At 43.7% G+C, this 57,671-nt stretch carries 53 protein-coding genes and 1 pseudogene (2 of these 54 running past the window's edge); 41 read left to right on the top strand and 13 right to left on the bottom strand.

The features are described from left to right. Together MST20_RS05685 and MST20_RS05680 are read left to right on the top strand one after the other, a co-directional pair. Window positions 1-617, top strand: the 3' portion of a protein-coding gene (locus tag MST20_RS05685) for a glycoside hydrolase family 10-like protein (protein WP_481747883.1). It extends 577 nt beyond the left edge of the window; only the last 617 of its 1,194 coding nucleotides appear in the window; its start codon lies off the left edge, out of view; the stop codon is at window positions 615-617. A gap of 140 nt (window positions 618-757) precedes the next feature. Further along, complete coding sequence (locus tag MST20_RS05680) at window positions 758-1,615, top strand: RhaT/GlcU family sugar-proton symporter (protein ID WP_243940673.1); 858 nt, start codon at window positions 758-760, stop codon at window positions 1,613-1,615. A 68-nt stretch (window positions 1,616-1,683) separates the two neighbouring features. Here the strand turns inward: MST20_RS05680 and MST20_RS05675 are convergent, their stop codons facing one another. After that, the gene (locus MST20_RS05675) at window positions 1,684-2,409 is read right to left on the bottom strand and encodes an endonuclease/exonuclease/phosphatase family protein (protein WP_243940671.1); all 726 of its coding nucleotides are present in this window, start codon (window positions 2,407-2,409) and stop codon (window positions 1,684-1,686) included. 123 nt (window positions 2,410-2,532) lie between these two features. Here MST20_RS05675 and MST20_RS05670 point away from each other — a divergent pair, with 123 nt between their 5' ends. The 5 genes from MST20_RS05670 to arsC all read left to right on the top strand — a co-directional run bounded on the left by MST20_RS05670 (window position 2,533) and on the right by arsC (window position 5,842). Further along, on the top strand, window positions 2,533-3,126 hold the full coding sequence (locus tag MST20_RS05670; RefSeq protein WP_243940669.1) for a YdeI/OmpD-associated family protein: 594 nt from the start codon (window positions 2,533-2,535) through the stop codon (window positions 3,124-3,126). 153 nt (window positions 3,127-3,279) lie between these two features. After that, window positions 3,280-3,549 carry a hypothetical protein gene (locus MST20_RS05665; protein ID WP_243940667.1) on the top strand — a complete coding sequence of 90 codons (270 nt, stop codon included), beginning with the start codon at window positions 3,280-3,282 and terminating at the stop codon, window positions 3,547-3,549. An 85-nt stretch (window positions 3,550-3,634) separates the two neighbouring features. Next, window positions 3,635-3,982, top strand: a complete 348-nt coding sequence (locus tag MST20_RS05660; protein ID WP_243940665.1) for an ArsR/SmtB family transcription factor — start codon at window positions 3,635-3,637, stop codon at window positions 3,980-3,982. Window positions 3,983-4,104: 122 nt separating this feature from the next. Beyond that, the gene (locus MST20_RS05655; RefSeq protein ID WP_243940663.1) at window positions 4,105-5,400 is read left to right on the top strand and encodes an arsenic transporter; all 1,296 of its coding nucleotides are present in this window, start codon (window positions 4,105-4,107) and stop codon (window positions 5,398-5,400) included. A 22-nt stretch (window positions 5,401-5,422) separates the two neighbouring features. Then, a complete protein-coding gene (gene arsC, locus MST20_RS05650) occupies window positions 5,423-5,842 on the top strand; it encodes an arsenate reductase (thioredoxin) (protein ID WP_243940661.1) in 420 nt (139 codons plus the stop codon). 250 nt (window positions 5,843-6,092) lie between these two features. On the opposite strand, the gene MST20_RS05645 is transcribed toward arsC, so the two are convergent. After that, the gene (locus MST20_RS05645; RefSeq protein WP_243940660.1) at window positions 6,093-7,094 is read right to left on the bottom strand and encodes a LacI family DNA-binding transcriptional regulator; all 1,002 of its coding nucleotides are present in this window, start codon (window positions 7,092-7,094) and stop codon (window positions 6,093-6,095) included. A 454-nt stretch (window positions 7,095-7,548) separates the two neighbouring features. On the opposite strand from MST20_RS05645, the gene MST20_RS05640 reads away from it, so the two are divergent. The 10 genes from MST20_RS05640 to manR all read left to right on the top strand — a co-directional run bounded on the left by MST20_RS05640 (window position 7,549) and on the right by manR (window position 19,483). Then, window positions 7,549-8,559, top strand: a complete 1,011-nt coding sequence (locus MST20_RS05640; protein WP_243940658.1) for a TRAP transporter substrate-binding protein — start codon at window positions 7,549-7,551, stop codon at window positions 8,557-8,559. 50 nt (window positions 8,560-8,609) lie between these two features. After that, window positions 8,610-9,125, top strand: coding sequence for a TRAP transporter small permease (locus tag MST20_RS05635; protein WP_243940656.1), 516 nt, complete (start codon window positions 8,610-8,612; stop codon window positions 9,123-9,125). 38 nt (window positions 9,126-9,163) lie between these two features. Continuing rightward, a complete protein-coding gene (locus MST20_RS05630) occupies window positions 9,164-10,459 on the top strand; it encodes a TRAP transporter large permease (RefSeq protein ID WP_243940654.1) in 1,296 nt (431 codons plus the stop codon). 19 nt (window positions 10,460-10,478) lie between these two features. Continuing rightward, the gene (locus MST20_RS05625) at window positions 10,479-12,887 is read left to right on the top strand and encodes a glycoside hydrolase family 31 protein (protein ID WP_243940651.1); all 2,409 of its coding nucleotides are present in this window, start codon (window positions 10,479-10,481) and stop codon (window positions 12,885-12,887) included. A gap of 245 nt (window positions 12,888-13,132) precedes the next feature. Continuing rightward, on the top strand, window positions 13,133-14,203 hold the full coding sequence (gene uxuA, locus MST20_RS05620) for a mannonate dehydratase (protein WP_243940650.1): 1,071 nt from the start codon (window positions 13,133-13,135) through the stop codon (window positions 14,201-14,203). A gap of 35 nt (window positions 14,204-14,238) precedes the next feature. Next, window positions 14,239-15,090, top strand: a complete 852-nt coding sequence (locus tag MST20_RS05615; RefSeq protein ID WP_243941173.1) for an SDR family oxidoreductase — start codon at window positions 14,239-14,241, stop codon at window positions 15,088-15,090. A 280-nt stretch (window positions 15,091-15,370) separates the two neighbouring features. Beyond that, window positions 15,371-15,745 (top strand): GntR family transcriptional regulator, encoded by a 375-nt coding sequence (locus MST20_RS05610; protein WP_003182395.1) that lies wholly within the window; start codon window positions 15,371-15,373, stop codon window positions 15,743-15,745. A gap of 2 nt (window positions 15,746-15,747) precedes the next feature. Beyond that, a complete protein-coding gene (locus tag MST20_RS05605; protein ID WP_243940648.1) occupies window positions 15,748-16,626 on the top strand; it encodes an ABC transporter ATP-binding protein in 879 nt (292 codons plus the stop codon). Continuing rightward, window positions 16,610-17,266, top strand: coding sequence for an ABC-2 transporter permease (locus tag MST20_RS05600; protein WP_243940646.1), 657 nt, complete (start codon window positions 16,610-16,612; stop codon window positions 17,264-17,266). The genes MST20_RS05605 and MST20_RS05600 overlap by 17 nt, the downstream gene beginning before the upstream one ends. 273 nt (window positions 17,267-17,539) lie before the next feature. After that, a complete protein-coding gene (gene manR, locus MST20_RS05595) occupies window positions 17,540-19,483 on the top strand; it encodes a mannose transport/utilization transcriptional regulator ManR (RefSeq protein WP_243940644.1) in 1,944 nt (647 codons plus the stop codon). A 163-nt stretch (window positions 19,484-19,646) separates the two neighbouring features. On the opposite strand, the gene MST20_RS05590 is transcribed toward manR, so the two are convergent. Then, entirely contained in the window at window positions 19,647-20,183 is a 537-nt protein-coding gene (locus MST20_RS05590) for a GNAT family N-acetyltransferase (RefSeq protein ID WP_243940642.1), read from the bottom strand. 367 nt (window positions 20,184-20,550) lie between these two features. On the opposite strand from MST20_RS05590, the gene MST20_RS05585 reads away from it, so the two are divergent. From MST20_RS05585 to MST20_RS05555, 7 genes are all read left to right on the top strand, one after another. Beyond that, entirely contained in the window at window positions 20,551-22,494 is a 1,944-nt protein-coding gene (locus MST20_RS05585) for a PTS fructose transporter subunit IIABC (RefSeq protein WP_243940640.1), read from the top strand. A gap of 18 nt (window positions 22,495-22,512) precedes the next feature. Continuing rightward, the gene (gene manA / locus MST20_RS05580) at window positions 22,513-23,469 is read left to right on the top strand and encodes a mannose-6-phosphate isomerase, class I (protein WP_481747882.1); all 957 of its coding nucleotides are present in this window, start codon (window positions 22,513-22,515) and stop codon (window positions 23,467-23,469) included. 461 nt (window positions 23,470-23,930) lie between these two features. Next, complete coding sequence (locus tag MST20_RS05575) at window positions 23,931-25,646, top strand: acyl-CoA dehydrogenase family protein (RefSeq protein WP_243940637.1); 1,716 nt, start codon at window positions 23,931-23,933, stop codon at window positions 25,644-25,646. Between the two features lie 15 nt (window positions 25,647-25,661). Then, window positions 25,662-26,549 carry an NAD(P)-dependent oxidoreductase gene (locus MST20_RS05570; protein WP_243940635.1) on the top strand — a complete coding sequence of 296 codons (888 nt, stop codon included), beginning with the start codon at window positions 25,662-25,664 and terminating at the stop codon, window positions 26,547-26,549. An 18-nt stretch (window positions 26,550-26,567) separates the two neighbouring features. Then, window positions 26,568-28,022 (top strand): CoA-acylating methylmalonate-semialdehyde dehydrogenase, encoded by a 1,455-nt coding sequence (locus tag MST20_RS05565; protein WP_243940633.1) that lies wholly within the window; start codon window positions 26,568-26,570, stop codon window positions 28,020-28,022. Window positions 28,023-28,102: 80 nt separating this feature from the next. Continuing rightward, a complete protein-coding gene (locus MST20_RS05560; RefSeq protein ID WP_243940631.1) occupies window positions 28,103-28,888 on the top strand; it encodes an enoyl-CoA hydratase-related protein in 786 nt (261 codons plus the stop codon). A 15-nt stretch (window positions 28,889-28,903) separates the two neighbouring features. Next, window positions 28,904-29,965, top strand: a complete 1,062-nt coding sequence (locus tag MST20_RS05555) for an enoyl-CoA hydratase/isomerase family protein (protein WP_243940629.1) — start codon at window positions 28,904-28,906, stop codon at window positions 29,963-29,965. A 100-nt stretch (window positions 29,966-30,065) separates the two neighbouring features. On the opposite strand, the pseudogene MST20_RS21345 reads toward MST20_RS05555, so the two are convergent. After that, window positions 30,066-30,281 (bottom strand): annotated as a pseudogene (locus tag MST20_RS21345) (Tn3 family transposase); the annotation flags it as partial. Between the two features lie 352 nt (window positions 30,282-30,633). Between MST20_RS21345 and MST20_RS05550 the strand changes: the two are divergent. From MST20_RS05550 to MST20_RS05535, 4 genes are all read left to right on the top strand, one after another. Further along, a complete protein-coding gene (locus MST20_RS05550) occupies window positions 30,634-31,878 on the top strand; it encodes an MFS transporter (RefSeq protein ID WP_243940627.1) in 1,245 nt (414 codons plus the stop codon). A 14-nt stretch (window positions 31,879-31,892) separates the two neighbouring features. After that, window positions 31,893-33,158 carry an ATP-grasp domain-containing protein gene (locus tag MST20_RS05545; protein WP_075213286.1) on the top strand — a complete coding sequence of 422 codons (1,266 nt, stop codon included), beginning with the start codon at window positions 31,893-31,895 and terminating at the stop codon, window positions 33,156-33,158. Window positions 33,159-33,368: 210 nt separating this feature from the next. Then, window positions 33,369-34,469, top strand: coding sequence for an MBL fold metallo-hydrolase (locus MST20_RS05540; RefSeq protein ID WP_243941171.1), 1,101 nt, complete (start codon window positions 33,369-33,371; stop codon window positions 34,467-34,469). Window positions 34,470-34,641: 172 nt separating this feature from the next. Continuing rightward, on the top strand, window positions 34,642-34,905 hold the full coding sequence (locus MST20_RS05535; protein ID WP_243940625.1) for an HPr family phosphocarrier protein: 264 nt from the start codon (window positions 34,642-34,644) through the stop codon (window positions 34,903-34,905). A gap of 13 nt (window positions 34,906-34,918) precedes the next feature. Here MST20_RS05535 and MST20_RS05530 read toward each other — a convergent pair whose 3' ends face one another. After that, on the bottom strand, window positions 34,919-35,314 hold the full coding sequence (locus MST20_RS05530; RefSeq protein ID WP_243940623.1) for a MerR family transcriptional regulator: 396 nt from the start codon (window positions 35,312-35,314) through the stop codon (window positions 34,919-34,921). A 212-nt stretch (window positions 35,315-35,526) separates the two neighbouring features. On the opposite strand from MST20_RS05530, the gene MST20_RS05525 reads away from it, so the two are divergent. From MST20_RS05525 to MST20_RS05505, 5 genes are all read left to right on the top strand, one after another. Further along, complete coding sequence (locus MST20_RS05525; RefSeq protein WP_243940621.1) at window positions 35,527-36,585, top strand: NAD(P)-dependent alcohol dehydrogenase; 1,059 nt, start codon at window positions 35,527-35,529, stop codon at window positions 36,583-36,585. Between the two features lie 545 nt (window positions 36,586-37,130). Continuing rightward, on the top strand, window positions 37,131-38,450 hold the full coding sequence (gene brnQ, locus MST20_RS05520; protein ID WP_243940619.1) for a branched-chain amino acid transport system II carrier protein: 1,320 nt from the start codon (window positions 37,131-37,133) through the stop codon (window positions 38,448-38,450). A 133-nt stretch (window positions 38,451-38,583) separates the two neighbouring features. Continuing rightward, a complete protein-coding gene (locus tag MST20_RS05515) occupies window positions 38,584-39,990 on the top strand; it encodes a right-handed parallel beta-helix repeat-containing protein (protein WP_243940616.1) in 1,407 nt (468 codons plus the stop codon). 177 nt (window positions 39,991-40,167) lie between these two features. Next, complete coding sequence (locus MST20_RS05510; RefSeq protein WP_243940614.1) at window positions 40,168-40,947, top strand: sulfite exporter TauE/SafE family protein; 780 nt, start codon at window positions 40,168-40,170, stop codon at window positions 40,945-40,947. Window positions 40,948-41,371: 424 nt separating this feature from the next. Then, on the top strand, window positions 41,372-42,508 hold the full coding sequence (locus MST20_RS05505; protein WP_243940612.1) for an alpha/beta hydrolase: 1,137 nt from the start codon (window positions 41,372-41,374) through the stop codon (window positions 42,506-42,508). Between the two features lie 462 nt (window positions 42,509-42,970). Here the strand turns inward: MST20_RS05505 and MST20_RS05500 are convergent, their stop codons facing one another. The 4 genes from MST20_RS05500 to MST20_RS05485 all read right to left on the bottom strand — a co-directional run bounded on the left by MST20_RS05500 (window position 42,971) and on the right by MST20_RS05485 (window position 46,205). Next, entirely contained in the window at window positions 42,971-43,477 is a 507-nt protein-coding gene (locus MST20_RS05500; RefSeq protein WP_243940610.1) for a GNAT family N-acetyltransferase, read from the bottom strand. Between the two features lie 26 nt (window positions 43,478-43,503). Beyond that, the gene (locus MST20_RS05495; protein ID WP_243940608.1) at window positions 43,504-43,761 is read right to left on the bottom strand and encodes a YnfE family protein; all 258 of its coding nucleotides are present in this window, start codon (window positions 43,759-43,761) and stop codon (window positions 43,504-43,506) included. A 98-nt stretch (window positions 43,762-43,859) separates the two neighbouring features. Then, on the bottom strand, window positions 43,860-45,407 hold the full coding sequence (locus MST20_RS05490; RefSeq protein ID WP_243941169.1) for a cellulase family glycosylhydrolase: 1,548 nt from the start codon (window positions 45,405-45,407) through the stop codon (window positions 43,860-43,862). Between the two features lie 426 nt (window positions 45,408-45,833). Further along, window positions 45,834-46,205 carry a DUF1360 domain-containing protein gene (locus MST20_RS05485; protein WP_243940607.1) on the bottom strand — a complete coding sequence of 124 codons (372 nt, stop codon included), beginning with the start codon at window positions 46,203-46,205 and terminating at the stop codon, window positions 45,834-45,836. A 165-nt stretch (window positions 46,206-46,370) separates the two neighbouring features. On the opposite strand from MST20_RS05485, the gene ric reads away from it, so the two are divergent. Then, window positions 46,371-47,084 (top strand): iron-sulfur cluster repair di-iron protein, encoded by a 714-nt coding sequence (ric, locus tag MST20_RS05480; RefSeq protein WP_243940605.1) that lies wholly within the window; start codon window positions 46,371-46,373, stop codon window positions 47,082-47,084. 44 nt (window positions 47,085-47,128) lie between these two features. Here ric and MST20_RS05475 read toward each other — a convergent pair whose 3' ends face one another. The 3 genes from MST20_RS05475 to MST20_RS05465 form a co-directional block, all read right to left on the bottom strand. After that, window positions 47,129-49,483, bottom strand: a complete 2,355-nt coding sequence (locus tag MST20_RS05475) for a nitric-oxide reductase large subunit (RefSeq protein WP_243940603.1) — start codon at window positions 49,481-49,483, stop codon at window positions 47,129-47,131. A gap of 155 nt (window positions 49,484-49,638) precedes the next feature. Continuing rightward, a complete protein-coding gene (locus MST20_RS05470; protein WP_243940601.1) occupies window positions 49,639-50,388 on the bottom strand; it encodes a Crp/Fnr family transcriptional regulator in 750 nt (249 codons plus the stop codon). Then, window positions 50,351-50,590, bottom strand: coding sequence for a DUF2164 domain-containing protein (locus MST20_RS05465; RefSeq protein WP_020451638.1), 240 nt, complete (start codon window positions 50,588-50,590; stop codon window positions 50,351-50,353). Before MST20_RS05465 ends, MST20_RS05470 begins: the two co-directional genes overlap by 38 nt. 220 nt (window positions 50,591-50,810) lie before the next feature. Between MST20_RS05465 and MST20_RS05460 the strand changes: the two genes are divergently transcribed. Next, window positions 50,811-51,995: a nitrate/nitrite transporter gene (locus MST20_RS05460; protein WP_165427107.1), complete on the top strand. Its 1,185-nt coding sequence runs from the start codon at window positions 50,811-50,813 to the stop codon at window positions 51,993-51,995. A 146-nt stretch (window positions 51,996-52,141) separates the two neighbouring features. Beyond that, window positions 52,142-52,855 (top strand): Crp/Fnr family transcriptional regulator, encoded by a 714-nt coding sequence (locus tag MST20_RS05455; protein ID WP_243940599.1) that lies wholly within the window; start codon window positions 52,142-52,144, stop codon window positions 52,853-52,855. 45 nt (window positions 52,856-52,900) lie between these two features. Here MST20_RS05455 and MST20_RS05450 read toward each other — a convergent pair whose 3' ends face one another. Then, the gene (locus tag MST20_RS05450) at window positions 52,901-53,623 is read right to left on the bottom strand and encodes a YwiC-like family protein (RefSeq protein ID WP_243940597.1); all 723 of its coding nucleotides are present in this window, start codon (window positions 53,621-53,623) and stop codon (window positions 52,901-52,903) included. Between the two features lie 149 nt (window positions 53,624-53,772). Here MST20_RS05450 and MST20_RS05445 point away from each other — a divergent pair, with 149 nt between their 5' ends. The 5 genes from MST20_RS05445 to MST20_RS05425 form a co-directional block, all read left to right on the top strand. Next, the gene (locus MST20_RS05445) at window positions 53,773-54,240 is read left to right on the top strand and encodes a cyclic nucleotide-binding domain-containing protein (RefSeq protein ID WP_075754603.1); all 468 of its coding nucleotides are present in this window, start codon (window positions 53,773-53,775) and stop codon (window positions 54,238-54,240) included. Window positions 54,241-54,352: 112 nt separating this feature from the next. Continuing rightward, window positions 54,353-55,456 (top strand): TIGR04053 family radical SAM/SPASM domain-containing protein, encoded by a 1,104-nt coding sequence (locus MST20_RS05440; RefSeq protein WP_243940595.1) that lies wholly within the window; start codon window positions 54,353-54,355, stop codon window positions 55,454-55,456. A gap of 88 nt (window positions 55,457-55,544) precedes the next feature. Then, window positions 55,545-55,787: a DUF1858 domain-containing protein gene (locus MST20_RS05435; protein ID WP_377903314.1), complete on the top strand. Its 243-nt coding sequence runs from the start codon at window positions 55,545-55,547 to the stop codon at window positions 55,785-55,787. After that, complete coding sequence (locus tag MST20_RS05430; RefSeq protein WP_243940591.1) at window positions 55,784-57,025, top strand: DUF438 domain-containing protein; 1,242 nt, start codon at window positions 55,784-55,786, stop codon at window positions 57,023-57,025. The genes MST20_RS05435 and MST20_RS05430 overlap by 4 nt, the downstream gene beginning before the upstream one ends. 172 nt (window positions 57,026-57,197) lie before the next feature. Further along, on the top strand, window positions 57,198-57,671 hold the start of the coding sequence (locus tag MST20_RS05425) for a nitrate reductase subunit alpha (protein ID WP_243940589.1). Its footprint extends 3,213 nt past the window's final position; 474 of the gene's 3,687 nt are visible here — the first part of the coding sequence; its start codon is at window positions 57,198-57,200; its stop codon lies off the right edge, out of view.

Here is a 57,671-nt window from a genome sequence, read left to right as displayed (position 1 = left end):
CCGACTTGAGCACGTATGAACAATATGGAAAGGACCGCTTTTCAAATATTGAAGATTGGCGGAGGGACAACGTCAACCAGCTTGTCAAACAGATCAACGCCGCCGTCAAAAAAGAAAGAGCATCGGTCAAATTTGGGATCAGCCCCTTTGGTGTATGGCGAAATACAGCAGATGATCCGACGGGATCGAATACAGCCGCCGGAATGACAAACTATGACGACCTCTATGCTGACACGAGGGAGTGGATCAGACAGGGATACATCGATTACATCGCCCCGCAAATCTATTGGAGCATCGGCTTTGCCCCGGCTTCCTACGACATTTTAGTGGACTGGTGGAAAAATGAAGTCAGCCAACGCCCCGTTCATTTATACATCGGACAAGCAGCCTATAAAATCAATCAAAACTCAGATCCCGCATGGTCAGATCCTGAAGAATATCCGCGCCAGATTGCCTTAAACCGCGGCTCAAATGTGATGGGAAGCATCCATTTCAGCCTGAAAGATTTAAACCGGAACCCGCTCGGCATAAAAGACAGGCTGATCCAGGACTTGTACAAAAAACCGGCAGCTATTCCCGGTATGCCTTGGCTTGACAGCGTAAACAGCAAACAGTGAAAACTGATATTTTAGTGATGCGGCCGCCGGTAACAGTACCAATCCATTTTGACAACGTTCAAAATGGATTTTTTGTGTTAAAAATCGCATGAATCGTGCACCTTAATAGATAAAAACAAGGAAAGAAAGGTTTAAATCAAATGGACATTTTCTTAGCGATTTTACCAGCGATTTTCTGGGGAAGCATCGTGCTCTTTAATGTAAAGCTTGGGGGCGGACCGTACAGCCAGGTGCTCGGTACGACATTCGGCGCTTTAATTTTTTCAATCGGAATCTACTTTGTCGTCCAGCCTGAATTATCTCCCCGTATATTTGCCGTCGGCGTCGTCTCCGGACTATTTTGGGCGCTCGGCCAGACCAACCAGCTGAAAAGCATCAAGCTGATCGGCGTGTCTAAAACAATGCCGATCTCGACGGGGCTTCAGCTCGTGTCCACTTCTTTGTTCGGCGTGCTTGTTTTTCGCGAGTGGGCGACGACAATCTCGATTGTTCTCGGGATTCTGGCGCTGATCTTCATCATCGTGGGAATCGTACTGACATCGCTGGAAGACCGCAGCCAAAAAACGGAGGAAAAAACCGGCGACATGAAAAAGGGAATCGTGATTTTGCTGATTTCCACATTCGGCTATCTCGTATATGTTGTCGTCGTCCGGCTTTTTGATGTCAGCGGCTGGGCGGCTCTTTTTCCTCAGGCTATCGGCATGGTAGCCGGCGGCTTGATCTTGACATTCAGGCATAAGCCGTTTAATTTTTACGTCATCAAAAATATCATTCCGGGTTTAATCTGGGCAGCGGGAAACATGTTTTTATTCATTTCCCAGCCCCGGGTCGGCGTAGCGACCAGTTTTTCGCTATCGCAGATGGGAATCGTCATCTCTACGCTCGGCGGCATTATTTTGCTCGGCGAAAAGAAAACGAAGCGGCAGCTGATCGGTATCGCCATCGGCATCATATTAATCGTCGCAGCCGGCGTTTTGCTGGGCATTGCAAAAGCATAAGGACGGCTTCTAAAGCCGTCCTTATGCTTGTTGACAAAATCCCATTAGTTTTGGGATTTTGTCATCCTTTAATATGTGACGATTCCCTTAAGCGGCAGGTGGTCGGAAGCGCTCGGATCAACGGCGACAACTTCAGCCGCTGACACATGAAAAGACCGGCTGAGGAAGATGTAGTCCAAGCGCCGTCTCGGGCGGTGCGAAGGGTAGGTGAACCCCTGTCCGTATTGTCTTTCATCCCACAGGTCGGCCAGTTTTTCCGCGACCTTTGTCCATCCCCGTGAACGAGGCTTCATATTAAAGTCTCCCATGACGATCACAGGCCGATCGCTCTCTTGAACCCTCTCGATTAAAAAAACCGTCTGCTTGCCGTGAAGCCACGGATTCAGACTCAAATGCGTAACAAAGACGCGAAAGAGCTGATCACCGATCCGGACATCAGCCTCAAGAAGAGACCTTCCTTCGATCAGCCCTTTGACAAAGTTGAATGAATGATGCCGTTCTTTCACAATCGGAAAACGCGTTAAGAGGGCGTTCCCGTATTGCCTGTTCACTGAAGAATCACCGGAACTTAATGAAAGGGAGGGGCAGTACGCATAGTGCATGTTCAATTGTTCTGCTAACGAACCGATTTGGTCTTCGTAATCGCTTCTATTGGAGAAATGCTGATCCACTTCATTAAGACCGACGATGTCACAGCCGCTCTCTGCGATCACACCGGCTGTTCTCTCTAAATCAACGCGACGATCCCTTCCTTTTCCATGATGGATATTAAACGTCATGATGCCAAATTTCATAATCAACCCGCCTCTTCTTTAAGCTAAGCATATTGTACCTCCGGAACGATTAAAATATTTCTGCTGTCGGCGGAGCGAGATTAGGTTAAAATGACATTATGATATAAAGAGGAGTGTTCCTTGATGGCAAATAGCAGAACGAATCCAAAGGTTGATGAATTTTTAAGCAAAGCCGAGAAGTGGAAGAAAGAGTTTGAAAAGCTGCGTCAAATTGTTCTTGACTGTGAGCTGAACGAAGATTTCAAGTGGAAGCATCCTTGTTATACGTTCGAGAATAAAAACATCGTCTTAATCCATGGATTTAAAGAATATTGTGCGCTCTTGTTTCATAAAGGCGCATTGTTAAAGGACCCCAACGGGATTCTCATCCAGCAGACGGAGAATGTCCAAGCCGCGCGGCAGATTCGATTCACCAATGTACAAGAAATAGCTGAAATGGAAACCATCTTGAAAGCTTATATAAATGAAGCGATTGAAGTGGAAAAAGCCGGTCTTGAAGTCGATTTTAAAAAGGCTGCGGAATATACGATTCCAGAAGAACTGCAAAAAAAATTCGCTGAAATCCCGGCTTTAAAAACGGCTTTTGAAGAATTGACGCCGGGCAGGCAAAGAGCGTATATTCTTTATTTTTCTAAACCAAAACAATCGAAAACCCGAGAGTCGAGGATTGAAAAATATACACAGCAAATTCTCGATGGAAAGGGATTGAATGACTAGTCTATTGACAGAAGCGCTGTCATTGCCGAGCCAAGCTGAAAAAATGGCCGAAGAAGCGGTGAATTGATGAGAACCGCTTAATTTAAATCCTCCGAGTCCTCGGGGGATTTTTAGCTCCTGTTCATTGTATAATGATGATTTGGAGGGATCATATTGCAAAACGTACTTACGTATATTTCATTGCCCTTGGCCATCATTCATATGGGAATCCTTTATGTCTGGCTTTTTCATTGGGAGCTGCTTGCTACAAAAACCGGATGTTTCATCTGGAGCTGTTCGATCATCATGGGCTTCATCCTTTATTTGACCGGCCGCAAAAGCGCCATGATAACAACACGCCTGATTTTTGCTTCAACATTAATGGTCATCATTTTAGTGATTTTCACATTGGCTATTGATGCTGTCACAAGCTCCATGCCCTGATGATCACCGCTTGATTATATAAAAAAACATTTATATAATGGATGCAATATACCGTCTGCAAAGCGCCTGAGATCGGAGGAATGTCATGACCGTACAAACGAAGCTTGATTCGAAAAGCACGGTGAGCTGCATGAAGATATTGAGCGATTCTACCCGGCTCTTGATCCTGAAACTGCTTCAGGAGAAACCTTTTTGCGTCTGCCAGCTTGTCGATATGTTTGAAACAAGCCAGCCCGCAATCAGCCAGCATTTACGAAAGCTGAAAAGTGCAAATATGATCAAGGAAGAAAGAAGGGAACAATGGCGCTTTTATTCACTTCATGACGACTTTCCGGAGCGTGAATTGGTCCTTGCCATTCTCAAACAGATCGATGAACACGATGAGGTTCTTCAAACCGTTAAAAGAAAAGAAAGGCCCGTTTCGTGCCAATAAACAAACAGAGGGAGGACGGTCCCTCTGTTTCATATGCATTTATCATATAAGCATTGACTTATATAATAATTTTATTATAAGATGTGTCCGGAGAGGAAACTTATGAAGGAGGCGTACACGCGATGACGACAGTCTTAGCCACATTGATTTTTCTGCTGACTCTCACGCTCGTGATTTGGCAGCCGAAAAATTTATCGATCGGCTGGTCGGCCTGCGGAGGTGCAGCGCTGGCTTTCATCGCCGGGGTCGTCAATTTTCAGGATGTATTAGATGTGACAGGAATCGTATGGAATGCGACTTTGACTTTTGTCGCAATCATCATCATCTCCCTGATTCTTGATGAAATCGGATTTTTCGAGTGGGCCGCCCTGCACATGGCCAAGGCAGCGAAAGGAAACGGCATTCGGATGTTCGTCTATGTCTCCTTGCTGGGAGCCGTAGTAGCCGCGCTGTTTGCCAATGACGGAGCTGCTTTAATTTTGACGCCGATTGTCCTTGCCATGGTACGCGCGTTACATTTTCAAGAAAAGCTCATTTTTCCTTTTATTATCGCAAGCGGATTTATCGCGGATACGACATCGCTGCCGCTTGTCGTCAGCAACCTTGTCAATATTGTCTCAGCAGACTTTTTCAACATCGGATTTATCGAATATGCAACAAGAATGATTGTTCCAAATCTGTTTTCGCTTATTGCAAGCATGATCGTACTTTTTTTGTTTTTCAGAAAAAGCATTCCGCGGCATTATGACATGACAAATGTAAAACAGCCGGCAAAAGCGATTAAAGACAGGAAAATGTTCCGCTTGTCATGGCTGATATTAGCCGTTTTGTTGGCGGGATACTTTATCAGCGAACTGCTCGCAATCCCCGTCTCAATCATCGCAGGCGTGATCGCCGTCATTTTCTTATTCACAGCGAAAAACAGCCCGGCGGTGCAAACGAAGAAAGTGCTGAAGGGAGCGCCTTGGGCGATTGTTTTCTTTTCACTAGGAATGTATGTCGTCGTATACGGTTTGAGAAACGCCGGCTTAACGGACGTTCTCTCACAGGTCATACAGACTGTCAGCGATCAAGGGCTGTTTGCCGGAACAATCGGAATGGGCTTTATCGCAGCCATCCTGTCTTCATTCATGAACAATATGCCGACGGTGATGATTGATGCACTAGCGATTCACAGTACCGACACACACGGGATTTTCAGAGAAGCGCTGATTTACGCCAATGTCATCGGCTCTGATCTCGGTCCGAAAATCACGCCGATCGGCTCCCTGGCGACGCTTTTATGGCTTCACGTCCTTTCACTGAAAGGCGTAAAGATTTCTTGGGGAACCTATTTTAAAACAGGTGTCATTTTGACCATTCCAACCCTGTTCATCACGCTTGCCGGACTTTATGTGTGGCTGTTGATCATCCATTAAACATGATAGGAGAAGATGACCAATGTCAAAAAAGACCATCTATTTTTTATGCACAGGCAACTCTTGCCGCAGCCAAATGGCTGAAGGCTGGGCGAAGAAATATCTCGGAGACGATTGGAATGTCCACAGTGCAGGGATTGAAGCGCACGGTTTAAACCCGAACGCGGTCAAAGCCATGCGAGAAGCAGGCATCGATATTTCCGAGCAGACGTCTGATATCATTGATCCCGATATCTTACACAACGCAGACCTCGTCATTACGCTGTGCGGGGACGCGGCTGATAAATGCCCGATGACACCTTCGCATGTCAAGCGCGAGCATTGGGGTTTTGACGATCCCGCCAAAGCAGAAGGGACAGAAGAACAAAAATGGGCTTTCTTTCAGCGCGTGCGCGATGAAATTGGAGAGCGGATCAAGCGATTTGCGGAGACAGGTGAATAAATAAAAAGCTCAAGTATTGTTACCTGAGCTTTTTATTTTTTAGAAACATATAAAAACACGTCTGGAAAGAACGTACCAGAATGCATGCGGCCCTTCATGAAAAATATAGAAATCAATCAATGCACCCGAGGAATTCTGGAAAATCCATTACCATCGGCTGAACGAGTACCAAGGGATTAGCGGCGGTCACTAAAAACCCCCAGGCCGGGGACTTTTCATTTTAAAAAGAAAAGATGACCTGACTTAAATGTTACTTGTTTTCTTTACCTAAAGAAGCGCATGACATTCTAATGTGTAATTCAGGGTCCATTTTTTGAGTTAATGGGATTGAGCCCGGCTCACGAATAAGAGACAGCAGAGAATCAACCATTTTGTGAGCCAATTGATCGATTGGAACCCCGACGCTCGTCAGCGGGGTTTCAAGGCTTGCCATTTGAGGAATATTATCATAAGAAATTAAAGATAGGTCTTCCGGTATACTGAGCTGTTGTTCTTTTACGGCTCGTAAAATCCCTACACTGATATCGTAGCTTCCGCTAATGATTGCTGTAGGTGTTGGGGGTTGTTGTAATAGTTTTTTCGCAGCAGTGTAACCGCTATACCAGCTTAAACCATTAGTATTTATAATACTATTTCGACTTAATTTCAAACCGGCTTCCATCATCACCTCTTCAAACCCTTTGCTTTTTTCAATCTGACGCTTGTCGGCAGGGGAGAGGTCGCCGACGTAGCTAATGTTTTTGTGGCCGAGTTGATACAGATACGTAACGGCTTTATAAATTGCTTTTTTATGATTAACATCGATAATAGGATGTGTATGTTCACCCGACACTCCGTAAGATAAGATAGGAATCGTTAATCCAGCAGCATCACTAAGCTGAGTTTCGCCGCCTTCTTCAAAAATCATGATCCCGTCCACGCGAAAACTCTTGAACAATTCTACTGCCTCTTTAGCTTTGTTAACAGACAAAATCATTGAATAGCTGTTCTTTTCGACCACTTCATTTATTTTTGTAACAAGTGCCGATAAAGCGATTCTTTCAATTGTAGGCCAGACAAGACCGATCGTTTGACTTTTTTTAGATGCCAAGCTTCTCGCTGCAAAATTCGGAGTATACTCTAATTGTTCGGCAACTTGCAAGACCTTTTTCTTTGTATCCGGTTTTACAAGAGGGCTGTTTCTTAAAGCCTTTGAGACTGTTGAATAGCTTACTCCGGCAGCATGGGCGATGTCTTTGATGGTTACAGTCATTTTGGATCCTCCAAAAAATCTTGAAAAATATAATATTGCAAATTTTCCGAAATGATTTTATGATAATAAATAACAACGTTGTTATTATAAATGATACATCATAAAATAACAATCATATACATCTTCCGAAGGAAATAACAACGTTGTTAAAAGAACTTTTCGGATGATGAAGCAACGTTTATTTTTAACAACGTTGTTAAACTTATCGTAAAGGAGGGGAAGTGTGAGAAAGACGATCATCTAATGTCTCGCACAGAACATAATCGGAAACGGGATTCAGGGGATAAACCGAAACATACAATGCAAAAATTCTGCTTATTCGTTCACTATTCGAGCGAAATTGTAAACGCTATCAAAAAATATCGCTGTGAATGTATGACGATGAAAGAAAACATGAATCGCTATCAATCTTTGGTTAGAAAGCAACAGTCATGAGATTCAAGGAGGGTAGTTCATGAGAAAAATGCTATCCGTGTTTTTTGTATGCGCTTTAATCTTTGGAATGCTTACGGGGTGTAAAAGCAGCGATGTACTAGGTACCGATAAAACCGTAACGTTACGGCTCGCTCACAACCATAATGAGGAGCACCCCGTCCACAAGTCTTTACTCAAATTTTCAAAAGACGTAGAAAAGAAAACCAATGGCACTGTTAAAGTGCAATTGTATCCAAATGCTCAGCTCGGTTCAGAGCGTGAAGTGATTGAATTGACGCAAACCGGGGCTGTCGATTTGGCTAAAGTAAGTGCAAGCGCTTTAGAAAGTTTTTCAGAGGTCTACTCCATCTTCAGCCTGCCTTATTTATTTGACAGCAAACAGCATTTCTATGAAGCCATGGACAGTGATATTGCAAAAGACATGTATGATGCAACGAAAGACATAGGGTTTATTGGATTAACCTACTATGATGCCGGTTCACGGAACTTTTACACAAAGAACAAACCGATTATGCATCCAAATAACCTTAAAGGTTTAAAAGTTCGCGTGCAGCCGAGTGCTACAGCGATTCGAATGGTGGAACTCATGGGTGGAGCACCTACTCCAATGGCTTATGGAGAAGTATATACAGCATTGCAGTCAAGTGTAATCGATGGCACCGAAAACAACGAAATGGCTTTAACAAGCAGCAATCACGGGGAAGTGGCAAAAGAATATTCGTACTCAGAACATGCGATCGTTCCGGATATTTTAATCATGAATTTGGACAAAAAGGATCAATTAAGCGAAGAGCAGCAGAATGCGGTGATCGAAGCGGCGAAAGAATCTACTGAGTATCACAAAATCGTATGGGCTGAAGAAACTGAAAATGCGGTTAAGAAAGCAAAGGAAATGGGAGTGAAGTTCCACAAACCAGACAAGACTCCATTCCGAAATGCGGTAAGCCCGCTTCATGATGAGTTTGCCAAAAAAGAATTGATCGGAAAATACTATAAAGAAATTCGTGCGAAAGCTAAAAAAGTAAAATGACTCTGGATGAATGAGCGAATCGAATATTTTTCGATAAGGGAGGGATGCATATGCTCACTTTAAAAAAAGCGGTGGATAAAACGATTGAATGTTTGACTTGCACACTAATGGCAGTCATGGTTTTTGTTGCGATATGGCAAGTATTTACGCGATATGTACTGAATTCTCCTAGTACGTTTTCAGAAGAATTTTTACGCTATTCATTGATATGGGTTTCTATGTTGGGCGGTGCCTATGCATTTTGGAAAAAAAAGCACTTGGCCATTGAATTTATCGTTCGAAAACTACCAATAAAAGCGGCTGTTTTCCTTCATACTTTCATTCAGATTCTTTTGATTACCTTTGCTCTGATTGTGATGGTGTTAGGAGGATCGAAAGCAGTGATCACCACAATGGAGCAATCTTCAGCAGCATTAGGGATACCGGTGGGATTTGTTTATCTATCACTTCCTGTTGCAGGCATACTCATCATTGGATACAGCTTGGCCGGTTTATATGAATCTTTACATGAATTCAATTCAAAACAAAAGTCAGGTGATGATGTAAAAAAAGCAGAAAAGATGTGACTAAGGCTTTTTGAAAACTAAAAAAGAGGTGAAATGATATGGCCATAGCAGCAGGTCTCATTTTATCGGCAGTATTCTTCATCTTATTGTTTCTCGGCGTTCCGATTTCCGTAAGTATTGCAGCGGCGTCCATTGTAACAATGCTTACCATTTTTCCTTTTGATGTTGCCATTTTCACTTCGGCGCAAAAAATGGTCACTGGAATCGACAGCTTTTCTTTATTAGCGGTACCGTTCTTCATTTTATCAGGCATTATTATGAATAATGGCGGTATTGCAATGCGGCTCATTAACTTCGCAAAATTGATCAGCGGCAGGCTGCCTGGTTCTCTGGCCCATACGAATGTTGTCGGAAACATGTTATTCGGTTCGATTTCCGGTTCGTCTGTAGCTGCTGCTGCGGCAATCGGCGGGGTCATGTCGCCGCTCCAAGAAAAAGAAGGATATGACCGGACTTACTCTGCCGCAGTAAACATTGCTTCTGCACCAACTGGTTTACTTATTCCGCCCAGCGGTCTTTTGATCATTTTCTCATTAGTCAGCGGCGGAACATCTGTAGCCGCTTTATTTATGGCGGGCTATTTGCCCGGAATTTTGTGGGGGCTGGCTACGATGGTTGTCGCCTATATGATTGCAAAAAAGAAAAAGTATCCTGTTGCGCCAAAGATTACGATGAGTCAAGGTTTTAAAGTGCTTCTCGATGCGATTCCAAGCCTGTTGCTCATTGTAATCGTAATCGGGGGTATTATCGCCGGTATATTTACAGCAACTGAAGGTGCAGCAATAGCGGTGGCTTATTCCTTATTGTTATCGCACTTTTATAGGACATTGAAATGGAAACAGCTCCCCAAAATGCTGCTGGAAACGGTCGAAATCACAGCCGTTATTATGTTTTTGGTTGGGACTTCAACGATGCTGTCATTGGTCATGGCGTTTACAGGCATACCGACGGCAATCAGCAATGGAATTCTAGGGATTACAGATAACCCCATTTTGATCCTGCTGATGATGAATATCATCTTATTAATAATCGGTACATTTATGGACATCACTCCGGCTGTTTTAATTTTCACTCCAATCTTTCTGCCAATTGTTCAAAGCTTTGGCATGGATCCCGTGCATTTTGGAATTATGATTGTATTTAACCTTTGTATCGGCAATATCACTCCTCCTGTGGGAAGTGCTCTGTTTGTGGGATGCAGCATAGGTAAAGTTGATATTGAACGAGTGGTTAAACCGATTCTGCCATTTTACGCTGCGATCATGATCGTCCTTTTAATTGTTACCTACATTCCACAAATCAGCTTAATGCTGCCTCAATTATTTGGACTTTAAGACAGGAGGCGTCTGTTTAATGTCAATTAAAGAAACCTACATGTTTACATTTATAAAAGAAGAGAAAAATGTGCTGCATTTTCATTTAAATGACGGCCATGCACAAGCAAAAATATTCATTCTTGAAGAAGATGTGATTCGGATTTTGCTGACAGAGGGAGAAGCGTTAACGCTTGAAAAAACGTGGAGTGTCGCGCCTGGACAGATCGATGTGCCATGGGAGGGACGCCATCGTTTAGACATGAGCGGATTTACATTGCCTCAATACGAATGTCAGCAAGTCAAAGATGTTTTTATCGTAAAAACCGGCAAGATCAAGCTTCATGTTCAATTGAACGGTTTTAAGATCAGCTGGTTTTATCACAATGGTTCTGAATGGATCAATGTTGCAAACGATCGGCAAACACAAGCGTATAATTTTGAAGGGGTTTTTGGAAAGGGCGTATACCATTATTTACAACGCGATTTCCAGGAACAATATTTTGGATTTGGCGAGAAAACGGGAAACATCGATAAACACGGGAAACGCTACCGGATGTTAAATATCGATGCGATGGGGTATGACGCAGAGTGGTCAGATCCGCTATACAAACATATCCCATTTTATATTACACGCCATAAGAAAACAGGCATTTCCTATGGAATTTTCTATGATAATCTATCAGCTTCCATTTTTGATATGGGTTCAGAGCTTGATAACTATCATGGACTGTACCGCTATTATCAGGCCGAAAAAGGGGATTTAGACTACTACTTCATAGCCGGTCCGAAAATAAAAGATGTAGTCGAAACATTCTCTTGGCTGACAGGCAAAACGATCTTGCCGCCAAAATGGAGTCTGGGCTATTCAGGCTCTACGATGAGCTATACCGATGCTCCAAATGCACAAGAACAATTAAAAAATTTCGTTCATCTTTGTGAAGAACATGATATATTATGCGATTCGTTTCAGTTATCGTCAGGATACACATCTATCGGTGACAAACGTTATGTCTTTAACTGGGATGAGAGCAAAATTCCTGCTCCAAAAGAGATGGTGCAACAATTCCATGAGAAGGGCGTGCGCTTATGCGCCAACATTAAACCGTGTTTGCTAAAGGATCATCCGTACTTTGATGAACTAAAAGAAAAAGAAATGTTTATCGTAAACAGAGAAACACAGAAGCCGGAAATGGCTCAATTTTGGGATGATATCGGGGCTTATTTAGACTTCACGAATCGCCAAACGTTCGACTGGTGGAAGGCTCAAGTGACAGAAAAGCTGTTGGAATACGGAATTGATTCAACCTGGAATGACAATAACGAGTTTGAAATATGGAGTCAAAACGCCAAGTGTCACGGTTTCGGCAAAGAAGTGGAATTTGAACTGATCCGCGCGCTTCATCCGCTTTTAATGATGAAAGCGTCTTTCGAGGCGCAGCTAGAACATAACCCGGAATTACGCCCGTATTTGATCTCAAGATCCGGCTGTCCCGGCATGCACCGTTATGCACAAACTTGGACCGGTGACAACCGAACAAGCTGGAAAACATTAAAATTTAATATTCAAACTGGCATCGGTTTAAGTTTATCAGGCATTTACAATTTCGGCCATGATGTCGGGGGATTTTCAGGAACGGCCCCTGAACCGGAGCTATTCGTAAGATGGGTGCAAAACGGCATCATGCATCCGAGATTTACCATTCATTCGTGGAACGATGACGGGACAGTTAATGAACCATGGATGTTTCCTGAAACAATCGATGAAATCCGTGAACTCATTAAGTTTAGACATAAGATCATCCCTTACATTTACACCGCGCTATATGAGGCGCACGAACATTATCAGCCGATCATTCGACCGACATTTTATGATTTTGAACATGATGAGAAAACATTTGAAGAAAACGATGAATTTATACTTGGTGAATCTTTGCTTGTTGCATCTGTCGTCGAAAAAGGAATGACGGAGCGGGAGGTGTATTTACCAAACTATGAAAAAGGCTGGTACGATTTCCATACGGGAACTTGGCATGAAGGAGGAAAGACAGTCGTTCTGCCGGCACCATTACATTCTACTCCGCTATTAGCGAAAGCGGGAGCGATCGTTCCGGTAAATGATGCAAAAGTGACATTCCAAACAAAGAACCGAGATGAAAGAGGATTTTTGTTATTCCCATTCAAAGGAAAAGGAAAATCGACTTATCGTTTGTACGAAGATGATGGGTTAACAAATGAATATACTTATACATTTGCCTTTATTCATGTCGATATGGAAACAACAGTAGACGGGATCAAGCTTTCAATACAAAAAGAAGGAACATACGAGTTACCGTATGATCAACTCACTTTTCACGTACCAAATGGAGAAAAGAGAAAACTGATCGTAAATGGCACAGAGCTGGAAAGCAAGAACGGAGAGTTTTCTTACAGTTTGCCGTGTGGTTAAAAGATGAAGGCCACATGATGATAATGGTTTCCATTACTCGAGCAAGAATCTTTGGCCGCGGTTACATCCCGGCAAGCTGAATTTTGTCATCGAGCATAATACATGAATCATTATCACGAAAATTTATGTAAGCGAATACTAATCAGCAAATTCTTTTTTAGAAAATCGGTCCAATATATTGTGATTGTCATGCGAAATGACGGTATCGAATGTTAAATAAAAAGAGGGAAGAGGATGGAAGAGCCATGCAAATGACGTTTCGATGGTATGGAGACAGCGATCCGGTCACATTAGAGTATATTCGGCAAATTCCCGGCGTTACCGGAATTGTTTCGGCTATTTATGATATTCCTGTAGGGGAAGCCTGGCCTTATGAGAAAATTGCAGAGTTAAAAGAAAAAATTGAAAATCATGGGTTATCGTTAAGTGTCATTGAAAGTGTACCTGTCCATGAAGATATTAAATTAGGTCTTCCGACAAGAGATCAATATATTGAAAACTATAAAACGACGATACGCAACTTGGCAAAAGCGGGTGTTAAAATCGTTTGTTATAATTTCATGCCTGTCTTTGACTGGACTCGTTCTTCTTTAGACTATGCACTAGAAGACGGTTCTACAGCATTAATTTATGAAGAAGAAAAAGTTAAACAAATGAACCCTTTGCATGGTGAACTAAAACTTCCCGGTTGGGACACAAGCTATGAAGATGGACAGCTAAAGAATCTTTTTCAACAATACCAGCACGTTACGGAAGAGGATTTATGGGAAAATCTTTCGTATTTTATTAAAGCGGTTATACCTGCGGCAGAAGATGAACAAGTCAAAATGGCGATTCATCCGGATGATCCGCCATGGCCTATCTTTGGACTGCCTCGAATCATAACGAACAAAGAGAATTTGGAGCGATTGACTAATCTCTATGACAGCTCCTTTAACGGTTTGTGTTTATGCAGCGGGTCGCTGGGGGTGAATTCAACAAATGATATTCCGGAATTGATTCGTTATTTCGGAAAAAAAGGAAAAGTCAACTTTGTGCATCTGAGAAACATTAAGATCAACGGGGAAAAGTCATTTCAAGAATCTTCCCACCGTTCAGAAGACGGTTCTTTAGATATGTATGAAATCGTAAGAGCATTAAGAGATATTGATTTTGCCGGGCCAGCCAGACCGGATCATGGGAGAATGATTTGGGGAGAGACCGGAAAACCGGGTTATGGTTTATATGACCGGGCGCTGGGTGCAGTGTATTTAAATGGAATGTGGGAAACATTGACGAAAGAAAAGAAGCGGATCGCCTTTGAATGCAATAAATGAACAAACTAACTAAAATGCAGAGACGGGGGATGAATGTGCAGATACCTTTTCATGTCAACTTGAAAGATAAGGTGGCTGTAGTGACAGGTGGAGGCGGCATTTTATGCAGCTGTTTCGCTAAAGCATTGGCTCAATGCGGTGCAAAAGTAGCAGTAGTCAGCCGAAGAGTTGAATCGGCTGACAGAGTAGCGAAAGAGATCCAAGAAAACGGAGGCGAAGCACTTGCTCTTACAGCAAACGTCCTTGATAAACAAAGCCTTGAACAAGCGAAACAACTCATTAACAGAACCTTCGGCAGATGCAATATCCTAATTAACGGTGCAGGCGGCAACCATCCAAAGGGAACAACAGATAAAGAATATTTGTATAAAAAAGACTTGAATACTAAAGAATTGACTACGTTTTTTGATTTAGAAATAGAAGGTGTAAGGTCTGTATTTGATGTAAACTTTCTTGGCACACTGTTAACCACTCAAGTATTTGCAAAAGACATGGCTGATCACGACGGAAATGTGATCGTTAACATCTCATCCATGAACGCCTATACGCCGCTTACGAAAATTCCCGCCTACAGCGGTGCAAAAGCGGCTGTCAGTAACTTTACACAATGGCTTGCTGTGCATATGTCAAAAGTCGGTATTCGTGTCAATGCCATTGCCCCTGGCTTTTTTCTTACCGCCCAAAATAGGAGCCTATTGCTCAATGACGACGGAACGTATACGGAGCGGGCACAAAAAATTATCAACCAGACGCCGTTGGAGAGATTTGGGGTTCCGGAAGATTTAATCGGAACATTATTATGGTTGGTAAGCGATAAAGCCTCGCAATTTGTCACTGGAACCATCATACCGGTCGATGGAGGATTCTCCGCCTATTCTGGAGTATAACGAAGAGGATTTGCTCCAAAAAGCTGATTTTCAACACTGATAAAAATCCCAATTTCTCTGTGTCACATTGAGAAATTGGGATTTATTCATTCAATTTTTCCTTTTTACAGGCAAGAAGATAAACAACATTTTTGTATGATCTGCTTCCTTATTTCTTCAATTGCTACGTAATACAAAACCATTGCAATTGATAGGCATTGTTTTGTTATTGTTTGACAAAGGTGTTATAACTGTTTATATTGTATATATACAGTTATAACGAATAGAGGGATGTTATGCTTTGAATATCATCATTTCAAATTCATCTGATGAACCGATTTATTTGCAGATCGTCAACCAATTAAAAGATCAAATCGTCAAGGGAGAACTCTCGGAGTCTGAGGCGCTTCCATCGATCAGAAACCTGGCCAAAGAGCTTAAAATCAGCGTAATTACAACAAAAAGAGCCTATGACGAGCTGGAGAGAGAAGGGTTTATCGTCACAGTTGCGGGAAAGGGCTCATATGTCGCAGCCATCAACAAAGACATGCTGCGAGAAACAAAAGTCAAATTGATCGAAGAACACATAGCAGAAGCCGTCACTGAAGCGAAACAAATCGGCTTTACATACGAGGAACTCCAAGAGATGCTCAAACTGGTTTATGAGGAGTGGTAAAAGTGACCAGCATACTGGAATTAAAAAATGTATCAAAACATTATCAAGATTTCTCTTTAAAAAACATCAACTTCTCGCTTGAAAAAGGATATATTATGGGTTTTATCGGCCCGAACGGAGCCGGAAAAAGCACAACCATCAAGCTGATCATGAACCTGATCAAAAAAGACGAAGGGGACATCAGCATTTTCGGTCTCGACAATGAAAAGTACAATATCGAAATCAAGCAGAGGATCGGCTTTGTTTACGATGAAAATCATTTTTACGAAGAACTGACGCCGAACGAAATGAAAGGAATCATCAGACCGTTTTACAAAAAGTGGGACGAGGCGGTTTTTCAGCGGTACGCAAAAGACTTCCAGCTCCCTTTAAACAGGCAGATCAAAAACTTGTCAAAAGGAATGAAGATGAAATTCTCACTGGCGGTCGCGCTATCCCATCATGCCGAATTATTGATCATGGATGAACCGACTTCAGGACTCGATCCTCTTGTCAGATCGGAGCTCCTCGACGTGCTGCAAACATTGTTGCAGGATGAAAACAAGTCGATTTTCTTTTCGACGCATATTACCTCTGATTTAGAAAAAGTAGCGGACTATATCACTTTCATTCATAACGGCCGGCTCGTACTGAGCAAAACAAAGGATGAGCTGTTGGAGGAGTACTGCATTGTAAAAGGAGACCTCGATACGCTGCATAAAGGAAACGAAGACGCCTTAATCGGCATCAAGAAAAACAGCTACGGCTTCGAAGCGCTCTCCAGAGATAAGCGGGAAGTCGTTCAGCACTTCGGGGATTCCGTCATGATCGAAAAACCGACTTTGGAGGATATTTTAGTATTTTCAACCGGCAGGAGTGATCAACATGTATCATCTTATTAAAAAGGATATTTTAATGCAGAAAAGGGCAATGAAACTATCGCTGTTATTGATGATATTTTTCACTTTTACATTGTCGCAGCTTGAGCTTGTCGGATATACAGTCGCGGTTTTGGCTGTCACGTATCAGCTGGCTTTAGGCGCAAGCTCCTTGGAAGACAAAAACAACAGTGATAAAATCCTGATCAGCTTGCCCATTAAAAGAAACATCATCGTTTTATCAAAATATGTATCGGTTTATGTCTATGCGGCTTATGCCATTCTCTTCTATTCTTTGATCAATGCGATCGGACATATGCTGCACTTGCCGCTTGATTTCCCATTGACACTTTCAGGCGTCATGGGTGCTGTTGTGGCTGTCACTTTATTTAGCTCGATCTCATTTCCGCTGCTTTTTAAGTACGGCTATTTGAAGTCCAAAATGGCCAATATCATCATATTTTTCGTCATTATATTTGGAGGGACGGCCTTTTTTAAATTTATAAATGCGGGGGAAAACCTTGCACTAAGCCAAAAATTAACGGCTTTTCTGAGCGAAATGTCAAATGCGGGTACATTCATTCTTTTGGTTGGTGTACTGCTCGTGATGATTTCCGTCTCATATGCGATATCGCTCAGCTTTTATAATAAAAGAGAATTTTAACGTTTAAGGATCGGCGGGAAGAACTTCGCTGATCCTTTTTTCGTTGCTCAGAACCGTACGGCTGGTTTACTTTCCTCCCACTATCATCTATTATAAAAAATTCCTATAAAAGAAAAATTTCCGTGTTGATAAAAGCATTTTTTCCGGAAGTTTCGGTAAAAAACGAAACTTTTGGCCCTTTTATTTCACTGTATAATGTAAACGGTTACGTTTATAGTATACTTATACTATCATTTCTTTTTAGGGAAGGATAGAAAAACAGGTGAGAGAGATATGAATACAAGGCAAAAAGACATTCTGAATCTGTTGTTATCTGAACCTGAAGACTATTTAGTCGTACAAGATTTCGCAGACAGGGTAAAGTGTTCTGAAAAAACGATCAGAAATGATCTGAAAACGATTGAAGATTATCTCAATCAGCATTCTGATGCTCAATTGATTCGCAAACCGGGACTGGGCGTTTATTTGAATATTGAGGATCATGAAAGGGTCCGTTTAAGCCGGCAGTTATATACCGAACATCACGCCGCACAGCAGCAATCTGATGAAGAAAGGATGCTGCAAATCGCTTATCAGCTATTAATGAATCCAAAGCCGGTTTCTGCAAAAGAAATGGCTGCCGAGCACTTCTTGAATAAGTCTTCCATCAAAAGGGATTTGAATCAAATCGAAGTTTGGCTCCAGCGGTTTAGCCTCACTTTGGTGTCCAAGCAGCGCCTCGGTTTAAAGATCGAAGGTAGTGAAAAAAATAAGAGAAAAGCGCTGGCGCGCATCTCGGAGTTGATTGACAACCCGGAGTTTACAAGCCGATTTATTAAAAGTCAATTTTTAAGCCATGAAGTGGAATTTGTTAAAAGCGAAATCAGATCATTGCAAAAGCGACATTCTTTATATTTCACTGATGAAACATTCGAAAATTTACTGTTGCATACACTGCTGATGATCCGCCGCATCAAAACGAAACAGCCGATTACCATTTCTCCGGGAGAAATCGATACAGTCAAAAAGAAAAAAGAATTTCAGTGGACGTTTGCTTGTTTAAAACGGCTGGAAGCGGTTTTTGCGATCCGTTTTCCTGAAGAAGAGGCCGTCTATTTAACATTGCATATATTAGGCGGCAAAGTTCGTTATCCATTTGGAAAAGAAGGGGAGAGCGGACTTGAAAACCCTTTGCTTCCAAAGGTTGTCGAATATTTAATCCAGCGTGTCTCAGTGTTGAAAATGATGGATTTTCGCGAGGACCGGGTTTTGATTAACGGATTAAAAATTCACCTAAATACCGTTTTAAACCGGCTGAGCTATGACCTTTCCGTATCAAATCCGATGCTCAACGATATCAAAAAAATGTACCCCTATCTGTTTCACATTGTCATTGATGTTCTTGAAGACATCAACCAAACGTTTTCACTTTCGATTCCCGAGGAAGAAGCCGCCTATCTGACATTGCATTTTCAAGCGGCGATCGAGCGCTTCAGCTCTGGAAAAGACAAGCATAAAAAAGCGATCATTGTCTGTCATATGGGCATCGGGATGTCACAACTGCTGCGGACAAAAATCGAACGGAAATTCCACCAAATTGCCGTGATGGACTGCATCGCAAAAGCTGATTTGGCGGACTATACGGCACGACATGAAGATATCGAGCTTGTCATATCAACGGTCAGTCTGGAGGATTTATCAATTCCCCATATCGTTGTATCTCCGCTGCTCGAGTCGGCCGATGAGAAAAAGCTCAGCGCTTTTATGGATCAGCTCGGTGAATCTTCCCAGCAAACACAAAAAACGTTTAAAGTGCTGAATGACACGACTCCTTTCCTCGTCTTCCTGCAGCAAGAGTCAGAACACCGCTACAAGCTGATTGAACAGCTGGCAATGGCTTTATACGAGAAAGGCTATGTGGAAAAAGAATATGCTGTACACGCCGTCATGAGAGAAAAAATGTCGGCGACAAACATCGGAGCCGGCATCGCCATTCCTCACGCGAACGCCAAATTGATTAAACAATCAGCCATTGCGATCGCTACATTAAAAAAGCCGCTTGACTGGGGCTCTGAAAAAGTATCGCTCGTCTTTATGCTGGCTGTCAAACACGAGGATCAAAACATGACAAAACAACTGTTTCAAGAGCTGTCCAGCTTAAGCGAGCAGCCGGCTTTCATCCAAAAGCTGACGAAAGAAACAAATGTGATGACATTTTTATCTTATTTGGATTATTAAAGCAGGGCGCTGACCTTCATCAACATTCAAGAAAATATTGATATACACATGATACACGGCAACAGAATGGGATAGGTGAGCTGTTCTGCTTATCCTATTCTTTTTGTATCGCAAGCCACCGGCTGCCCCTGAAATCCGTTCACCTCTAGCAATACTAATGAAATTATTTTAGTCTTTTGTACTCCATTAACCAGCAATCTTGATCTTCACCTTCATGCAGTTCATGTTTTGGAAGAATCCGAACTTTTTTAAAACCGCATTTTTCATAGCACCTTAAAGCCCGCCCATTTCCAATTTGTGGATCTACGATCACTCCATCTGCAAGTTTTTGATTAACTAAATATTCCAGCATAGATGAAACCAGCTGTGTCCCAATCCCCTTATTCCAATATTCTTTTTCACCAATGAATTGGTCTATTCCATAAATGTTTTCATCAGAGTATCCATATTCTTTTTTTGTGATCTCATCCAACTGATAAAACTGAATGTATCCAATTTCTTTCCCATCGTACTTTACAATACATTTAACTTCGTCATTATTTGGGTGATAAAAAACTTCGTTAACCTTGTCTATATTAAAGGGGTTATCTCTTCCTTCATAAAATTCCAGAATGAATGGATCTGAAAGCCACTTGACTAAAAATATTTTATCTTTTTCTTTTAATTTACAAACTTTTAGTTTCCCATCATGAAATAACATACAATTTCTCTCCCCATACACTCTTTAGCAAAACTATATCATAACTGGTTTTTACCACTCTTCTAGCTTCTACATGGCTGTTGTTAAGCCCCACCCAAATGGTGTTATCTTCCTCGAGTTACTTGCATCACTTCTGTCTTAACAGGAAGGCTGCGGGTAAAGTTTCTAAACAATGCATAGTACCGCCATCATCAGCCGCGCCATTTTCAATATAGTGATTCAGCGAAGAAACAGCTACAATCCTGCTTTTTAAAAAAACCGGTTTTTCCGGAACCTGCGGTAAAAAACAACGCTTTTACACGCACGTTTTTATTATAAAGTAATGACAAGAGCTGCTCACTACTTTAGTTTCAGAAGGAGGATTCGCATGAAACTGTTAGCGATTACATCATGTCCAAACGGCATTGCCCATACGTATATGGCTGCGGAAAATTTGCAAAAAGCGGCCGATCGAATGGGCGTTCAAATGAAAGTCGAAACACAAGGCGGCATCGGGGTGGAAAATGAGCTGACCGAACAGGAAATCCGCGAGGCCGACGCGATTATTATAGCCGCAGACCGCTCGGTCAACAAAGACCGTTTTATAGGAAAAAAACTTCTGGCTGTCGGTGTTCAGGAAGGGATCCGAAAACCGGAAGAATTAATACAAAAAGCGATCAGCGGCGATATACCTGTCTATCGTTCGGCTGCGAAAACGGAAGCCTCCGCTCAAACCGAGAAAAAACAAAATCCGATTTACCGGCATTTAATGAACGGTGTATCGTTTATGGTTCCTTTCATTGTCGTCGGCGGATTGTTGATTGCAGTCGCGCTGACGCTTGGAGGTGAAAAGACGCCGAAAGGGTTAGTGATTCCTGATGAATCTTTTTGGAAAACGATTGAGCAAATCGGGGCTGCCTCATTCTCATTCATGATCCCGATTTTAGCCGGTTATATTGCCTACAGCATCGCCGATAAACCGGGGCTTGTACCGGGAATGATCGGCGGATACATCGCAGCGACGGGAAGCTTTTACGGCAGCGTAAGCGGTGCGGGGTTCCTCGGCGGCATTATCGCGGGCTTTTTAGCCGGATATGCGGCGCTGGCCATCAAAAAATTAAAAGTGCCAAAAGCCATTCAGCCGATCATGCCGATCATCATCATACCGGTGGTTTCCTCGCTTATTGTCGGCTTGGCATTCGTATTGCTGATCGGCGCGCCTGTCGCGCAAATCTTTGAATCATTGACGGTTTGGCTGGCTGGTATGCAGGGCTCAAGTTCGATTCTTCTGGCATTAATTTTAGGGGCGATGATTTCGTTTGATATGGGCGGCCCCGTCAATAAAGTGGCATTCCTGTTTGGTTCAGCCATGATCGGTGAAGGAAACTATGAAATTATGGGTCCGATCGCCGTCGCCATTTGTATTCCTCCGATCGGGCTTGGCATCGCAACGTTTTTAGGAAAAAGAAAATTTCAGGCGCAAGAAAGAGAAATGGGAAAAGCAGCATTTACAATGGGGTTATTCGGCATTACTGAAGGTGCCATCCCGTTTGCTGCACAGGACCCGCTTCGCGTCATCCCAAGTATTATGGCGGGTTCAATGACTGGTTCCGTGATCGCCATGATCGGTAATGTAGGGGACAGAGTCGCCCACGGCGGACCGATCGTAGCAGTGCTTGGCGCTGTCGATCATGTGTTGATGTTCTTTATCGCCGTTATTGCCGGATCCCTGGTCACCGCTCTTTTGGTCAATGTACTCAAAAAAGAGGTCGCAGCCGCTCCTGCAGGGGTAAGTGAAACTGCTGCAGTTCATGACATTCCGCAGCCGAAGATCGACATAAAAGCGGAAAGCAAAAAATCCGAAATACCGGAAATTAACAAGCTCACAGACATCATTGATACAGATTTGATCGAACCCCATTTATCAGGAGGTACGAGAGACGACATTATCGATGAAATGATTCAAAAATTGTCCCGTAAAGGCGCACTGCATTCGGAAAGCGAATTTAAACAAGCGATCATGAACCGCGAACTAGAGGGGACAACGGCGATCGGCATGAACATCGCGATCCCGCACGGGAAGTCTGACGCCGTCAAGAAGCCGAGTGTAGCATTCGGCATCAAACGTTCGGGCGTGGACTGGAAGAGTCTTGACGGAACTGACGCCAAACTGATCTTTATGATCGCCGTTCCGAAAGAAAGCGGGGGAAACGAGCATCTAAAGCTTCTGCAAATGCTCTCCCGAAAACTGATGGATGACACCTACAGGGACAAGCTTCTCTCTGCTCAAACAAAAGAAGAAGTATACAAACTTCTGGATGAAATCATCTAAAAAAGGAGGATGCCCGTCATGACTGAACCATTATTTTTCGAGCCTGTTTTTAAAGAAAGAATATGGGGCGGCACGGCTTTAGCCTCTTTCGGCTACGAGATTCCATCCGAACAAACAGGGGAGTGCTGGGCTTTCGCCGCCCATCAAAATGGGCAAAGCGTCGTGAAAAACGGCATGTATAAAGGGCTCACGCTCAGCGAATTATGGAATGAACACCGCCATTTATTCGGACATATAAAGGGAGACCGCTTTCCTCTTCTGACAAAAATTTTGGACGCTGCCCAAGACCTATCCGTACAAGTGCATCCAAACGATGAATATGCAAAACGGCATGAAAACGGGGAGCTTGGAAAAACGGAATGCTGGTATATCATTGATTGCAAAGAAGATGCGGAGATCATTTACGGCCACCATGCCCAGACGCGGGAAGAACTGGTCTCAATGATCGAACACGGGAAATGGAACGAGCTCTTGCGCCGCGTCAAAGTGAAGCCGGGAGATTTCTTCTATGTGCTGAGCGGAACCGTCCATGCGATCGGAAAAGGCATTTTGATTTTGGAGACGCAGCAGAATTCAGACACAACTTACAGGCTATATGATTATGACAGAAAAGATGCTGAAGGAAATCTGCGCGAGCTCCATTTGCAAAAAAGCATAGAAGTGATCGATGTCCCATCTTCGCCTGACCGCGAAGACGTTCAATATGAAACAGCGGGTGATGTCAAGACTGCCGCACTGATTGAGTGTCCTTATTTCTCAGTAGCAAAATGGGATGTAAAAGGTTCAGCCTGTTTCAAACAGGATAAACCGTTTCTTCTTGTCAGCGTCATAGAAGGGGAAGGGCAAATCAACGCGACTTGCGGCAACGATTTTTCTTTTAAAAAAGGAGATCACATGCTGCTGCCTGCGGGCTTTGGAGAATTTACAATCGCCGGCCGTGCAGAATGTATCGTCTCAAGCCTGTCAATTGAATAAGCCATCAACGGTACACTTTCTGAACAGACCATCAAAACGATGGTCTGTTTTATTTTTGCGAAAAAAGAATTCCGGCTTGCCAAAAAGCGTTCGCCACAAGGCTGACAATTCATATTCCCAAGCTTTCACAAGTAAAATAGAGTAAACCAAAAAACATTTGGAAATCTTCCAATTATTTGATAAGCTGATATTAAAAGCTTCATAACTTACACATCAGCTGCACTGCCCGGGGCTTTTCGCGGAACAGCTGCTTCATGAAACAAAAAGCGGGTCTTATGTTCCGGCGACAGGCAAAAGAAAGGCCTGCTAAATGACCGAAACAACCGTGCCCCTCATAATTGATTGGTCTTTATCTGGATGAGAAAAGGAGACGATGATTCGTATCAGGAAAAATGTAAGCGGATTCATCGTCTTTTTATCTCAGTTTATCACTCTTTTTAGCGGAAGCGAGGAGGAAAGCAATGGGGAAAGCAAAACTTCGATGGAATGAACCCTTGATTTCTCAACACGAATCGGCTGCTGAAGGATTTACGCCGGAAGATTTCACAGAGGAAGATCAACTGATTTCAAAAACGACAGAATCATTTGTCAAAAACGAAGTCATGCCCCTTCTTGAATCGATCGATCAGCAGGATCACGAAAGCGTGAAAAAATTGTTTCAAAAAGCGGGAGAGCTCGGCTTGCTCAGTATCGAAGTTCCGGAGGAATACGGCGGCCTTTCACTCAGCAAGAAGCTTTCCGGGTTAGTGGCAGAGAAAATGGGAGCCGGCGGATCGTTCAGCGTCTCCTTTAATATTCATGCCGGAGTCGGGACATTGCCGTATATTTATTATGGAACAGAAGAACAAAAACGAAAATATCTTCCAAAACTGGCATCGGGCGAATGGATTGGAGCATATGCTCTGACAGAGCCTGGCGCAGGCTCAGATGCTTTAAACGCAAAAACGACGGCGGTCTTGAATGGGGATGGAACAGCCTGGGTATTAAACGGGGAAAAACAGTGGATTACGAACGCGCAAGTAGCTGATGTATATGTTGTCTTTGCAAAAACGACGGAAGGCATGACAGCATTTATCGTCGAACGTTCGTTTAAAGGCGTATCCATCGGACCTGAAGAGAAGAAGATGGGAATCAAAGGTTCTTCGACGGCAACCTTAATCTTGGAAGAAGTCGAGGTGCCAAACGACAATGTTCTAGGTCATGTCGGGAAAGGTCATCACGTCGCTTTGAACATTTTAAACATGGCCCGCTTAAAGCTCGCGTTTTCGAACATTGGAATGGCAAAGCAAGCATTGAACCTTGCCGTTAGCTACGCCAAACAGCGCAAACAATTTAACAAGCCGATCATCGGTTTTTCAATGATTCAAGAAAAGATTGCCGACATGGCGATTTCGATTTTCGGCGCCGAAAGCGCTGCTTACAGAACGGCAGATGGCCTGGACCATGTTTTAAATTCGGCTGAGCCATTAGACGACAGACTGAGAAAACTCACAAACTATGCATCCGCATGCGCGATCAATAAAGTGCACTGCTCCGAAATACTCGACCGAAATGCAGACGAGGCGGTGCAGATTCATGGCGGCTACGGATACATGCAGGAGTACGAAGTCGAACGTTTGTACCGGGACGCGAGGATCAGCCGGATTTTCGAAGGGACAAACGAGATTAACCGTTTGACGATCGCCAAACTGATGATGAAAGAAGTGCAGCAAAACGGCATCTCAGAGCCGGAAGCTCAATTAAGCAGCGGGGAAAACCGAAACCGGCAGTTTATTCAGTTGTCCAACAGGCTTTTCGGCAACACATTAAAAGCGCTTAAACGCTCCCGCGTAAACATTCAAAAGGAGCAGGAATACGCGCGGATTCTCGCCGACATGCAAAAAGAAATCTATGTGATGGAATCCGCCGCCCGCCGGACCGAAAAAGCAATCCAAAGAAGCGGAAGTGAAAAAGCACGGTTGAAAGAAATGATGACGAACGTCATTTGTGAAGAAGGCTTCCGCAAAATCGAAGAAATGGCGGTGACCACCTTATCAGGCATAGCATCTGATGAAGCCGATAGAAAGCTCGCATTGGACGAAGCTCGCAGCCTTCCTTTGCCCCTTTTCAGCAATCTGTTTGCTCAAAAACGCGAAATCGCAGAGAAAATAGCCGCTCATGAAAAATATACGGTGTGATCGGAGGGAAACCGTTTGAAAAAAATCGGATTTATCGGTTTAGGCAATATGGGGCTGCCCATGTCGAAAAATCTGCTTCAGGAGAACTTTACGGTGTATGGAACAGACCTTAACAAAGAAGCTGAATTGGCCTTGCATCATGCAGGGGGAACGATCGGGATTTCAGTTGAAAAGATGGTTGAAGAGTGTGACGCCATCCTGACAAGCCTTCCTTCATCAAAAGCTGCAGAGGAGGTTTTTCTGGGGAAAAAGGGGCTCGTACACCTGGCTGAACCAGGCGTCCTTCTGATTGATACAAGCACGGTCGCTCCTGAACTGAATATCCGGATTGCAGAGGAAGCGAAAAGCAAAGGGATCGATTTTCTTGCGGCGCCGGTCAGCGGCGGTGTGATCGGGGCGGTCAACCGGACGCTTACCTTTATGGTCGGGGGGGCGAAGTCCGTTTTTGATAAAGCATTGCCTATTTTCAACGTATTGGGCGAGAATATTTTTCATGTGAACGAAAACATCGACAGCGGAACAAATACGAAGCTGATCAACAACCTCTTAATCGGTTTTTATACTGCCGGCGTCAGTGAGGCCTTGCATCTTGCCAAAAACAGCAATCTCTGTCTCGACCAATTGTTTGAGATGCTGAACGTCAGCTACGGGCAGAGCCGAATCTATGAGCGCAACTATAAAAGTTTCATAGCGGATGAAAACTATGAACCTGGCTTTTCTTTGAAGCTGCTGCTGAAAGACCTTGGCTTTGCACTCGATTTGGCTGAGAAGAACGAGGTTGAACTGCCGGTGAGCAAGATTCTCTTCGGCATTTATGAAGACGCCGATCAGAACGGATACGGCGACAAAGATATGTCTGTTTTATACAAAAAAATAAGCGAACAAAAGACAACTTATCAGTAAGGAGAGGTGAAAAAACACATGATCACAACGAATGCAAAAAAAATGATGAACCATATCGACGGGGAGTGGGTGAATTCCTCAGGTACGGAAGCTGAAGAAGTCTTCAATCCTGCAAACGGAAACGTCATCGCTTATGCGCCTCTATCTATGAGAGCGGATGTAGATCGCGCAGTGCAGGCTGCCAAGCACGCTTATCAGACCTGGTCACTTGTGCCTGTCCCCAATCGGGCGAGACTTTTATACAAATATTTGCAGCTTCTTCAAGAGCAAAAAGAACAATTGGCAGACATCATTACGACGGAAAACGGCAAAACGTTAAAAGACGCCCGAGGCGAAGTGCAGCGCGGAATCGAAGTTGTTGAGCTTGCGACAGCCGCACCTACTTTAATGATGGGAGAATCCCTGCCCGCGATAGCAGGGGGCATCGACGGATCGATTTGGCGCTATCCTTTGGGGGTTGTCGCCGGTATTACGCCGTTTAACTTTCCAATGATGGTTCCTCTGTGGATGTTTCCGCTCGCCATTGCTTGCGGAAACACGTTCGTCCTGAAACCTTCGGAACGCACTCCTATTCTTGCCGGGAAGCTTGTCGAGCTGTTTTATGAAGCCGGGTTTCCGAAAGGTGTGCTGAACCTCGTTCATGGAGGAAAGGATGTTGTAAACGGAATATTGGAGAACGATGATATTAAAGCTGTCTCCTTCGTCGGTTCAGAACCGGTCGCAAAATATGTGTATCAAATGGGCACAGCCAACGGGAAACGCGTTCAGGCGCTGGCCGGCGCTAAAAACCATGCGATTGTGATGCCGGATTGTCACCTGGAAAAATCGGTTCAAGGCATCATCGGGGCGGCATTCGGAAGCAGCGGAGAACGCTGTATGGCCTGCTCCGTCGCGGTGGTCGTTGATGACATCGCCGATGACTTCATGGAAATGCTCGTGTCTGAAACACGGAAGCTGAAGACAGGGGATGGCAGATCAGAGGATCACTTTGTCGGCCCGCTGATCCGCGAAGTCCATAAACAACGCGTTCTTGACTATATCGACAGCGGTATAAAAGAGGGAGCCGCACTCGCCGTGGACGGACGCAATCCGGATGTTCAGGAAGGATATTTTGTGGGAGCCACGATTTTCGATCATGTAACACCGGAGATGAAAATCTGGCAGGACGAAATCTTTGCGCCGGTCTTGAGCGTCGTCCGCGTACAAGACCTTGATGAGGGGATCGAGCTCGCCAATCAATCCAAGTTTGCCAACGGCGCTGTCATCTACACGTCGAGCGGGAAAAGCGCCCAGCAGTTCCGCGACAAAATCGATGCCGGAATGATCGGCGTCAATGTCAACGTACCGGCTCCGATGGCATTCTTCTCCTTCGCAGGGAACAAGGCCTCTTTCTATGGAGACCTTGGGACAAACGGAAAGGACGGCGTCCAGTTTTACACGCGCAAAAAGGTCGTCACTGAACGCTGGTTCTAATTGTTAACATAAGGCTCCCTCTCAAGCGTAACAGATTTTTTCAGAGGGGCCTTTTCTATTTAAACAGGGAGGGATCAATATTGAACTTGAAATATGCCACACTTAAAACAGAACATAGCATCACGACCGTCACGTTGAACAATCCGCCGGCAAATACACTCTCTTCTTCCTGTATCGCCGAATTGCGCTCTCTTTTTCGGGAATTGGCCCGCGACGAGGAGACAAAAGCGATCATCATCACAGGAGAAGGACGATTTTTTGTGGCGGGAGCGGATATAAAAGAGTTCGTTTCAAAACTCGGGGACGAAAAACAAGGGTTGGCACTCGCAAAAGGGGGCCAGGCGCTCTGTGATGAAATCGAAGCTTCCAATAAGCCCGTCATTGCGGCGATAAACGGACCGGCTCTTGGCGGAGGCCTGGAACTTGCGATGAGCTGCCACTTCAGAATCGTATCAGACGATGCAACACTCGGCCTTCCCGAATTAAAGCTCGGCTTGATTCCCGCGTTTGGAGGTACACAGCGGCTTCGCAACATAACGGATACAGCGACAGCACTCGATCTCATCCTGACAGGCCGAACGCTTTCAGCTCAAGAGGCGGTAGAGTTGAATATTGCGCAGATGGCGGTAAAGGGGGAGGAACTGATGAAGACGGCAGCAGGGGTCGCGTCGTCTTTCATCGAAGGAAAAAGCATGACCAGCGTGAGGCGCGCCGTCGAATGTGTCGTACAGGGCGCCTCTGAAAGCATGGAACAGGCACTGGAGAGAGAGCGAAACAGATTCGCCGAGCTGTTTGTCACTTCAGATGCCAAAGAAGGAATTTACGCATTTGTCGAAAAGCGCAAACCAAACTTTCATCATTCATAAAAGGAGTGGATCCAGATGTCCGATGACGTGCTGTTTTCCGTTAATCAAAACGGCGCCGCAGCGATTGTTCTGAATCGCCCGAAAGCGCTCAACTCCCTCACATACGACATGATCCGTCTGATTGGTGAAAAGTTAAACGAGTGGGAGACAGATCAAAACGTTTCTGTTGTGGTCATCAAAGGTGCAGGACCAAAAGGACTGTGTGCCGGAGGGGATATTAAGGCACTCTATGAAGCACGTTCGTCTAAACAGGCCCTGCAAGAAGCCGAGCGCTTTTTTGAAACAGAGTACGAAGTCGATATGGCAGTCCATCGCTTTCCGAAACCGATCATCGCCTGCTTGGACGGGATCGTCATGGGAGGAGGCGTCGGCCTGACATACGGGGCCAGCCACCGGATTGTCACGGAGACGACAAAATGGGCGATGCCCGAAATGAATATCGGTTTCTTTCCGGATGTCGGGGCAGCCTATTTTTTAAACAGAGCTCCGGGACACATAGGAAGATATCTTGGCTTAACGGCATCTGTCATCCATGCGGCAGACGTGCTGTATATCAATGGGGCAGACGCCTACATGGAGAGCAGCGCTTTAGAACGATTGATCCAAACAGTGGAACAAACAGATTGGCGTCTTGCAAACGTTGAAGAAAAGCTCAATCAGCTGATCGGCGAATCGAAAACGAAGCCCTCCCAAGAAAGCACGCTCGTCCGTGATCAGCAAGCGATTGACCGTCATTTTAAGTATGATAAGCTCGAAGAGATCCTTCAATCGCTCGAAAGCGAAGGAAGCACTTTTAGCTCGAATGTGAAAAAAACGATGCTTTCCAAAGCGCCATTTTCATTGAAAATCACATTGAAACAGCTGACGGACGGACGTCAAAAAACATTGGAAGAATGCTTTGCAACAGATCTGGTGCTGGCAAAGAACTTTTTGAAGCACGACGATTTCTTCGAAGGCGTCCGGTCCGTCCTGATCGACCGTGATCAATCACCGAACTACAAGTACCGGCACGTTTCAGATGTAACCGATGAAGCAGTGGACCGGTTTTTCCAACCTTCTGAATCTGTCCGATTTTAAAAGCGGGAGCTGACGATTAATGTCAGCTTTTTTTGTAAACCTCCCACGGTTTTTATCTGGGGGGCCACCAACAATATGCTTAGGTACCATCGGCTTTAATTCATTGATTAAGAGGGCTGAGTGAACCTAAGCTTTCGATATTCTTCATATCAAAGGTGTATACTCCAAGAAAATTAATATGTTCCCATCCCAATTCCCCTCGTTTCCCAAAAATAAGGCGCTCGCAAGGCCATTCATGGTCTCACCTTTTTTCACTGATACGACGACGTAAGGATTCATTTGATATGTAATCCAAAATTAGAATTGTATTTTTCAATTCCTCCACGTGATTCTCATAATCCACACTAATCTCAACGATAAATGTTTCCTGTTCAATGATATGGTTTTATAAATTCGTTGATCATTGATGCTGTACATTCATTAGGATCATTGGAGAGTACCTCAGCTTTTAAAAAAACTGAGGTCATTTGTTTCAATATAATTACACCTGTAGTTGAACATCAAAACAAAAACTACAATTTTGATATCTTGCTTTTACATTCGCAAACGCGTACAGAGGGTCATCATAGGAGATATACTATGGATGGAGGTTACGCCCAAAACAATGCTGAATAAGGGAACTGGCGTATAACAAGGTTTCGAATAATATGAATTAATAGGGGGTTATTATGAAAAATAAAATACATTTTAATTTTTACAAGCTTTGGCTAGGACAGTCTGTAAGTTTGTTAGGTACCCAGTTTACAATAGTAGCTTTGCCTCTTTTTGCATTAGAGGTGCTACAAACAAGTGAGGCAAATGCTGCCATGCTTCGTGGGATTATATTCATACCCTACCTAATTTTCGGATTAGTAGCTGGTGCTTTGATAGACATCCTTCACAGAAAAAATATTTTGCTAATTTGTAGTATATGTCAAGGCGTTTTATTTTTAGCAGTATTCATACTGACTGTAACAAATATAATAACGTTCCCTTTATTGGTGTTTCTCATGTTTTTGAATGGAGTATTTACTACGTTTTACAACATTGCAATTCCCTCTTTCTTGCCTGAAATATTAACAGATAAAGACAACTTTAAAAAAGGAAATGCACTACTAGCTCTTTCAGAGTCTCTCTCTATAGTAATTGGTCCTATGCTAGCAGGAATCGTTATTACTCTAGTTGGATTAACTGGTTCTTTCACTGTTGACGCAGTAACGTATTTTGTTTGTTTTGTGTTTGTATTATTTATTTCAAAGTTTAAACCGCATACAGAGGGCTCTTTAAAAAACGCAAATATAAAATCCGTATACAAAGACATATATGAAGGTTTGATATATTTTAAAAAACACCCTGTATTAGAACCAATTGTAAGCTGTGGCGCTGTTTACGGTTTTTTTAAATACATACTAAATAGTATTTTAGTAATATTCCTTTATAAGGTAATGGGTCTATCTGAACTTGAAATAGGCTTTGTTGTAGGTTCAGCAGCGGTGGGATTTTTAATAGGCAATACATTACTCATGAAAAAAAGTCAACAAATTAATAATACAAAAATGCTTATTTATAGCGCTACTGTATCAGTTATCGGTCTGGCCTTTATACCGATAATGGGATATTTGGGAACCGTTTACGGTATAGTAGCTGCAAGTATCATACATGGCATGGGAGAAGGTGTATTTGGCCCTTACTCTGCAACCATACGACAACTTGCTTCACCAAGTCACATGCTAGGCAGAGTAAATGCTGTACAGCGTACGCTTAATTGGGGAGCTTGGGCATTAGGAAGTTTTGCTAGTGCATTTTTAGTTTCTATATTCGGGCTTCAAACTACGTTATTTATAGGGGGCTTCGGAACAACATTGTGTTTAATGATGTTGTTAAGGCGAGGCGTATCAAAAGGAACCGAAATTGAATATACGAGTTCATTATAGAGGAGATGATTATGATGTATAAGATATCAAAAGGAATCGACATAGAAAATACACCACACATTTTATTTATAGGGGGATGGACAAAACCTATACAAGATGCTTTAGATAGGGGGTATACTGTTTCGTATATAGGGTCTTACACTAAACACATATACTTTGATGGAACTATTTTAGAAAAGTGTTTCTATAAAAAAGAAATAGACACAACAAATATACCCTTGTCTGTATACTATGCTGAAGAATTGTACAAAGAGAAACCATTTGAGGTGGTAGTATCTTTCAACGAAGCAGCCTTAGATACGGCTTGCATAATTGCAAAGATTTTTAATGTTAAAGGACCTTCTTACAATGCTAATATGATAACCCGCAATAAGGACATGATGCGTGAAATTCTAGCAGGCAAAGACTTTTCGATAGATTCGACAGTTTGCAATAACATAAAAGACATTGATGAATTTTTGAACAAAAAAGGCAGCATTATAATAAAGCCTCCGATTGGTGCAGGTGGTATAGGAGTGTCTAAGCTAGACACGGGAGATAACGTAGAGGTATTTATTAAAGATAATGGTATTCAACTACCTGTTTTAGTGGAAGAGTACGTTGAAGGTGACGTAGTTTATACGGTCGAAACCGTTTCTTATAACAAAAAACACTCTATACTAGCTATATCAGCTGAAATATTTAAAGAAGATACGTTTATAATAAACTATACTATTATGCCGGCACCTATAGATGAATCCCAAAAAAAATTAATCATTGAGAAAGTAATGCTATTTTTGGAGGACATGCAACTGGAAGACGGCATTACTCATACAGAGGTAAAGTTAGACAAACAAAAAAAGCCAATAATCATAGAGTCTCAAGTTAGGATAGGTGGCGGAAACATATGGAAAATGGTGGAACTAACAACCGGCATATCTCAATTTGGATACTATTATGATGCGTTAGCTACCAAGACTATAGATGAATTTAGATGTGTACCTTCAAAATGTCAAGCTATGTCTTTAAGCTTGATTCCAAAACCAGGTTGCATAAAAGAAATCAAATACAATGAGCTAGCTAACATTTCCGAGGTCGTATTAATTGATCTATTTGTAAAAGAGGGTGACACCATATCACCTATTGTTGACAGTACAGGGCGCAAAGGAAGTATATTATTTACAGCTAAGGATATAGAACATATGTATGAAGTTGCTTATGAAATATGTGACAATATAACATTTGTTTATCAGGACTTGTCAGAATGGAAACCTTCATTTAAAAAGAAATGTGGCACATGACTTGTCTATGTCAAGGTGCCTCAAAAAAGAACTCTTCAAATTCGAAGGGTTCTTTAAATTTTTATTCGCTGTTTGGTTATGCACGGTATTCAGCTACGATGGTATTATCTCAAACAGTACAGCGTTACACTGGCGATGATGCAGGTATAATCGGTAGAATAAGAGGAAGCAAGAGATCATCCTAAAAAGGAAGGAACAATGAAAAAAATCATGATGTTTTTATTCATTTTTATCATCGTATTTTGCGCGGGTGTTTTGTTATTCATCAATTTACACCCCGTGTTTGGGGGAAATCCAAGCACAGAACAAAAAAAGCTGTATCAAAGCTTTGACAATTATGCCGATGGCAAATTTGTCAATCAAGTTCCGGAAAAGATGGATATGGGCGGAATCTTCGGCGTTTTCTCGATGATGAGAGACGCTGTTTCCGGCGGCAAGGAACGCAACCCTTCCGGACAAATCCCTGTTTCTGAGATTGATTGGAGCACAGTTAAAAGTAACGAAGACAGCTTAACATGGTTTGGACATTCCGCTTTTTTATTGAGCATCGATCGCAAAAAAATACTCGTAGATCCTATGCTGGGGCCAATTGCTTCACCCGTATCATTTATCGGAAGCAGACGCTACAGCGAAGACATCCTGCATATGGTCGATGATATGCCGCCGATTGACGCCGTCTTGATCACACATGATCATTATGATCACTTAGATTATCCATCCATCTTAAAACTGAAGGAAAAGGCCGGTCATTTCTTCGTTCCCCACGGAGTCAGCACACACTTGATTCGGTGGGGAGTTGAGAAAGAAAAAATCACAGAGCTCAATTGGTGGGATGAAACGGAGTTTCAAGGTTTGACGATAGCCTTGACACCGTCCAAACACTTTTCGGGTAGAGGATTGTTGAATCGAAACACGACCCTGTGGGGCGGCTGGGTTATCCTCGGAAAACATACGCGTTTTTATACGAGCGGCGACGGAGGATATGATGAACATTTTAAGGAAATCGGCAAAAAATACGGCCCTTTTGATATCACCTTAATGGAGGGCGGTCAATATGACAGACGCTGGTCCGGGATTCATATGACACCCGAACAATCTGTACAGGCCCACAAAGATGTAAAAGGAAAGAACATGATGTTGATTCACTGGGGCGCGTTCACCCTCGCCTATCATGGCTGGAAAGAGCCGATTGAACGTGCTTTGAAAGAAGCTGAGAAAAAAGGCGCCAACATGATTGCTCCCGCGATTGGTGAAACAATCCTGTTAAACGGCCAATACTCGCTTCCCGAGTCCTTTTGGTGGGATATGTAAGCAGGTGATTTGCACTCCCTTTGCAACTCTAAAAAAAGCCGTTTCCAGCGCAGACTGGAGACGGCTTTTATCACGAAATTTCACAAAACCCCTTGCGTTAAAGTGGACTTTAACGATTATTCTGTAGATGCAGCTTATTCGCAGCCTTAATCGAAAAAAAGCAAGGAGAGTTATGATGTTAGTAACAAAATCAACAGTTCGGCTTCCGCGAGGGCTACAGGCCAGACATACGACTCTTTTTGTCCGCAAAGCGATTTCATTTAAAAGTGAAATCGTACTCGCGAAAAACAGGCAGACAGCGAACGGGAAAGATTTGATGGAAATCCTTCAATTAGGCGTTCAAGAAGGGGATGAGATCACGTTAATGGTCAATGGAACGGATGAGCAAACCGCAAAGGAAACTTTGGAAAAATTCCTTTTGAATTTGCTGCAATGAGAAAGAATGCAAATCAATTTTCATCCGCTTTCAAGGACATTTCCTGATTCTTTTTTTCTAATCCATCATAGTACGTGATTTTCTCGTCGATCTTTAAAAAGGTGCGTTCCAGGACTCTTTGTTTTTCAAGCATTTTTTCTTTATGTTTTTCAAGTATTTGTTTGCGTTTCGGCACGGTCCAATCTCCTTCTTTTGTTAAATTGACGATTTCCCGTAATTCCGAAAGCGCAATGTCGGTTTTTCGCAAGCAGATCACAAGCTCCAACCACGACAAATCTTTGTCTTCAAACATTCGGTTTCCATTGGCGTCTCTTTTAATAAAAGGCAGTAGACCTTCTTTTTCATAATATCGGAGTGTATGTGTAGGCAAGCCTACTTTTTCAGCAACTTCTTTTATAGAATACCCCATTTTGAAAAACCTCCATCATATTCATCAATATTCTAATTGTCACAACACACAATGATTATAGACCTTAAAGTGGGCTTTAACGCAAGCCAAAGAAAGAGAAGCTATTTTTCAGAAAAACTTCTTGCCTTAAAGCGAACTTTAAGGTTTAACCTTAACTTGCACCTCTTCTCAATGAATGGGCGCGATATGACGTAAGGAAAGGATAGATATATATGTGTAATCAGCAGAAAAACATCTCAACCCGAGTACTGAGTGTTCGGAGTGCCAAAGCAAAATTTGAACAGACCACAATTGAAAGAAGGGAATTAAAACCGAATGATGTGTTAATCGACATTAAGTACAGCGGCATTTGCCATTCGGATATCCATAGCGCTTACGATGAATGGGGAGGCGGAATCTTTCCAATGGTTCCGGGACATGAAATCGCCGGCGTTGTCAAAGCAGTGGGACCAGACGTTAAAAAATTTGCTGTCGGCGACCGCGTCGGGGTCGGCTGCTTCGTTGACTCCTGCGGCGAATGCGAATACTGTCGGAGCGGAGAGGAGCAATTTTGTACGAAAGGGGTGATCCAAACGTATAACTGTTTAGACTACGATGGTCATCCGACATACGGCGGTTACAGCCAATACATCGTGGTCAAAGAAGACTTTGTTGTCCGCATTCCGGACAATCTGAACTTGGATGTTGCAAGCCCGCTCTTATGCGCGGGCATCACCACGTACTCTCCTTTGAAGCATTGGAACGCAGGCCCCGGCAAGAAAATTGCCGTTGTTGGAATGGGGGGACTCGGCCATGTCGCCATCCAATTCGCGCATGCCATGGGGGCAGAAGTAACGGTCCTGAGCCGCTCTTTGAATAAACAAGAAGAAGCCTTGCGTTTTGGCGCAGACCATTATTTTGCAACTAGTGATCCTGCCGTATTCACTGAACTGGCCGGCCGTTTTGATCTCATTTTAAACACGGTGTCCGCCAATCTGGACGTTGATGCTTATTTATCGCTTCTTCGCGTAGATGGAACACTTGTTAACGTCGGCGCACCGGCAGAACCGGATCAATACAGTGTGTTTTCCTTAATCATGGGCCGCCGCAGCATTGCAGGTTCGCTTGTCGGCGGCATTCGCGAAACACAAGAGATGCTTGATTTCGCTGCTGAACACGGCATAGCTCCGCAGATTGAAGTCATCGGAGCTGACCAAGTTGATGATGCGTATGAGCGCGTACTTCGCAGCGATGTGCGTTATCGATTCGTGATTGATATCTCCACTTTGTAAATCATATTTAATGCCAGACAGGCCAGTCATTTTATTTGACTGGCCTTTTTTCGCATGATCCGGCAATTTCAGCGGAGCGGATGGACATACAGCTTCATTCTATATGTCTCGCTTGGAAATTGGCGGGCTTGGCACTCTGAAAAAGAGCAGCTTAGGCGACAAGAGAGTCAGAGCTGAGACGTTCTCCCATCAATTAGATTTCCTTACCGCTCTCATGATGACATATACGATGCCGAATACGATTAATACCGAAATGATTGCAGGCCCTAATGGCATTTCACAACCTCCCACATGTGAATTTCCTTCCCATTATTATTTTTACATGTTGTAACAAACTTGTAAATCAACTTCAAAGAAAGAGCATGACGCAATTTTTTATATGGACGAAACCTTTGACAATACGAGTAACAGCTACTATAGTAGGATAGTACTTTTATTTAATATTTACTGATAATTCAGGACATTTATCATTAAAATTTTTATCGCGCTACACTGCTGACTACTAAAAACATATGAATAGCTTAACTCGAATCGGAGGACTCATCATGGCAAAAAAAATTCCTTTTTCATTTATCCTAATCATAGGACTAATGCTGTTTGCATTATTTTTCGGTGCAGGAAATCTCATTTTCCCGCCTATGCTTGGTCAGATGGCCGGAGAGAATGTATGGACAGCCAATGCAGGATTCTTAGTGACCGGAGTCGGATTGCCATTACTCGCCATTACGGCATTCGTTTTTTCAGGAAAAAATGATTTGCAGTCTCTGGCCAGTCGTGTGCATCCATTGTTCGGCATTGTATTTACGACGGTTCTCTATTTAGCAATCGGCCCTTTTTTCGCGATTCCCAGATCCGGTAATGTGTCGTTTGAAATAGGGGTTAAACCTTTTTTATCAAATGATGCGGGTCCTGTTGCCTTAATCATATTTACCGTATTATTTTTCACAGTGGCCTGCTTGCTGTCCCTGAATCCAACTAAAATTATCGATGTAATCGGAAAATTTTTAACTCCTATTAAATTAACATTTATCGGATTGCTCGTCGTTACGGCAATTATTCATCCAATCGGAAACTTTCAAGCTCCGTCTGCAGGATATGCATCACACGTATTTTTTAAAGGGTTCAAAGAAGGTTACTTTACACTTGATGCCCTTGTCGCTTTTGTATTTGGAATCATCATTGTGAACGCCATGAAAGAGAAGGGAGCGGTCTCCAAAAAACAGCTCATGATCGTTTGTGCAAAATCGACGGCGATTGCAGCGGCGCTCCTGGCTCTGATCTATTCAGCGCTTTCATATATGGGGGCTTCCAGCGTTGAAAAACTGGGTCTTTTAGAAAATGGAGCCGAGGTTTTAGCGAAGGTTTCATCCTATTATTTCGGACCATATGGTTCCGTTTTTTTGGGCTTAATGATCACGGTAGCATGTCTGACAACAAGTGTGGGACTCATCACAGCATGCTCTTCGTTTTTCCACGGCTTGTTTCCAAACATCTCCTACAAAAAAATTGCTGTCATTCTATCAATGTTCAGCACCCTTGTAGCAAATATAGGATTAACACAGCTGATTAACGTTTCAATGCCGGTTTTAACAACTTTGTATCCCATTGCGATTTCTTTAATATTCTTAACATTTTTACATCCCTTATTTAAAGGGAAGAGGGAAGTGTATCAAGGCAGTCTGATATTGACCTTTATCATCAGCCTGTTTGACGGCCTGAATGCTGCCGGACTCAAAATTGCAGCTATTAATCAATTTTTCAATCAGTTTCTCCCGATGTATGACATCGGATTAGGATGGGTGCTTCCGGCGATTTTAGGAGGAATAGGCGGCTATCTCATTCATAGACTGCGGAAGTCTGAATAAACTCATAAACATGGAGGCAACCCTATGATCCCAGGGTTGCCTTTTTCTTTCAAATGTTTGCGATGGTTTTCCATAAATGGATATTCTATAATGGTGTTAGTTTATCCATTTTGAAAAGAAAAGAGTGCTGAGTATGAGAAAATGGTATTTTATTTTATCAGCGTGTATTTTAGTTTCTGTTATCATCGCTTTTGCTTACGATAAGACCGGAGCAAAAGAAGCAGAACCGGCTAACAGCTTGTATGTTTCCCCAGATGGAAATGATCAAAATGAAGGAACGAAAGAAAAGCCGTTTCGAACTCTGAAACAGGCAGCAAAAAAAGCTGTCCCCGGCACAACTGTTATGATTCGGGAAGGCACGTATCATGAAACGCTTGATGTGAAGGAGAGCGGGGCGGCTGAAAAGCCTATCACATTTCAAAACTATGAGAATGAAAAAGTCATCATCAGCGGAGAATCTATTCGGGACGCTGAATATGAAACACCGCTCATTCAGATTCACAATCAACAGTACATTACAATCAGCGGACTGACAATTCAAGACCTTTCCGTTTCATCGGAAGAAGCAACCGCCATGGGAATTTATGTTTCAGGCTCCAGCAGTCATATTACCATTAAAAACAATCACGTCCGGGATATAAAAACAACAGCGGATGACGGCAATGCCCACGGGATTGCCGTCTATGGCTCCGGCAGCATGAAAGACATCAAGATCGAGGACAATACGGTTGAAAAGCTGACACTCGGAGCGAGTGAAGCGGTTGTACTGAACGGAAACATTGACGGTTTCACGGTGAGAGGCAATGTGGTTCGCGACAATAACAACATCGGAATTGATCTGATCGGATATGAAGGAACAGCCGCTCAAAACGATTTTGTGCGCAACGGTATCGTAGAAAACAACACGGTTTACGATAACTCCACTTACGGAAATCCTGCCTATGGTGATGACTACTCGGCAGGGGGAATATATGTTGATGGAGGACAAAGTATTGACATTAAGAAAAACACGGTTTACGGCAACGATATCGGGATAGAAGCAACGTCGGAACATAAAGAGAAATATGCCGATGATATTCAAATAACCGACAACAAAGTGTATGAGAATGCGTACACGGGCATTTCTATCGGCGGATACGACCAAAAGCGGGGAGGCACAAGCCATTCTGTCATTGCACACAATATTGTTTACCGTAATGATACAAAGGGGCTGGATGGCGGACAGCTTTTGCTCCAGTATGATACAAAAAACAATACAATCGAAAAAAACATCATCACAGCAAGCGATTCGCGAATATTTATCGCAAACGATTTTACGAAAAATGAAGGAAATAAAGTGAATCATAACGTGTACCACAAGGAAGCCGGCAAAGACGGCCTGTGGATTTGGAAGAAGAATGAATACGACTCGTTTTCGCGATACCAAAACGCAACAAATCAAGATCAAGACTCGATTTATGCCGATCCGATGTATCGCGACGAGACATCTCATGACTTTACATTAGCTCCGGATTCACCGGCTTGGTCTGTGATTAAATAATTCCAATGAAAACAGGCATAATTAAGGAGATAAAAAAAGAACTTGTTAAGACGTCTCTAAAATAAAAATTCCACCTGGAGAAATAAAAAGATATATTGATGAAGTGCCTAACAATTTTCAAGGATATTATTAAAAAATACAATATGTACAAGTTAAGTTGATGGAGGAAAATACAATATGAGTGAAATCAGCATAGAAATATTAATATTCTTAGTCGCGGCTGGATTCGCCGCAGCTTTTATCGATTCTGTTGTAGGCGGTGGAGGACTTATCTCTATTCCGGCTTTGTTATTTGCCGGACTTCCGCCGTCTGTCGCATTAGGAACAAACAAGTTGGCAGCTACGATGGGTGCTTTAACAAGTACGATAAACTTTCTTCACTCGGGGAAAATTAACAAAAAACTTGTCATTAAATTGCTGCCTTTGTCAATTATCGGAGCTGGAGCAGGTGTATATGTGGTTCAGTTAATCCCGTCCGAATTTTTAAAACCCATTATTCTGATCTTGCTCATTCTTGTAACAATTTATACGCTTTTTAAAAAAGGCTGGGGAATGGAGTCCAACTTTAAAGAATTGACGAAAAAAACGGCTTATTTTATTGCATTAGCCGCATTATTGCTGGGGTTTTATGATGGATTTTTAGGAGCGGGAACAGGATCTTTCCTCATTTTTTCATTTTTGCTTTTAGGCTTTAATTTTGTAGAGTCAGCGGGGAACGCTAAAGTATTAAATTTAGGAAGCAACATTGCAGCACTTATAACATTTATGTCATTCAGTTCTGTTAACTTCCAATATGGAATTCCGATGGGAATTGCGATGATATTCGGCGCCCTTGTGGGTACGAGAGTAGCTATAAAAAATGGCGCTGCGTACGTTAAGGTATTATTCGTTGGAATCACTGTTGTATTGATCGGAAAAAGCATCTGGGATTATGTGCAAAAGTATATCATGTTATAGTGCATAAATGACGAGAGGGGAGTGTACAAGAAGGTAAATGTTGATCTATTGTATGCATCATAAACACTAGTCAAATAAGGAACCTGTAATTTAAAGGATCCACCTGAGTGTTCTAAAGGGCAAGTCATTCCTGAGGGTTGATGGATATCTCCGACCTGATATTGACGAAGACCTGATTTCTTCTATGTTTGAGTCAATGCAGTTTCATTTAGTCATGAATTCGATATGAAGGACTCTAAGCTGCAACATAAGATTAGCAAGTACCATAAATATTCTGAAATTGTTGGCGATCTCAAGAAAGCCAAGGAGTAGCTATGATTCACTGAAGATAGGATGTAATCGTTTCACAGTTTTGAAAAGCGCTTATAGCGCAATGTATGTATTTCACATGCGTCATTTTTATTCATTAAGGGGGAACAAGAAAATGAAAACTTATGACGCATTTCCAGAACCAATTGGCGGCTATACTGTCGGTCGAACCCAGATCGATTTTGAGTACACGGCATCAGATCACTCAAAAAGAGAACTGACGGCGTTTGTGTACTATCCGTCGGACAGTAGCGAAGGCAAGACTGCATCAACGTACATGTTTCCTGAGGTCTACGAAATGCTTGATGAGCAGCCACTTCTCACTGCGTTGAAGGATGCTTACTCTATAGATATCAAGACCCAATGTTACGACGACCTTGCTCTCTCCGGGACAGAAAAGCGCTATCCGGTGTTATTCTATGTTTGCGGCGGGGGTGGTTCTCCAGAATGGGGTACAGTGATCTGTACAGACTTGGCAAGCATGGGATATGTTGTGGTAAGCATCGGCCATCAGAATAGCACGATGTATAAGCGTAAAGATGGGCGTCTGTTTAATATATCAAAGGATTTTTCGGATGTCATTTTGACATTTTCTGAAGATCCGGAGATGCGGGAATTGTCTGGTAAGATGGAGATGAGGCCAGACGATAAAACAGCCATTGAAATGTGCCGTAACGTGCATTCACTGCCGATAATTAGCAAGTTAACAAAGTATTGTGAATTACAGGCGGAAGATGTAAGATATGTAGCCGATTATCTTTGCAAACTGGACTCCGGCGAGCTGAATTCCATCTTTAAAGACAGATTGTTGCTTGACATCGGCATGGGCATAGTCGGACATTCTTATGGAGGGCCTACGACGGCGATTGTTTGCCGGGACGACGACCGGTTCGCCTGCGGGATTGGCTTGGATAGCGGTGCGTTCGGCCTTCTCGACAGTGACCTTAAGAAACCCTTTTTGCTGCTGTTTTGTGAACCTAACTTTAACATGAATGCGATCATTGGCGCTAACAATAGCAAGGAAACCTATTATTTCTCTGTTGATCGTGTTGCACATTTAGATTACTGTGATATCGTGTTTACCAATGTTAATGAGGAACTCAGAGGCGAACGGGATGCTATGGAGATGCGAAGTCTTATTACAGACTATGCGAAGAACTTTTTTGATCATTACATACTGCAGAAGGCTGCAAGTGTGGAAAGTCTGGCATACAATGGCGTCGACTTGATCAAGAAGACCAGCAACAAGTGACATACGCATGTCAAAGAGCCAGCCGTACAGACACAGAGCCGATAAACCTATTACGCGGTTTATTTCAGGCATTGTTTTCTATTTGAGATGATAAGCGGTGTTTTCACCGTGAAAAACACACTTGAAGATATTAGAAATTGGCTGGATTCTAGAACAGACATTGAGATTACAAACCTATCAACAGACTGAACCAAGAAAAAGAAGCTGCGCTTGAAAACAAACTTCTCATACCGAATAAGAAGCGTATAGCTCGATTTATTAATTGGACTATGTATTAACAAAAGAAAGAACCTTAAAAATAACCGGATGAATATCGGAACAAGGGAAGTGCTTAACTTATTGCCTCTCTTTTTCAAATCTAATTTTAGTTTACATAATATATATTCTCGGAAGTTAAGTGTTACAAAGAAATTCTGTCTCAATCTCAAAGTATACTCAAGTTAGTGAGACAGAATAAAAAATTTAGCGATACACTGAATATACAGCAATTTCTTTTCCCCATTTATGTATCGTTTTTTCTAAAGTCATGCCGGTGCGTTCGGCTACTTTTCTGGACGGCAGATTTTTCGCATCAGGTAAAGATACGATTTTTTTCAGTTGAAATGACTCAAATCCATATTGTTTGCATGCTGATGCTGCTTCGGTTGCATAGCCGTTTTTCCAGACGCTCCGTTTAAACAAATAGCCGATTTCCATTTCGTCCGATCCTTCGACTTCCTGTGGCACGATGCCGCATTGGCCGAGAAATTCGCCTGTTTGTTTATGTTCGGCAACCCACAGGCCGGTTCCGTGTTTTTCATAGTTTTCAAGCGTCCTGTCGATCCATTGCAATGTCTGTTTTTCATTCTTTGTCGATGGATAATATTCCATGGCTGTCGGGTCAGAAAAGATTTCGAGCAGGTTTTCGGCGTCATCACGCTTCATTTTTCGCAAAATCAGCCGGTCTGTCTTCATGATCGTGTCTTTCATGGTTCTTCTCCCCCTTATTTTATTGATTATGGAGATGTTAATTCCCGATAAACCGTTTCTAATTCTTCCAGTGTCAGATCTCCGTATGCGCATTTAATCACGGCATCTGCGAATTCATCATAGTCGTCATCTGTTGAAAAGCCTTGCTGGAGCGTTTTGGCGTAAAGCTCGATTTGTTCTTTTCGCTTTTCAATGTCTTCCTCTTTGCCTGCGTAATCCGGTCCATTGATCGTGTCGTAGTGTTCCTTGACAAGCACCATGTATTGCTGCAATGTTTCATTCATACATCCATCTCCTTTCATGTTTACAAAAATATTCCTCATTCCTTCCATTATAATATATATGAAAACGGACACCAAATCTGGTGTCCGTCAAAGTGCCGTTATTTAGGTTCAGTACCCCAAATCAGCTTTCCGTTCTCATACAACGTGATTTTTTTCGTATTTTTAAACGTGTTTGAACCTGAAGAAAATGAATAGTCGCTGCTTTGGGCATAATTGCTCCAGTCGTCATTGTGAAGACGGATCTGGATTTCGCCTGTACTTGCACCCGGCGCTAATGTGCCGTTTTTAAATCCTACTTCAAGATACGTGTCTGCTCCGTTTACCGCTTTTTTTAATTGGACGAATTTGTGGGTGATTTTGCTGCAGCCGATTTGGGCATAGTCGCAGTCAAAATTTTGTCCTTTGTGATTCGTTTTATACCAGTAGCGGACAGTGATTCGATTTAAAGACACGGATTTTTTGCTGTTGTTTTTAATGTTGAGCTGAGGGCGGATTTGGTTGCCGTTTACATTGTTGTCCCCCGCTCTGTATTGTACTGCTATCGTGTTGGCTGCAGCGCCGCTGTCTTGACCTGGCTTATCTTGATCCTTTTTTTGGTCTTTTTGATCAGAGCCTTTCGAATCCGATCCAGAGTCTCCTGACGAACCGTTTGATCCGCTGCGGATGTTTTCTCTGACGAATTTACCTGATGGGGACAAGTCGGATTGCGACCATCCTCCCTTTTTAGAGGCGCCGGGGTTTAAAGCTGCTGACGATTCTTGTTTGTCGGACAAGCTCCAGTTTACCCAGCTGATTTTTTTGCTGTCTAAATATTTCAGCCACTCCCTGGATTGGTCGAGGTAGACCCCGCCGTTTCCGGAAGCATCGCTCGTTCCCCATTCTGTGACGAAAATCGGCGCTCCTTTGCTGAGTGCATAGTCGGCTTTATCTCGCAAAGACTGACCGTGCGTACCCGCATAAAAATGGAGCGCGTACATGACATTGCCGTCTTTCAGCTGATTGTCCGCCGCATCGTTGACATCCTGGCTCCAAGTGCCTGTTCCGACAATCACAATATTGTTCGGGGAATTTTTGCGGATCACGGACAGAATGTCTTCAGCGTAAGGTTTAATGTCACGGTTCCAGTTGACATCGCCGTTCGGCTCGTTGGCAATTTCAAAAATGACGTTTGGCGTCTTGCCGTAAAGCCTCGACATTTCGTTGAAAAACTCTTTTGCTTTCGCTTTGTTTTGGTTTGGATTGCCGTCGCTCAGTATGTGCCAGTCGATGATCACATAGATTCCGAGATCTTTCGCCGCTTCGACGGCTTCCTTCACTTTGTTTTTAACCGACGGATTGTCAATATAGCCGCCTTCACCCGTATACATAGCCGCGCGGAAGACATTAATGCCCCAGTCGTCTCTCAGCCATTTTAACGAGTCTTTGTTGACATAATCGCCATACCACTGCAGCCCGTGGGAGCTGATTCCTTTCAACTGAACCGCTTTTCCGTTTTGATTGACGAGCTGCGTACCTTTCAAGGTAAGCTGTCCGTTTACAGCAACGGGTGTTTGCGAAGCGGCAGACGCTTTAGGTGCGATGATACCGCTGATGCCGAGTGCCGCTACCATGAAGCAGGCGATGAAGACAGAAATGGAACGTTTCATATATGACATTCTTTTTCCTCCAATGATGTTATTTTCCAAAAATACTTTCTGGCAGACATTTTCACCCCTTTCTTGGCTTGTAGCACGAACTGATTGTAAAAAAACTATTGATTGATTGTCTATCAACCATATTTCTCGTTTTTTTCCGTTTTGAAAATCTATCTATTTCCTCTTTTCGTATGAAATGGAAGGCCTGAATGCTAATAATGAAAAGCTAAAGAAGGTATAGCCGGGGACTTTGCGCATCCTTTTTCTTTCAATTCGAAATTTTAAAAACCTGATTCACTTCAAAATAACGTCTCCCCTCTGCCTAAAATGCGGCAGCCGGGAAAAAACCGCTGTAAAAAGTTCATAAAACCGACACGTTCTTTCTGCTGTTTTTGTCACTTTATTGACAAAAAAATAAAACCATTCGCTTGGAATGGTTTATTTCTTTAAATCGGAGAAAAAGCTGACAAGTTTTGTTGCGACACCGACAAACGTTTCAAGAATCGCCTGCCCCCCTGCGACCGATAAAATTAAAATTAACGGGAATATCGTTTTTGGGACAATCATATACCCGACAGCAATGATCAAAGCGCACCATATCCCTGCGCACCAATAGCAATTCAGCAAATAGCCGAAGTTTGATTTCGGCACTTTTTTCGTTTCTACATGCCCTTGTTCATCAACCGTCTGCTTTTTCTTCATGAACGGTTTCCGGATAAACTCCGTGATCTTGTCAAAAACAATCAAATGAGTTAACCGGTAACTGGCGAGAATCAGCATCGTAAATGTAAGCCAGGATAAATGCTCCATTGCGGGCCTCCAACATGAAAAGTTATCTATAGCTATTTCCCGATTTCTTCTGAGTTATTGCTTTTTCTGTCATTTTTTCAGAATGTGATGTAGATCACGATTTTCCATCGGTGAACCCGTTACATTTAACCCATAGCATAAAAAACACTTCAGGAGGTTTTACAAATGGAAGCAGTATTTGATCAAAACACAAAAACAGGTGATATTGTTACGCGTTTTCCAAGAGCCAGCCGGCTGCTGAAAGAATATCGCATCGACTTTTGCTGCGGGGGCAACCGCCCGCTCGGTGAAGCGATAAAAGAACAGGATTTAAATGAAGAAGAAATCTTAGCGAGAATCAATACATTATATCAAGAGACAAAGGCATTGAACGCAAAAGAGACGAACTGGAGTGAAGCCCCGTATTCACAGCTGATCGACCATGTGATTCATACGCACCATGCTTACCTGTATGAGGTGCTTCCTGAACTGTCAGGCTTTGTCACAAAAGTCTACCGGGTTCACGGCATCCATCATCCGGAACTCGCCCAGGTCCATCAATTGTTCCATCAGCTGAAAACTGAACTGGAACATCACCTCTTCCAGGAAGAGGAACTCATTTTCCCGAAAGTGAGGGCATATGAAGAGACGCGATCAATGGACAGCCTTGCAGAAGCGGTTCAGGCGATCGACGTCCTTGAACAAGAGCATGAAGCCGCAGGCAGCATCTTGAAGGAACTGAGAAAAGTGACAAATGACTATACCCTTCCTGAAGGGGCATGCACAACATATACATTGACTTACTTAAAGCTTGATGAATTGGAAACGGATCTTTTTCAGCACATTCACCTGGAAAACAATATTTTGTTCCCGCGGCTTGAAGCGGAAGCCAATCAATAAAATAAAAAGACAGAGGATTTTACTTCCTCTGTCTTTTTGTTTATCTATTCATCTGAAGCAATGTCTTTAACAGGCAGCGCTTCTCCTTCCTGATGCGTCGGTTTGCGGAGATGGAATAATGCTCTGATGCTGAAAATGACCAAAATCACGATTCCGGCTAAAAAAATCGTATCCGGCACGGCCCTCCAAGTCAGCAGCGTTTGCACCGTATCCTGCTGTAAAAACTCTGGCGCCCTTGAGCTCCAGTACCCGCCTTCAAACGCTTTTTTCAATTGAAGAAAACCGACCGGCAGCAAATTGATAAACACCATTCCGAACAGGCCGATGTTCAGCGACCAGCAGGCTATTTTCAGCCATTTATCATTCCACGCTTCTTTTTTGGCGATATTGCGCAGCGTATACAGCCAGACGGCAATGGCAAACATGCCGTACACGCCCATCATCGCCCCGTGCCCGTGGGCAGGTGTCAGGAACTGGCCGTGCTCAAAATAGCTGACGGCAGGCAGATTGATTAAAAAGCCCAATACCCCTGCACCGACCAGATTCCAGATCGCCGTTGAAATCAAGAACCAGAACGTTGCTTTATACGGGAAGTGATGTCCGCCGTCTTTCATCATCTTGTATTGTTCATAAGCTTCCAATACAAGCAGGGTAAGCGGGATGACTTCCAGACATGAGAAGACGGAGCCGAGGCCGATCCAAACTTCGGAAGACCCGTTGTAATAGTAATGGTGTCCAATTCCGATGACACCGCTCCCCAGCAGGATCGTCAATTGAAAATAGAGCGTTCTGACGGTCGATTTTTTCGTGACCAGGTTCATTTGCACGAGCAAAAAGCCGATGACCACGACGGCAAAGACTTCAAAAATCCCTTCCACCCAAAGATGGATAATCCACCACCGCCAAAAATCCGACATTGTAATATTTGTGCCGGGATTAAAGAAAAAGGCCGCACCGTAAAACAGCGGAATGGCGATCGAAGAATAAAACAGCAGATGAATCAAACCGCCTTTATCAGACTCCCGCTTGAGACCGCTCTTAATGCCTCTGAAGACGATAAACAGCCATATCAGCATGCCGAGCGCGAGAATGACCTGCCAGAAGCGGCCGAGTTCAATATATTCCATTCCTTGGTGGCCGAATAAGAACCAGTTGTTGCCTAAAAGGCCTTTTGCTCCAAGCCATTCGCCGGCCATGCTTCCGCCGACAAGGACGATCAGCGCCCAAAACAGAATGTCGACAAGCAGCCCCTGCCTTTTCGGCTCGCGTCCTCCGACAAGCGGCGCTGCATAAATGCCCATGCCGAGCCATGAAGTTGCAATCCAGAAGATCGCCAGCTGGAGGTGAAATCCCTTAGATATGCTGAAGGGCAACAGCTCCCTGATCCAATCGATCCCAAAAAAGCTGTCCGGCTCAATATAATAGTGGGCAAGCAAAGCTCCGAACATCGCTTGGATAAAAAACAGCAGCGACACAACGGCGAAATATTTTCCGGTTTTAACCTGTGACGCCGTAAGCGGCTGTTTATCCAAATCAAATACCGGAAACGCCCCTTCCTGGTAAGCCTCTTTCATTCCAAGCTTGTAACGGTAAAACACGAATAAAATAATGCCGACAAATAAAATAAGGATGGTGACGCTTGCGCCGCTCCACCAAACGGCGGCAAATGACATCGTGTTTCCGGCATCTTCATCATACGGCCAGTTGTTCGTGTACGTAATGTCGTCGCCAGGCCTTAATGTACTGGAAAGCCATGCGGTCCAGAAGATAAAATCGGAGATCTGCGTGATTTGGTCTTCGCTGTCAACCCACGCTCTGTCGCGTTTAGGCATGTGGCTTTCTTTAATTAAACCGGGCTCAAGCCCCCAGCCGTCTCCTTTTGTAAAGACATTGCGGTAATGATCACGCACTTGCTGCAATCCATAAACCTGCGCATCTGTCAGCTTCAATGTATCTGACGCGCGATTATAACGGTTTTTTCTCATTTCACGGATGACTTGATTCCGGATGGTGGACTGCTGTTCATCTGAAAGTTGTTTAAAGCGCTTGCCGTATTTTCCTTCCGCCTTAAAATCCTGCATCCCTTCCGTATAGATTTTCAGGGCTTCGGCCGTGTAATCAGGCCCCATGTAAGATCCGTGCCCCAAAATCGTGCCATAGTCCATCAGCGCGTATTTTTGAAATACGGCCTGACCGCCTGAAATGGACGATTTGGTCATGAGCACCTCTCCGTTTGGCCCGGACACTTCAACAGGTCTTGGTGCAAGTCCTTTGAAGATCCAATAGCCTCCTAAAAGCAGCACCGAAAAACTTACGATTAAAGTAAAGACGAGAACAGATTTCAAAAAACCGTTTTTCGATGCTTTTTTAACGGGCACTGTCTTTCTTTGAACTTCCATTGCGGTTCACTCCTTTTTTGATTTTGCATGTCCTAAGATACTGGATATGCAGCACACCGGTTGTGAACCAGATCACTTAAATAATGGCGGATTTGTGAACAAATAAAAACAGGCTTTCCATCTGTTGATTCAATGGAAAGCCTTCATCTTTTCCTTCAATTGCAGCCGTTCAGCCAGTCTGTATCATGTATGAAAATTCCGCTCCTGTCAGCTGTCAGCAGATTTTTCTTTTTCATTTCATTTAACGTGCGGTTAATCGTTTCCCTTGACGTTCCGACCATGTTCGCAAAATCCTGATTGGTAATGGGCAGGCTGATGTAGACCCCTTTTTCTTGAGGAATGCCGTGTTCTGCTGCGAGCTTCATTAATACATGTGTCAAGCGGTGCTGGACATCTTTTGAGATAAAACCCTGGATCCGCTCTTGCAAATCGAGAATCTTTTTCCCCATGATTTGCATCACTTTTATCGTCATTTCCGGATATTTCATCAAAAGTTCATTAAAATCGGCGATGCGGATTACGATCAATTCGGTTTCCTGAACGGCTTCGGCTGTTGCCGGGTATGGGGAGCGGTCAAAAAAGCCGACATGGGGAAACATGTCCCCGCTTTGCAGTATTGAAATCACTTGCTCATTGCCGTCTTCATCGATTTTAAAGGCTTTAACAAGACCGGATTTAATGAAGAATACCGCTTCCCTCTCTTCCCCTTCCATAAAAACAAACATTCTCGGCTGATAGGTGCGCTTGACCGCGATTTGCTCGATTTGTTTGAACTCTTGATCATTCAGCCCGCTGAAAATCATAAATTGCTTCAGAAACTCCATTGGTCTTTCAATCCCTTCGGTTTTGCTAAAGGAGAGCGCGTTTTCACAGACGGCGCTCCAGCGCAAAGAGCTCTTCTTCAATCGCCGCTGCCTTCTCTTCCACGACTCTGCGGCTGTCCTTCAGCGCCTGATTATAAAAGTAAGGGCCCAGCTTTTCCTTTACGAATTCAAACATTTGAATCGCCGCGATGTCTCCTACCTCTTCTCCCCTTTCTTCAACATAAAAGCGTTTGATTTCCTCGATGATCGCTTGTTTTTCTTCTTGCGTCAGCTTGATAAACATAAAAGCGGCACTCCTTTTTTATTTTCATGATAAACGAAAAAGTCCGCAAATGAACGATTTATTTTTTACATCCGTTTACTATCCGTCACTTACCGATATTAAACACAAATCAAGCGACTGACCGTGTGACGTAATTCACAATGTTTTAAAAATACTTTTTGTAAGATAAACATGCTGATTGATTTATTCATTTTCCCCTTTGAAAGGAGCAAAAAACGCAATGGTAAATCGTCAAAAAATACAATTACCGCTGCAGTCATTTAGTTTAGTCGCAGGATTTATGGTTTGGGTGTTGATTTCCTCTTTAATGCCCCACATTAAGCAGGACATCGCCCTGACAGACAGCGAGATATCCCTTGTCACGGCCATTCCGGTCATACTCGGCTCGCTTCTGAGGATTCCGCTGGGATACTACACGAACAGATTCGGTGCGAGAATCACGTTCATGATCAGCTTTTTGCTGCTTCTGTTCCCGATTTTTTGGATCAGCACAGCCGATTCGCTGTTCGACTTGATCCTTGGCGGATTCTTCCTCGGCATCGGCGGAGCGGTCTTTTCCATCGGGGTCACATCACTGCCGAAATACTACCCTAAAGAAAAACACGGGTTTGTCAATGGAATCTACGGCGCCGGGAACGTCGGTACAGCGATTACCACGTTTGCCGCTCCTGTTGTGGCAAAGACAGCCGGGTGGGAAAATACGGTGCGGATGTACATCGTGTTAGTCGCCGTATTCGCTTTATTGAACTTTATCCTTGGAGATCGAAAAGAAACAAAAGTTACGGTTTCTGTAACAGAGCAAATGAAGGCAGTCTACCGAAATCAGACATTGTGGTTTTTAAGCTTGTTTTACTTCATTACATTCGGATCTTTCGTCGCGTTTACGATTTATCTTCCGAACTTTCTTGTTAATCACTTCGGGCTTGATCCCGTCGATTCAGGGCTTAGAACCGCCGGATTTATCGCTGTCGCCACTTTTCTGAGGCCTGTCGGCGGCTGGCTCGCGGACAAATTCAACCCGCTGAAGCTGTTGATGTATGTATTTGCCGGCTGTACCTTGTCAGGGATTTTATTGGCCTTTTCGCCCAGCCTCGGACTTTACGGATTTGGGGTATTGACCGTTGCCGTGTGTGCCGGTCTTGGAAACGGGATCATCTTTAAGCTCGTGCCGCTTTATTTTTCAAATCAGGCCGGCATCGTCAATGGGATTGTATCAGCGATGGGCGGCTTAGGAGGATTCTTCCCGCCACTCATCCTGTCAAGCGTTTTTCAGGCAACCGGCCATTATGCGATCGGATTCATGGCGCTGTCAGAAGCGGCCCTTGCCAGCTTTGTGATCGTGGCCTGGATGTATTTTCAGGAAGTGAACAAAACATCGTCCAAAACGAAGACGAACCAATTATGAACCTTTCCTGCAAAAGGAGCCTTGAGCCGATGTGCTCAGGCTCTTTTTTGGGACTTTATTCATAAGTTCACAATATTGTTTATATTTAAAAGGTCACTCAGCCTTATTTAACGTTAAAATAAGAACTGCAAAAGGGGTGACGCTCAATGAACATTTCTGTTAGAAAATCAGACACAGATTTGCTCTCAGACGATCTGCATCACTTGCTGGAATCGATTAGTACGCGACGAAAAATCAGGCAGGACACATTCCTTTTTCAAGAAGGGATGGATGCGGAGGAACTGTATCTTATTCAGTCGGGACTTGTGCAAATCGGCAAATTGACGTCCGATGGCAAAGAACTGACTCTCAGAATGTGCAAAAAAAATGATATTGTCGGGGAGCTTACGCTTTTTACAGATGATGCGAAATATATGCTGAGCGCAAAGATCCTCTCTGATGGCGAAGTGTTGGTCATCAATAAAGATAAGCTTGAAAAAGAACTCATTCAAAACGGTGCACTGACGTTTGAGTTTATGAAATGGATGAGCACGCATTTGCGAAAGATTCAATCGAAAATCCGCGACCTTTTGCTGAATGGTAAAAAAGGCGCGCTCTACTCCACCTTGATCCGTCTCGCAAACAGCTACGGCATCACAAGGAGCGACGGGATTCTCATCAATATTGTGCTGACGAACCAGGACCTGGCGAAATTTTGCGCCGCCGCAAGGGAGAGCATCAACCGCATGCTGAGCGACCTCCGGAAGAACGGTGTCATTTCAATTGAGGACTCGGGAAAAATCGTCATTCATCAGATCAACTATTTAAAACGCGAAATCGACTGTGAAAACTGCCCGCTCGACATCTGCAATATCGACTGAAAAAGCGAAAACAAACAAGGACATGAAGCACAGTGTCCTTGTTTTTTACGTTTGCAGCAGAAAAACGATTAACACGGCCATAAAGAAACAGGCATTCACCAGCTCAGAGATTCCGATTGTCTTAATCGACAGTTTCCTCCCATGTAAAAACCACGCTCTGAAACTGCTCGGCACTACACCAAGCACCGCCCAGCCTGCCCCCGCGGCCAGCGAGATGAACGGCAGAAAAACGTGGTATCCCCATGAATAAAGTTTAAACCGATTGTTTTTCTTTTCGCGGATCATCGACTTGACATAAAAGGCGCTCCCTGTGAAAAACAAAGCGGACTGGATAAAAACGAACAATGCCTCACCATTAAGCTTCCCCGCTCCCATCCAGAAGCTCGCCAGCCCGCCCGCGCTGAAAACAAGGATTGCCGCAATATCATTTAAAAGCGCCCTGTCGTTGTTTCTTTTCGCATAATAAAGATTGATGAGAAAGAGCGGAAACAGCGGCAGCCCGAGAAAAACGAGCCGCGGCTCCAGCCAGACCGAAATAAGCAGGAAAACGACGGCCGGAATGCCGTAGATGAGAACCCATTTTTGATAGTAAACGATATTTTTCTTCTTCACCATCATCGTAGCCGGAAATGCCGCAAGATATAGAAACAGCCATCCGCAGAACAGCGGAATATGCTTTACATCCGCGCCCCCGGCGAACATGCCGAGAACAAACGGGATGACAAGCATCGCCCAGGCGCCGTGCTGCTTCGGTATGAACACTTTCATCACGCATCCTCCCTTCTTTTCTATTACATTATAAAAGTTTCGTCTTTTTTACACAGTGACATTTTGCATACAGGCGTGTGAAATAAATCACTGCGCCCTCCAGCCCGGCGCTTTATACTAAATGCTAATATAGAGAAGGAGGATATACCATGGACCGGTTTGACTACTTATTGTTTCTGAAAAATCTTCCTATGTTTTTCGGGGTTCCCCTTCCGATCATCAAAAGGCTGCTGAAAAACGGTAAGGTGATCGATATCCAGCCATCTGAGCATTCGCGATCGTTCCTTCATTCGCAATCCGTCTATTTTGTTTTAAAAGGGGAAGTTCATTTTTCTGACAGAAGACTTCCGGAAGAATCCCGAACGATCGCCGAGTGGGAAAAAGGCGATGTTTTTCCCATCGATCAAAAAGGGGAACCTTTCGTATCTCCGTTTATTTCAGTCAACACTGCCGCAGAAACCGCCGTACTTGAAATTCCATTTCATACTTTCAAAAAAATGATGACTTATAACCGCCAATTACAGACGAACTTTCTCATGCTGCTTCAGCAGAATTTGTATTTTTCCTACCAGCTTTTTTTGCGTTACCTCAACTCCTCCGCAGAAGACGACGCGTGAGAAGGGCTCCCCCCTTCTTTCTCTTCCTTTTCCAAATGTGATCTACTTAACTTTTTTTCTTTTTCATTTCCGCTACGATACACATGAATGCAAACGAAAGGACAGATGAAAGATGATACATTGCGATTTCGACAAGTCTCCGTTTATCGTCATTTGGGAGCTGACAAGAGCGTGCGAGCTCAAGTGCCTTCATTGCCGGGCATCGGCTCAAAATAAACGCGATCCGCGGGAGCTCACCCTGAAAGAGGGAAAAGATTTAATCGATCAAATTCATGCGATGGACAATCCCCTCCTCGTGCTGACAGGGGGTGACCCTTTAATGAGAGACGACGTATTCGCCATTATTGAGTATGCCGTCCAAAAAGGGGTTCGCGTCTCCATGACCCCGAGTGCCACGCCGAATGTTACAAGAGAAGCGATTCAATCAGCAAAAGAAATTGGCTTATCCCGATGGGCGTTCAGCTTGGACGGCCCGACCCGGGAGATTCATGATCATTTTCGAGGAACGGACGGTTCCTTCGACCTGACCATGAAGGCCATACGCTACATTCATGAATGTCAGCTGCCTCTGCAGATTAATACCGTCATATCCGCTTATAACATCGATTACCTGGATGAAATGGCAAAGCTGATCGAAGAATTGAACTGTGTATTATGGAGTGTGTTTTTTCTCGTCCCGACAGGCCGCGCGAAGCGGGAAGATATGATTTCGCCGGTGGACCATGAAAAAGTCTTTCTTTGGCTCAGCCGCTTGGCAAAAGAAGCGCCTTTTGACATCAAAACGACAGCTGCCCAGCACTACCGACGGGTCGTTATTCAGCAAAAAATGCGGGAAGCCAAAGACCCCAACATGAAAATCCGCTATGAACACGCATTGCAGAAAGGGAAAATGGATGTGATCGGCGGATTGGGCCGGGCCCCGAAAGGTGTGAACGATGGCAACGGCTTTATGTTTATCTCCCATATCGGTGATGTATATCCAAGCGGACTCCTGCCGTTTAAAGCCGGAAACATCCGCGAACAGCCGCTGGCTGAGATTTATCGCGAATCACCGATCTTTAAGGATTTGCGAAATCCGGACGGATTTAAAGGGAAATGCGGCGTCTGTGAATTCCGCCATGTGTGCGGGGGTTCGCGCTCGCGTGCCTATGCTCTGACGGGCGATTACCTGGAAAGCGACCCGAGCTGTATTTATATTCCGAAGGCTTTGCGCTGAAAAATGTGATGTACGTCACATTTTTTTCAGCATACTTGTATTACGGTATAGATGAGAATGATCATCACTATCAAAGGATGTGATCCCTCTGCATAAAAAAATTGATTTGAACGATTCCGTATACGAACTTTGCACATCGCATCCTGAACTAAAAGCCGTGATGAAGGAAGCCGGGTTTAAAAGCATTACGAAGCCCGGCATGCTGGAAACAGCCGGGCGCATCATGACGATTCCAAAAGGTGCGCGAATGATGCAAATCGAATGGCCGCATGTCTTAGACATATTGAAAGCGCACGGATTTGACCCCGTTTGGAAAGGAGAAAAACAATGAGCGAAATCATTAACAACCGGGAAACGCAGCAAGGTCTGCCAGAGGAAAAAAAGCAGCTTCTGAAAGAAATCATCATCGACCTTCATAAAGGAAAACCGCTTGCCGACGTCAAGAAACGGTTTGAAAAGGCATTCGGTTCAGTCAATGCCGAAGAAATCGCTCAGCTGGAACAGGCGTTAATGAAGGAAGAAGGCATTACACCCGAAGAAATTCAAGAGCTCTGTTCCGTTCACGCCGCTGTGTTTAAAGGGTCGATTGAAGACATTCACCGCGCTGACGCCGATAAGCAGCCAGGCCATCCCGTTCATACTTTTATGAAAGAAAATAAAGAAATCGACCTCCTTTTGAACTTTAAAATGCAGCTTCATTTGGAACGCTTTGAAAAAGAAGATCACCGCGACAACATTCTCAAGCTGCTCGCAGACTTAAACTTGCTCGCCGATGTCGACAAACATTACAGCAGAAAAGAAAATCTTCTGTTCCCCTATTTAGAAAAGTACGGAATTACTGGGCCCAGCCAAGTGATGTGGGCTGTCGATGATTTTATCCGCAAGAGCATTAAAGAAGTGAAGCGTTTGTTGGAAGAGTATACGCCGGATAAAAAAGATGAAGTCATCCGCGAGCTAACGTTTATCATTCAAGAAGGCACAGAAATGATTTATAAAGAAGAAAACATCCTCTTGCCGATGGCGCTCAGAACGCTGACAGAAGACGAATGGCTGAAAATCGCGGCTGAGAGCGACGAGATCGGATATTGCCTGACTGTTCCGGAAACGGTGTGGAAGCCTGAACGCCATCAGCTCAAAACAACAGAAGAGGCGGCTGACGGATATGTCAGGCTCCCTACGGGTATTCTGTCCGTGGCCCAGCTTGAGCACATGATGAACCATCTTCCGGTCGATATCACCTTCATCGATGAAAACGATGTGGTCCGCTATTTTTCACACGGAAAGGAACGGATTTTCGCACGGACAAAAGCCGTAATCGGCCGGACCGTCCAAAACTGCCATCCGCCGGCAAGCGTCCACATCGTCAACAAACTTCTTGACGACTTTAAATCCGGCAAAAAAGACGTTGAAGACTTTTGGATCAAATTTAAAGACAAATACGTGTTCATCCGCTATTTTGCCGTACGCGATGAAAACGGCCGCTATATCGGAACCTTGGAATTCACCCAGAACATCGCCCCGATTCAAGAGATAACCGGGGAAAAGAGAATTATGAACACGAGCGATTGACCCATTCGACAGCCCGCTTCCTGCAGGCTGTTTTTTTGTCCTCCCTCTCCCCCTCCTGAAAATGTGACAAATTTGTGAAAACCCGAAACCATGTGACAAATTTAACAAGGTCCAGCGCCTCCTCCATATATAGTGAGGGTAGCATCAATGACTCAGAAGGAGTGAACCAGCAATGAAGAAAAAGAAACAGAGTCCCATTTTCAGGAGATTAAATTATTTCTCTCCGATTGAACGCCATTCCAATCAACACAGCCAAACCACTTATGAAGACCGGAATTGGGAAGATGTATACAGAAATAGATGGCAGCATGACAAAGTGGTTCGCTCTACCCACGGGGTGAACTGTACAGGCTCCTGTAGCTGGAATATCTACGTCAAAAACGGGATCGTCACATGGGAAGGGCAGCGACTCGATTACCCTTCGACTGGCCCTGATATGCCGGACTTTGAACCGCGCGGCTGTCCGCGGGGAGCGAGCTTTTCCTGGTATATATACAGCCCGCTCCGCGTGAAATATCCGTATGTACGCGGTGTGCTGATCCAGATGTGGCGCGAGGCGCTAGACAGCAGCAAAAATCCGCTGGAAGCATGGAAATCAATTATCGAAAACCCTGAAAAAGCAAAGGCCTATAAACAGGCGCGCGGA

The sequence above is a fragment of the Bacillus sp. B19-2 genome, assembly GCF_022832475.1.
Taxonomy (GTDB): domain Bacteria; phylum Bacillota; class Bacilli; order Bacillales; family Bacillaceae; genus Bacillus; species Bacillus paralicheniformis.
Note: the sequence above shows the minus strand (reverse complement) of the source record. Positions and strands in the feature narration are given on the sequence as shown.

Bases quoted from the DNA above. Each gene is read 5' to 3' on its own strand.
- MST20_RS05680 (WP_243940673.1), top strand. From the start codon at position 758: ATGGACATTTTCTTAGCGATTTTACCAGCGATTTTCTGGGGAAGCATC.
- MST20_RS05675 (WP_243940671.1), bottom strand. From the start codon at position 2,409: ATGAAATTTGGCATCATGACGTTTAATATCCATCATGGAAAAGGAAGG.
- MST20_RS05670 (WP_243940669.1), top strand. From the start codon at position 2,533: ATGGCAAATAGCAGAACGAATCCAAAGGTTGATGAATTTTTAAGCAAA.
- MST20_RS05660 (WP_243940665.1), top strand. From the start codon at position 3,635: ATGACCGTACAAACGAAGCTTGATTCGAAAAGCACGGTGAGCTGCATG.
- MST20_RS05655 (WP_243940663.1), top strand. From the start codon at position 4,105: ATGACGACAGTCTTAGCCACATTGATTTTTCTGCTGACTCTCACGCTC.
- arsC (WP_243940661.1), top strand. From the start codon at position 5,423: ATGTCAAAAAAGACCATCTATTTTTTATGCACAGGCAACTCTTGCCGC.
- MST20_RS05645 (WP_243940660.1), bottom strand. From the start codon at position 7,094: ATGACTGTAACCATCAAAGACATCGCCCATGCTGCCGGAGTAAGCTAT.
- MST20_RS05640 (WP_243940658.1), top strand. From the start codon at position 7,549: ATGAGAAAAATGCTATCCGTGTTTTTTGTATGCGCTTTAATCTTTGGA.
- MST20_RS05635 (WP_243940656.1), top strand. From the start codon at position 8,610: ATGCTCACTTTAAAAAAAGCGGTGGATAAAACGATTGAATGTTTGACT.
- MST20_RS05630 (WP_243940654.1), top strand. From the start codon at position 9,164: ATGGCCATAGCAGCAGGTCTCATTTTATCGGCAGTATTCTTCATCTTA.
- MST20_RS05625 (WP_243940651.1), top strand. From the start codon at position 10,479: ATGTCAATTAAAGAAACCTACATGTTTACATTTATAAAAGAAGAGAAA.
- uxuA (WP_243940650.1), top strand. From the start codon at position 13,133: ATGCAAATGACGTTTCGATGGTATGGAGACAGCGATCCGGTCACATTA.
- MST20_RS05600 (WP_243940646.1), top strand. From the start codon at position 16,610: ATGTATCATCTTATTAAAAAGGATATTTTAATGCAGAAAAGGGCAATG.
- manR (WP_243940644.1), top strand. From the start codon at position 17,540: ATGAATACAAGGCAAAAAGACATTCTGAATCTGTTGTTATCTGAACCT.
- MST20_RS05590 (WP_243940642.1), bottom strand. From the start codon at position 20,183: ATGTTATTTCATGATGGGAAACTAAAAGTTTGTAAATTAAAAGAAAAA.
- MST20_RS05585 (WP_243940640.1), top strand. From the start codon at position 20,551: ATGAAACTGTTAGCGATTACATCATGTCCAAACGGCATTGCCCATACG.
- manA (WP_481747882.1), top strand. From the start codon at position 22,513: ATGACTGAACCATTATTTTTCGAGCCTGTTTTTAAAGAAAGAATATGG.
- MST20_RS05575 (WP_243940637.1), top strand. From the start codon at position 23,931: ATGGGGAAAGCAAAACTTCGATGGAATGAACCCTTGATTTCTCAACAC.
- MST20_RS05565 (WP_243940633.1), top strand. From the start codon at position 26,568: ATGATCACAACGAATGCAAAAAAAATGATGAACCATATCGACGGGGAG.
- MST20_RS05555 (WP_243940629.1), top strand. From the start codon at position 28,904: ATGTCCGATGACGTGCTGTTTTCCGTTAATCAAAACGGCGCCGCAGCG.
- MST20_RS05550 (WP_243940627.1), top strand. From the start codon at position 30,634: ATGAAAAATAAAATACATTTTAATTTTTACAAGCTTTGGCTAGGACAG.
- MST20_RS05545 (WP_075213286.1), top strand. From the start codon at position 31,893: ATGTATAAGATATCAAAAGGAATCGACATAGAAAATACACCACACATT.
- MST20_RS05540 (WP_243941171.1), top strand. From the start codon at position 33,369: ATGATGTTTTTATTCATTTTTATCATCGTATTTTGCGCGGGTGTTTTG.
- MST20_RS05535 (WP_243940625.1), top strand. From the start codon at position 34,642: ATGATGTTAGTAACAAAATCAACAGTTCGGCTTCCGCGAGGGCTACAG.
- MST20_RS05530 (WP_243940623.1), bottom strand. From the start codon at position 35,314: ATGGGGTATTCTATAAAAGAAGTTGCTGAAAAAGTAGGCTTGCCTACA.
- MST20_RS05525 (WP_243940621.1), top strand. From the start codon at position 35,527: ATGTGTAATCAGCAGAAAAACATCTCAACCCGAGTACTGAGTGTTCGG.
- brnQ (WP_243940619.1), top strand. From the start codon at position 37,131: ATGGCAAAAAAAATTCCTTTTTCATTTATCCTAATCATAGGACTAATG.
- MST20_RS05515 (WP_243940616.1), top strand. From the start codon at position 38,584: ATGAGAAAATGGTATTTTATTTTATCAGCGTGTATTTTAGTTTCTGTT.
- MST20_RS05510 (WP_243940614.1), top strand. From the start codon at position 40,168: ATGAGTGAAATCAGCATAGAAATATTAATATTCTTAGTCGCGGCTGGA.
- MST20_RS05505 (WP_243940612.1), top strand. From the start codon at position 41,372: ATGAAAACTTATGACGCATTTCCAGAACCAATTGGCGGCTATACTGTC.
- MST20_RS05500 (WP_243940610.1), bottom strand. From the start codon at position 43,477: ATGAAAGACACGATCATGAAGACAGACCGGCTGATTTTGCGAAAAATG.
- MST20_RS05495 (WP_243940608.1), bottom strand. From the start codon at position 43,761: ATGAATGAAACATTGCAGCAATACATGGTGCTTGTCAAGGAACACTAC.
- MST20_RS05490 (WP_243941169.1), bottom strand. From the start codon at position 45,407: ATGAAACGTTCCATTTCTGTCTTCATCGCCTGCTTCATGGTAGCGGCA.
- MST20_RS05485 (WP_243940607.1), bottom strand. From the start codon at position 46,205: ATGGAGCATTTATCCTGGCTTACATTTACGATGCTGATTCTCGCCAGT.
- ric (WP_243940605.1), top strand. From the start codon at position 46,371: ATGGAAGCAGTATTTGATCAAAACACAAAAACAGGTGATATTGTTACG.
- MST20_RS05475 (WP_243940603.1), bottom strand. From the start codon at position 49,483: ATGGAAGTTCAAAGAAAGACAGTGCCCGTTAAAAAAGCATCGAAAAAC.
- MST20_RS05465 (WP_020451638.1), bottom strand. From the start codon at position 50,590: ATGTTTATCAAGCTGACGCAAGAAGAAAAACAAGCGATCATCGAGGAA.
- MST20_RS05460 (WP_165427107.1), top strand. From the start codon at position 50,811: ATGGTAAATCGTCAAAAAATACAATTACCGCTGCAGTCATTTAGTTTA.
- MST20_RS05455 (WP_243940599.1), top strand. From the start codon at position 52,142: ATGAACATTTCTGTTAGAAAATCAGACACAGATTTGCTCTCAGACGAT.
- MST20_RS05450 (WP_243940597.1), bottom strand. From the start codon at position 53,623: ATGAAAGTGTTCATACCGAAGCAGCACGGCGCCTGGGCGATGCTTGTC.
- MST20_RS05445 (WP_075754603.1), top strand. From the start codon at position 53,773: ATGGACCGGTTTGACTACTTATTGTTTCTGAAAAATCTTCCTATGTTT.
- MST20_RS05440 (WP_243940595.1), top strand. From the start codon at position 54,353: ATGATACATTGCGATTTCGACAAGTCTCCGTTTATCGTCATTTGGGAG.
- MST20_RS05430 (WP_243940591.1), top strand. From the start codon at position 55,784: ATGAGCGAAATCATTAACAACCGGGAAACGCAGCAAGGTCTGCCAGAG.